The organism is Ligilactobacillus sp. LYQ135 (assembly GCF_053711055.1).
Window position 1 is genome coordinate 105,947 of sequence record NZ_JBSJYT010000003.1, and the last position, 57,671, is coordinate 163,617.

Genomic DNA, 57,671 nt, shown 5'->3' on the forward strand with positions numbered 1-57,671 from the left:
AGAAACAGAAACAGAAACAGAAACAGAAACAGAAACAGAAACAGAAACAGAAACAGAAACAGAAACAGAAACAGAAACAGAAACAGAAACAGAAACAGAAACAGAAACAGAAACAGAAACAGAAACAGCAAACGACGAATGGAAAATTACTACTAAAAATGAAGCTGAAGAACTTCCTGAAAATGAACAGCAAGCAACTGTTGCAGAAGATAACAGACAGGAAATTCAAGAATCAAACGAAGCTGTTGTAGAGCGTCAAGCTGAAGCTAATGAAGTTGAAGAAAAATCAACCGAAGAATCTGAAGTTAGTCGTTATGAACATGGTTTGAAAAAAACACGGACTGGTTTTAAGGGCAGAATTAATGCTTTATTAGCTAATTTCCGGCATGTTGATGAAGATTTCTTTGATGATTTGGAAGAAATGTTGATTGAGTCTGATGTTGGCTTTGAAGCTGCAATGCAAATCAGCAATGAACTTCGTGATGAAGTTAAATTTCAAAACGCTAAAAGTAAAGAAGATGTTTCTGAAGTTATTGTTGAAAAATTAGTTGATTTGTATGAAGATGCAGGAAAAGATCAAGATGAAAATCTTCATTTTGCTAAAGAAGGTCCCACAGTTTTCTTATTTGTTGGGGTTAATGGTGTTGGTAAAACTACAACAATTGGTAAATTAGCACATCGTTATAAGGAACAAGGTAAAAAAGTGATGGTTGCAGCAGGAGATACTTTCCGTGCAGGGGCAATTGAACAGTTAAATGAATGGGCTCAACGAGTAGGAGTAACCATCATTAAGAAACCTGAAAAAAGTGATCCAGCATCAGTGGTATATGATGCTATTGTAAAGGCTAAAAAAGAAGATTATGACATTTTATTAGTTGATACAGCTGGAAGGTTACAAAATAAGGTTAACTTAATGAATGAGCTTGAAAAGATTCAACGAGTAATAACACGTGAAATTCCAGATGCACCGCATGAAGTTTTATTAGCATTGGATGCAACTACTGGACAAAATGCATTGACACAAGCTAAACAATTTAAGGATGTTACAAACGTTTCAGGGATTGTTTTAACTAAATTAGATGGAACTGCTCGTGGTGGTATTGTGTTAGCAATTCGAAATGAATTGCATATTCCAGTTAAATTTGTTGGATTAGGTGAGCAAGTTGATGATTTACGTGATTTTGATACAGAAGATTTTGCATATGGATTATTCAAAGGATTAATTATTCCACGCAAGGAAGATTAGGTGAAATTCATGGAAATTGCCAAAACAAATCGAATTAACTCATTGTTTGAATTTTATGAACCACTTTTAACTAAGAAGCAAATGGAATATTTAGCACAATATTACCGTGATGACTATTCACTAGGTGAAATTGCTGAAAATTATAATGTGTCACGACAAGCAGTTTATGATAATATAAAACGGACAGAAAAAATTTTAGAAGAGTATGAGGATAAATTGCATTTATATGCTAATTTTCAACGTAATGCAACTAATATTGATGCTCTTTTAAATTATGTCCAAGAAAATTATCCAAATGATCAAAAATTAATTGAGTTAGCTCATAAATTAGAAAGTATTGAAGAATAGGTTGGTGAATTTAAATGGCTTTTGAAGGACTGACAGAACGAATTCAAAATGCAATTCATAGTTTACAAAGAAAAGGGAAAATTACTGAAAATGATGTTAATGAATCTATGCGTGAGATTCGGTTAGCATTATTAGAAGCTGACGTAAACTACGGTGTTGTTAAGGAATTTATCAAGACAGTCAAAAAACAAGCAGTTGGATCTGCAGTATTAGAAAGTTTAACCCCTGCACAACAAATCGTTAAAATTGTTAATGATGAGTTAGTAAAGGTAATGGGAGAAAAGGCAGCTCCTTTAAACAAATCAAACAAAATCCCAACTGTTATTATGATGGTCGGTTTACAAGGGGCAGGTAAAACAACTACTGCAGGTAAATTGGCATTAAAATTAAAAAATGAACAAAATGCACGTCCATTATTAATTGCTGCTGACGTTTATCGTCCAGCTGCGGTTGATCAATTGAAAATTTTAGGTGACCAAATTGATGTTCCAGTTTTTGAAATGGGAACAGACGTTGATCCAGTTGAAATTGTGCGTCAAGGGATGCAAGTTGCAAAAGAAAAGAAGAACGATTACGTTTTAATTGATACGGCTGGTCGTTTACAAATTGATGAAAAATTAATGGATGAGTTAGCTAAAATCAAAGAATTAACTCACCCAGATGAAATTCTTTTAACTGTTGATGCTATGACTGGTCAAAATGCAGTTGAAGTTGCTAAAGGATTCAATGATCAACTGGATGTTACCGGTGTAGTATTGACTAAGTTAGATGGTGACACTCGTGGTGGTGCTGCTTTATCAATTCGTGCAGTCACTGGCAAGCCAATTAAGTTTATTGGTCAAGGTGAAAAATTAACTGACTTGGATGTCTTTTATCCAGATCGAATGGCTTCACGAATCTTAGGAATGGGTGATATGCTCACCTTAATTGAAAAGGCTCAACAAGACTATGATGAACAAAAAGCCATTGAATTACGCGATAAGATGCGTGCAAATTCTTTTGATTTCAACGATTTCATTGAACAATTAGAACAAGTTCAAAAAATGGGTCCAATGGAAGATTTATTAAAGATGATTCCAGGAATGGCAAATAATCCTGCTTTGAAAAATGTCAATGTTGATCCTAAAGATTTGGAAAGAACAAAGGCGATTGTCTATTCAATGACGCCACAAGAACGACAAGATCCTGATATTTTAAATCCAAGTCGGCGTCGGCGGATTGCGGCAGGTTCTGGACGGCCAATTCAAGAAGTTAATCGAATGATCAAGCAATTTAAGCAAATGCGTGACATGATGGGAAAAGTTTCAAATGGGGATTTCTCAGGCATGGAAGGCTTATTTGGAAATGGCATGAGTGGTAAGTTAGCTAAAATGTCAATGAGCAAAATGGCACGTAAAAATAAGCAAAAGAAGTTACGGAAACTTCAAAAAGCACGGCGTCGGCGTAAACGATAAAAAAATTTAAGCTGTCAAGAATTTTTCCTTTACAGCTAATCAAAAACTTGGTATATTATTAATTGTTGATAAATTAATAGGAGGTGCAAACATGTCAGTAAAAATTCGTTTAAAACGTATGGGTTCTAAAAAACGTCCATTTTACCGTATCGTAGTTGCAGATTCACGCTCACCACGTGATGGTCGTTTCATCGCAAACGTTGGTACTTACAACCCATTGACAGATCCAGAAACAGTTACACTTAAGGAAGAAGAAGTTATGAAGTGGTTAAACAATGGTGCACAACCATCAGACACAGTGCGTAACATTCTTTCACGTCAAGGTGTAATGAAGAAGTTCCACGAAGCTAAGTACTCAAAGAAGTAAGGTAATTAGATGACAAAAGAAACGGTTAAACAGTTGTTAATGACAATTGTACAAGCGTTAGTCACTAAACCTGATGAAGTTTCAATTGAAATTATTGAAGATGATCAGTTCATTAATTTCAATTTGAAAGTGGCTTCTGATGATATTGGCCGAGTAATTGGCAAAAACGGAACGGTCGTTCAAGCAATTCGTTCATTAATTTATGGAATTCGAATTGATGATTCATTAAGAATTAAATTGAACATTATTGACTAATTACATTACTAACCTCTAATGAAACAAGCGTAATTGTTTTTTTAGAGGTTTTTTATATATTTAAGAAAGGAATTGCAAATGAATTACTATCAAGTTGGGAAAATCGTTAATACCCATGGAATTAAAGGTGAAGTTAAAGTTCAGTCAATTACAGACTTTCCTCAAGAAAGATTTGCACCAGGCGCACCTTTGTATGTCTTTAAAAATGATCAATTAATTAAAGAAGTAACGGTAAAAACACATCGTAAGCATAAAAATTTTGAATTGCTAAGTTTTGAAGGATTACAAGATATTAATTTAGTTGAAGACTTAAAACAAACCGAATTAAAAATTGCTGAAGATCAACAAGGAACATTAAATGAAGGAGAATATTATTATCATGAAATCATTGGTTTAAAAGTATATGATTTAGATGATAATTATCTTGGTGAAATTAAGGAAATCATGGAATCTGGTGCAAATGATGTATGGATTATTCAAAGAGTTGGACAAAAAGATTTATTGATTCCGGCAATTTCAGATGTAATTAAAGATATTCAAGTAGATCAAGGCAAAGTCACTATTGAAATGTTAGATGGGTTGGATGATTAATGCAAATTGATATTTTGAGTTTATTTCCGGAAATGTTCAAAGGACCTTTAACGACCTCCATGATTGGAAAGGCACGTGAAAAAGGAATTGTAAATATTAATATTACAGATTTTCGTGATTACACAACGAATAAACAACGACATGTGGATGATACGCCTTATGGTGGAGGTGCAGGAATGTTACTTCAAGCACAACCAATTTTTGATGCTCTAGATGCAATTCAAGAAAAACATCCAACTCCAGGTAAAGTAATTTTATTAGATCCAACCGGAAGAAAATTTGATCAAAGTGTTGCTGAAGAATTAGCAACTGAACAACATTTAACTTTTATTTGTGGTCATTATGAAGGATATGATGAGCGGATTCGAACAAGAGTGACTGATGAAATTTCGCTTGGAGATTATGTTTTAACGGGTGGAGAATTGGCGACAATGGTTATTATTGATGCAACTGTTCGTTTATTGCCTGATGTTTTAGGTAATAATGAATCTGCAGCAGGAGATTCATTTTCAACTGGCTTATTAGAATATCCACAATATACTCGACCAGCGGACTTTCGCGGTTTAAAAGTTCCAGAAGTTTTAACCAGTGGAAATCATCAAAAAATTGCACAATGGCGAAGAAAAGAATCACTCCGGCGAACATACTTGCGACGTCCAGATTTACTTGAAAACTATCCATTAACAGAACAAGATAAAAAATGGTTATCTGAATTTAAAAAATAATCTTTACTTTTAAAGTGGTTATATGATAAAGTAATAAATGGCTATTGCCATAATAACGGTATTCCGCTGCAACTGGACATGAATATCGGTGAAAGGAAGAAAAAAATGTCAGTAAATCCATTGATCAAAAAGATCACTGAATCACAATTACGTGATGATATTCCAGAATTCCGTGCTGGTGATACAGTACGTGTTCACGCTCGTATCGTTGAAGGTAAGCGCGAACGTATCCAAGTATTCGAAGGTGTAGTTATTAAACGCCGCGGTGAAGGTGTTTCAGAAACTTACACAGTTCGTAAAATCAGTAATGGTGTAGGTGTTGAACGGACATTCCCTGTACACACACCACGCGTTGAAAAGATCGAAGTTGTTCGTCTTGGTCGTGTACGTCGTGCTAAGTTATACTACTTACGTGATCGTCAAGGTAAGGCTGCACGTATTCCAGAACGTCGTCGTAAATAATAAAAATAGAAGTCAGGCTAATGCTTGGCTTTTATTTTTATTCTCAATATAAATTGCGCACGACTTATTTTATAATCCAGGAACTCTTTTTTATAATTCAGGAAATTTTGAGATGTTTTTTAGTCCATAATGTATAGTAGTACTTGTAAGTGTTAGAGAGAAAAGGACTAAGTGAACAATTTATATTTTCGTTAGGGATAAGGCTTAGGGAAAAGTCTTATTTTTTTATTCTCATTTCAAAAATTAATCACCTCAATAAAGTTTTCCCTTCATTTTTATTACCATATTAATTAACATTTAAAAAAAATTCAGTTAAAATCAAGACATAAATGATTTAAGGAGGGGTTAGTATGTCTAAATTTGATTTAAATGACTATATGAACCAACCTGATGTGAAACCAATTAAAATAATGGATTCTAAGGGAAATATCGTAAATGAAGACTTATTTCCAGATTTATCAGATGATCAGTTAGTTGAGTTATTTAAAAAAATGGTCTGGGAAAGGGTTCTCGATGAACGTTCTACGATGCTTAATCGTCAAGGCCGATTAGGATTTTATGCTCCAACTGCAGGGGAAGAAGCTAGTCAAATGGGATCAACGTATGCAATGGAAAAAGAAGACTTTTTATTACCTGCATATCGTGATATTCCTCAATGGATTCAACATGGACAGCCATTATATAAAGCTTTCTTATGGTCAATTGGTCATTATATGGGTGGCCAAATTGAAGATGATATGCAATCTGCTACACCGCAAATTGTTGTTGCATCAGCAACTGTTCAAACTGCAGGTGTTGGTTTAGGACTTAAAAAGAAGGGATCATCAAATGTAGCATATACATACACAGGTGATGGAGGTACTTCTGAAGGCGATTTTTACGAAGGAATTAATTTTGCTGGAGAATATAAGGTTCCTGCACTTTTTATTGTTCAAAATAATCAATACGCTATTTCTGTACCTCGAGAACATCAAACTGCAGCTAAAACATTAGCGCAAAAAGCTGTTGCAGTAGGAATTCCAGGAATTCAAGTAGATGGAATGGATGCATTAGCTGTTTATGCAGTGACTAAGGCCGCGCGTGAATGGGCAGCTGCAGGAAATGGGCCTGTTGTAATTGAAACCCTTACCTATCGCTATGGTCCTCATACTTTATCAGGCGATGATCCACGGAGATATCGGACTGCAGATGAGGAAAAGTATTGGCATGAAAAAGATCCACTAATTCGTTTTAGAACATACCTTGATCATAAAAAATTGTGGAATGAAGATATGGAAAAGGATTGGGAAGCACAAGTGAATAAAGATATTGATGAAGCCATTGATAAGGCCGAAAAAGCTCCTAAGCAAAAAATTAGTGATTTTTATAAATTATCATATTCAGAAACTCCTGATACGATTCAAGATAAAATAGATGAATGCGAAAAGGAGGGGAAATAGTTATGACAAAATTAACAATGATTAAAGCAATTAACCAAGCGCTTGATCAAGAATTAAAGCGTGACAAGAAGATATTAGTTTTTGGAGAAGATGTTGGTAAAAACGGTGGCGTTTTTCGTGCTACTGACGGATTACAAAAAGAAAATGGGGAAGATCAAGTTTTTGATACTCCATTAGCGGAATCTGCCATTATTGGTTTAGCAGCCGGCCTTGCATATGAAGGTTTTCGTCCAGTTCCAGAAATTCAATTTTTTGGATTTTTATATGAATGTATGGATGAAATTGTTGGTCAAGTTGCACGTGAACACTATCGTACAGGTGGAACTAAAAAAATGCCAATTACAATTCGTTCCGCATTTGGTGGTGGCGTGCATACTCCTGAAATGCACTCTGATAGCTTAGAAGGAATTGTTGGTCAAGTTCCTGGATTACGGGTAGTAATTCCAAGTTCACCATATGATGCAAAGGGATTACTGATTTCTTCAATTCGCTGCAATGACCCAGTTGTATTTTTGGAACATATGAAATTATATCGATCAATTAAAGAAGAGGTTCCTGAACAAGAATATACATTGCCTTTAGATAAAGCTGCAATTAAACGTGAAGGCACTGATATTACTTTAATTTCATATGGTTATATGGTTCAAGATTGTTTGAAAGCAGCTTCAGAACTTGAGCAAGAAGGAATTAGTGTAGAGGTTGTTGATTTGAGAACTGTTTCTCCAATTGATGAGAAAACAATTTTAGATAGTGTCAAAAAAACAGGTAAAGTTATTATTGTACAAGAAGCGCAAAATATGGCTGGTGTTGGCAGTCAAGTCTCATCATTAATTGCAGAAAAAGCCATTTTAAGTTTAGATGCACCAATTGCTCGCATTAGTGCTCCAGATACAGTTTATGCATTTAGTGCGGCTGAAGATGAATGGTTACCAAATAAAGATGAAATTGTGCAAAAGGCAAAAGAAATTGTAAATTTTTAGGAGGAGAAGCAAATGGGAATTTATAAATTTAAATTGCCTGATGTTGGCGAAGGAATGGCTGAAGGAACAGTTGGTAAATGGCATGTTAAAGTTGGCGATACCATCAAAAAAGATGCTGATTTAGTTCAAATTGAAAATGATAAATCAGTTCAAGAAATTCCATCTCCTGTAGGGGGAGTTATTAAAAAAATTGTTGTTCCAGCAGGTGATACGGCTAACGTAGGTGATACTTTAGTTGAAATTCAAACTAAAGGTGGAAACGATTCAACTGAAGAACATGCAACTAATGAAGAGCAGTCTTCAAAAGAAGTGGCTGCAAGTGAGAAAACAACACAAAATTCAAATCAAACTAAATCTAAAGATGTTACTCAAAGTAAACCTGTCATTAATCGCCAATTAACACCTCAAGATCATAGTTTGCCAGTTTTAGCAATGCCATCAGTTCGTGCCTATGCACGTGAAAAAGGTGTTGATCTTACCAAGATCAAAGGTACAGGTAATCATGGACAAGTTTTAAAAACAGATGTTAATAATTACCTTAATCAAGGCAATTCAACTGAAAAGAAAATTGTTCCTACTCAAGATTTGCGTGAAAGTGAAATTCAAAGTGCATTTCAAAGAGCAGTTGTTGAGAATAATGGAGTCCATGAACATCATGAAAAAATGGATTCTATACGATTAGCAACAGCGAAGTCAGTTGCACGTTCTGTTTCTGAAATCCCACATGTTACGATGTTTGATGAAGTTATCGTAGACAAATTATGGGATCATCGAAATAAATTTAAAGGAAAGGCTGCTAAACAAAACATTCACTTAACATTTATGCCATATATTGTTAAGGCATTGGCAGTAGTAGCAAAGGAATATCCAATTTTAAATTCATCAATTGATATGGATAAGCGTGAAATTATCTATAAAGATGATATTAATGTTGGAATTGCTACAGAAACCAATCGAGGATTGTTTATGCCAAATATTAAAAATGCAGATCAATTGAGTATGTTTGAAATTGCTCGCCAAATTGAAGATAATACGCACGCAATTGAAGAAGGCAGTTTAAGTGCTAATAAAGTTCAAAATGGCACAATTGCAATTACTAATATTGGATCAATTGGAGGTGGATACTTTACTCCAATTATTAATTATCCAGAAGTAGCAATTTTAGGAATTGGGCGCATTGAAAATCAACCAGTTGTTGATGCAAACGATGCTGAAAGTGTTACTGTTGGCAAAGTAATGAAATTGTCATTATCAATTGATCATCGTGTAATTGATGGGGCAACTGCTCAAAAAGTATTGAACCGGCTAAAAGAATTACTAGCTGATCCTGAATTATTGTTGATGGAGGGATAGTTTATGGTAGTTGGAGATTTTGCAATTGATTTAGATACTGTTGTAATTGGAAGTGGCCCTGGTGGTTACGTTGCAGCTATTCGTGCAGCCGAATTGGGGCAAAAAGTTACCGTCATTGAGAATCGCTTTATTGGTGGGGTTTGTTTAAATATTGGATGCATTCCTTCCAAGGCATTAATTGAAGCTGCTCATCACTATCAAAGTGCAATGAATTCACAAAAAATGGGCTTGCAAGTAACTGCTGCAAAATTAGACTTTGACCAAACTCAAATTTGGAAACAAAGTGTAGTTAATAAACTCACTGGCGGAGTTGCAAGTTTATTTAAAAAACATCACATTGATGTAATTTGGGGAACTGCATATGTACGAAATGATCATAGTATTCGTGTAATTAAAGATGATCAAGCTCAAACTTATACATTTAAAAATTTGATCATTGCAACTGGCAGTCACCCAGTGGAAATTCCTAATTTTAAATATGAAGGACGTGTAATTGACTCAACTGGCGCTTTAGATCTTAAAAAAGTTCCTAAGCATTTAATTGTCGTTGGTGGAGGTTACATTGGATGTGAATTAGCCTCTGCTTATGCTAATTTAGGAGCACATGTTTCAATTCTTGAAGGTACTGATCAAATTTTGTCTAACTATGAGGCTGATATGGTTAGAATTATTCAAAAACATTTTAGTTCTCAAGGTGTGGACATTTATACTCATGCAATGGCGAAGAATGCAGAACAAACTGATGATCAAGTAAAAGTAACTTTTGAAGTTAATGGCGAAGAAAAAGAGTTAATTGGAGATTACTGTCTTGTTTCGGTTGGCCGCAGACCTAATACTAAAAATATGGGACTGGAACATGCAGGAATTGAAGTTGACGACCATGGCTTAATTAAAGTTGATAATCAAGGTAGAACAACTGTTTCAAATATTTTTGCAATTGGTGATGTGGTTTCTGGTTTTGCGCTTGCGCATAAAGCCGAATATGAAGGGAAAGTTGCGGCTGAAGTAATTGCAGGTGAAAATGTGACTGTTGACTATCACGCAATGCCTGCGGTTTGCTATACTGATATTCCACTAGCAACAACTGGAATGACAGTAGAAGAGGCTCAACAAAAAGGATTAAAAGTTAAAAAAGCTCAATTTCCATTTATCGCAAACGGCCGCGCAATTTCAATGAATGCAGTTGATGGATTTGTTCGGTTAGTATACACAGAAGATGAAGGAATTTTAGTTGGGGCTCAAATTGTTGGTGAAGATGCTTCTGATTTAATTAGTGAGTTAACACTTGCAATTGAATCTGGTAATAATGTGGATGACTTAGCATTAACAATTCACCCACATCCAACATTATCAGAAGCTGTTTGGGATGCTGCTGATATTGCAATTGGCTACCCTACAAATATATAAAAACAAAAGGCATGGCAATTTTAATGTCATGTCTTTTTGCAAAGGACTGATTTAAATGCAATATATCGCAATGAAGACAAATGATATTCGGACAAATTTAGCAACAGAACAATATTTAATGAATTCCAATAAAATGCAACTTCCATTTATGTTATTTTATATCGAAAAGCCATGTATTATTGTTGGACGAAATCAAAATACAATGGAAGAAATTAATGAAGAATATTGTCAAAAACATGGAATTACAGTTACGCGAAGATTGTCTGGTGGTGGAGCAATGTATCAAGATTTAGGTAATCTTTGCTTTAGTTTTATTGTTCCTGCTAATGAACAAAAATTTGGTGATTTTAAAACTTTAGTTAAACCAGTTGTGGATGCACTTCATGAAATGGGAGTAACAAAAGCGAAAGTGACTGGAAGAAATGACATTGTTGTTGATGGTAAAAAATTTTCTGGAAATGCAATGTATACACGGGGAAATAAGACGTTTAGTCATGGAACATTAATGTTTGATGTAGATACTGATGCAGTTACCCATGCTTTGCGGGTTCCTAAAGATAAAATTGAATCAAAAGGAATTAAGTCCGTACGAAGTCGAGTAACTAACATTAAGCAGTATTTTAAACCAGAGTATCAAAAATTAGATACATTTGGTTTTCGGGATGAACTTATTAAGAAAATTTGGCATGTAGATTCAATTAAAGCTGCTGAAAAGTTTGAGTATCATCTTACTAATGAGGATCAAAAGGAAATTCAAAAAATTGAAAAAGAACGGTATGATAATTGGGACTGGGTTTATGGTGAATCTCCTCAATTTACTGTGAAAAAAAGAAAACATTTTACCGGTGGAACAATTGATGCTCGTTTTAATGTCGAAAATGGACATATTAAAAATCTCAAAATTTATGGCGATTTCTTTGGAATTAAAAATGTAGAAGAGATTGAAAAAGCACTAATTGGAAAAGAATATAATGCACAAACAATTCAAAAGATTTTAGAGTCATTTGATTTAAATCGATATTTCAACGGAATTCCTAGTGATGAAATTATAAACTTAATTGCAATGCAACATTAAATTTTAAAGTGAGATCTATGACGTTTGAAAGTCAGGATCTCATTTTTGTGTTATGTAGCTTAAATTTTAAGTGGCAATCCAAGTTTGAAAAATTTAAGATTTCAAATTGTTAATGAGAGTTATTTTGTCAGCACTCCGGTTTTATGGTAGAATGAATGGGATAATTACATAGCAGAATATTATTTCATAAAAGTAGGAGGATCCAAATGGCAATTAAATATAAGCGTGTCGTATTAAAATTAAGCGGTGAAGCTTTGGCAGGTGATGCGGGAAAAGGTATCAATCCGCCTGAAATTAGAAAAGTTGCCGAAGAAATCAAAGAGGTTCACGATTTAGGTGTAGAAATCGCAATTGTCGTTGGTGGTGGCAATATGTGGCGTGGTGAAACTGGTGCACAATTAGGAATTGAACGTGCACAAGCTGATTACATCGGAATGCTTGGAACTGTAATGAATGCATTAGCATTACAAGATACATTAGAATCATTAGACGTTCCAACTCGAGTACAAACAGCAATTGAAATGCGACAAGTGGCTGAACCATATATTCGGCGCAAGGCAGTTCGTCATTTAGAAAAAGGACGGATTGTAATTTTTGCAGCAGGAACTGGTTCACCATACTTCTCAACGGATACAACTGCTGCTTTACGTGCATCAGAAATCAATGCAGATGTAATTTTAATGGCTAAAAATGGGGTTGATGGGATTTACTCAGCTGATCCACGCAAAGATGCAACTGCTGTAAAATTTGAAACATTAACTCATTTAGACATTATCAACAAAGGTTTACATGTAATGGATTCAACAGCTTCAACATTATCAATGGATAATGACATTTCATTAGTTGTTTTCAATATGAATCAACATGGAAACATTAAGAAAGTTGTTGAAGGTGAAAACATCGGAACAACAGTGGAAGGAAAATAAACATGAAAGTTACAAATCCAATTATTAAAGATGGCCAAGATAAAATGGTTAAAGCACAAGATGCTTTACAACATGAATTAGGTGGTATTCGTGCAGGTCGAGCTAATGCTAGTATTTTAAATCGAGTAATGGTGGAATATTATGGTGCTCCAACTCCATTAAACCAAATTGCTCAAATTTCAATTCCAGAAGCGCGAGTACTTTTAATTACTCCATATGATAAATCATCTTTAGATGACATTGAACATGCTATTTTAGCTTCAGATTTAGGATTAAATCCAGTTAATGATGGTACTGTTATTCGACTTGTAATTCCACAATTAACAGAAGAAAGACGTAAAGAATTAGCCAAAGAAGTTAAAGCAATTGGCGAAAAGGCTAAAGGATCAGTGCGGCATGCTCGTCGGGATATTCGCGAAGCTTTGAAAAAAGCTGAAAAGAATGGCGAAATGTCAGAAGATGAACTTCATGATTTAGAAGATCAAGCACAAAAAGTAACTGATGAAGCAGTGAAAAAAGTCGAAGAAATTGTTGCTGAAAAAGAACAAGAAATTCTTGAAGGTTAATGTAATGAAATCTGCAAAGGACTGTGACGATGACTCACAGTCTTTTGTGTTGTTTTGAATTTGAAACTGTAAATGAGTCAAATTAAATTTAAAATTAACCTCAATGCGATCCAATAGGAGGAAGTCATGTTTAAAAATTTATTCAAAAATTCATCAAATGGACAATTTGAAGAAATCAATTTGGATCCAGCAAAAATGCCTAATCATATTGCCATTATTATGGATGGAAATGGACGATGGGCACAAAAAAGAACTTTGCCACGAATTGCCGGACATAAGCGTGGGATGGAAGTTGTTAAAGATATTACTAAAGCAGCCAGTGATTTAGGTGTGAAAGTGTTAACTTTATATGCTTTTTCAACTGAAAATTGGAAACGTCCAGAAAATGAAGTTAGCTTTTTAATGGACTTGCCAGTAAAGTTTTTTGATACGTTTGTTCCAGAGTTAATTGAAAATAACGTTAAAGTTAATGTAATGGGGTATACTCAGTATTTACCTGAAAAAACTCAAACAGCAGTTAATAATGCCATTGAACAAACTAAAGAAAATACCGGGATGATTTTAAATTTTGCACTAAACTATGGAAGTCGTGCAGAAATTACCACTGCTGTTAAAGAGATTGCAACACAAATTCAAAATCAAACTCTTACAATTGATGAAATTGATGAAGAACTTATTTCAAAATCTTTAATGACTCAAAGTGTAGCTCCATACAATGATCCTGATTTATTAATTCGAACAAGTGGTGAGGAACGCATTTCGAACTTTTTGCTTTGGCAATTAGCATATAGTGAATTAGTTTTCACTGATAAACTTTGGCCTGAATATCAGCCAAGTGATTTAATTGAAAATATTTATGAGTACCAACATCGTGATCGCCGATTTGGTGGAGTAAAGGAAGGAAAGTAGTATATGAGACAACGTGTAATCACAGCGGTAGTTGCATTAGCAGTGTTTATTCCGCTTTTAATTATTGGAAATACTCCATTTAATGTTTTAGTTGTAGCAATGGGGATTGTGGCAATGACTGAATTTGTATCAATGAAAAAATTATTTGTCGTGTCACCAGCAGCCTTTATTAGCTATTTTGCAATTGCAAGCTTGTTAGTGCCACGTAGCTGGCTTAACTTTTTGCCTAAAGGAACTAACTATATTGATTTATTCTTTATGTTTTTACTTTGCTTACTAGCATTTACTGTAATTTCAAAAAATATGTTTTCATTTGATGATGCAGGTGCATTGATTTTAGGTGCTGTTTATGCTGGTTTTGGTTTTCATTTTATGATTCAAGCACGTGCAGAAAGCCTTTGGATGCTTTTATATGCATTGTTAATTGTTTGGACTACAGATAGTGGAGCATATTTAATTGGAAGAAAAATTGGTAAAAATAAACTTGCTCCACAAATTAGTCCAAATAAAACATGGGAAGGTTCAATTGGAGGGACAGTATCTGCATTAATAATTGTGGGTGTATATGTCTTTTTCTTACAATCACACTTTAAGTATAATTTTGGATTAATGTTGATTTTGACCTTAATCTTCTCAATTGGAGGACAATTTGGCGATTTAATTGAATCAGCATTTAAACGTCATTATGGGGTTAAAGATTCTGGTAAAATCTTACCAGGACATGGGGGAATTTTAGATCGGTTTGACTCATTGTTATTTGTATTACCATTAATGCACTTTACAGGTTTAATTTAAAAAGGTGAAAGGAGAGAGCCAAACGAATGGTGATAACGATTATTGCATTTGTAATTGTGTTTGGGATTCTAGTTTTTGTACATGAATTTGGACACTTCTATTTCGCTAAAAAATCAGGAATATTAGTTCGTGAATTTTCAATTGGAATGGGCCCAAAATTGTTTGCATATCATAAAAATGGAACAACTTATACTTGGCGCTTATTGCCATTAGGTGGATATGTACGAATGGCAGGGCTAGAAGATGATGAAGATACTCTTCAAAAAGGCTCTCCAGTAACACTACTTTTAAATCAAGATAATATTGTTACTCGAATCAATACTAGTAAAAAGAAAATGCTTAAAGGCGGTTTGCCTTTAATTGTTACTGATTGGGATTTGCAAAAGGGATTATGGATTGAAGGATATGAAAATGGTGATGAAGATCAGTTAAAACGTTTTAATGTAGATCATGATGCAATGATTATTGAAAATGATGGAACTGAAATTCAAATTGCACCTTTAGATGTTCAATATCAAAGTGTTTCAGTGCCGAAGCGCTTGATGACAAATTTTGCAGGTCCAATGAATAATTTTATCTTAGCAATTATTGCATTTAGCATGATTGCAATGGTTCAAGGTGGCGTTCAAATGCCAACTAACTCTAACCAAATTGGAACTGTTCAAACGCAATCTCCAGCTGCAAAGGCGGACTTAAAAAGTAACGATAAAATTATTAAAGTTGAAGGCAAAAAGACTGATAATTGGAGTGAGTTATCTGCAAGTTTAAATGCACGTCCTGGGAAGAAAACACAGTTGACCATAAAACGAGGTAATCAAGTAAAAAATGTAGAAATTACTCCTAAAGTTGTTAAACAAAATGGCGAAAAAGTTGGTCAAATTGGAATTACAGAAAAAGTCAAGGTTGATCATTCAATTGGAGCAATTTTGTCATATGGATTTGTAAAAACATGGCAAATTATTGTGATGATTTTCAGTGCTTTAGCTAGCATGTTTACTCACGGATTTAGCTTAAATGACTTTGGTGGGCCAGTTGCGATGTATTCAATGACTTCTCAAGCAGCTCATTATGGAGTAATTAGTGTAATTAATTTGATGGCCTTTCTATCAGTTAACTTAGGGATTATGAATTTACTTCCAATTCCAGCATTAGACGGTGGTAAAATTTTACTGAACTTAATTGAAGGAATTCGGAAAAAACCAATTGATCCAAATAAAGAAGTAATCTTTACGATGATTGGATTTGCATTCCTATTAATTTTAATGGTATTAGTTACATGGAATGATATTCGACGTTACTTCTTTTAAAGAAATGTGATAAACTAGAAAAAGAATTTTAAAGAGGAAATGGAAAGGAAGATTGTTATGAAACAATCAAGAATGTTGATTCCAACATTAAAAGAAGTTCCTAGCGATGCTGAAGCAGTTAGTCATCAGTTAATGCTAAGAGGTGGATATATTAAGCAGATAACTGCGGGGATGTACACATATTTGCCGCTTGCTGATCGTGTTTTACAAAAGATTGAAACGATTATTCGTGAAGAAATGGATAAGATTGATGCAGTTGAAATGTTAGTTCCAGCTGTAATTCCGGCAGAATTATGGCAAGAATCTGGACGATATGATACTTATGGTCAAACTTTATTTAGATTACAAGACCGGCATGAACGTGACTTCATTTTAGGTCCAACTCATGAAGAAACTTTTACTTCTATTGTAAGAGATTCAATTAAATCATATAAAAAACTTCCAATTGTTTTATATCAAATTCAAGCTAAGTATCGAGATGAAAATCGGCCTCGTTTTGGATTATTACGTGGACGTGAGTTTATTATGAAGGATGCTTATTCATTCCATGCCGATAAAGAAAGCTTAGATGAAGTTTTCAATGATATGGGAAAAGCATATCGGAAAATTTTTGAACGAGTTGGTTTAACGTTCAGAGAAATTATTGCTGATTCAGGTACAATGGGCGGTAAAGATTCACATGAATTTATGGCCATTGCTCCAATTGGTGAAGATATTGTGGTGTATTCTGATGAAAGTGATTATGCTGCTAATATCGAAAAAGCAAAGAATTTACGGACAGTTAAAAAGTCACATGAGTCATTAAAGGACTTAAAAAAAGTGGCAACACCAAATATTAAAACAATTGACGAAGTTGCTGAATTTTTAAATGCGCAACCAGAAGATCAAATTAAAACATTATTATTTATTGCAGATGAAGAACCTGTTTTGATTTTAATGCGTGGTAACGATGAGTTAAATGAAACTAAATTAAAGAGTTTCTTAGGTGCTGATCAATTACGTGCAGCTACTGAAGATGAAGCGAAGAAATATTTAGGTGCAGGTTTTGGTTCTTTAGGTCCAGTTAATGTTGATAAGGAAATCAAAATTTATGCAGACTTAGATGTTGAAGCCATGGTTAATGCTAATGTTGGTGCAAATGAAGAGGGTTATCATTATATTAATGCCAACATTGATCGGGACTTTAATGTTGATCAATTTGTTGATTTACGGACAGTTCAAGAAGGCGATATTTCTCCAGATGGTGAAGGCAAATTGCAATTTACTCATGGAATTGAAATTGGACATATTTTCAAGTTAGGAACTCGCTATTCAGAAAAATTAGGCGCAACTGTTCTTGACAGTAATGGACGTTCAATTCCAATGATTATGGGTTCTTATGGAATCGGAGTATCACGGTTACTTTCAGCAATTGTTGAACAAAATCATGATGAAAATGGAATGATTTGGCCACGTAATATTGCTCCATTTGATATTCACGTTGTTCCTGTGAATGTGAAAAATGAAACTCAACGTGATTTAGCAAATGCAGTTGAAAAAACATTGCAAGATGCTGGATATCAAGTATTATTAGATGATCGTAAAGAACGTGCAGGTGTTAAGTTTGCTGATTCTGATTTAATTGGATTACCAGTGCGAATCACAGTTGGTAAAAAAGCTGACGAAGGAATTGTTGAAATTAAGTTACGTAAAACGGGTGAAACTTTAGAAGTTAAAGTTGATGAATTAGTTAACTCATTGAAAATTCTTTTGAAAAACATTGATTAATAAGTATTAAGGAGGTTGCGACGCAAGTCCAGCCTTCTTTACTATTCATAATAAAGTAAGGAGGGAAAATGGTGGCTCTAAATAAGCAGGAACTTTTTGAAAAATTACTTGAACAAATTAATTGGCAGTCTGATGACAGTACCCAAAATTTGTTTAAAGAAGCTGAAATCGAACAAGTTCAAGTGCATACAAAGTCGCAACAGTGGGATTTTCATTTAAAAGTAAATGATATTCTACCATTTAATGTTTATTCGAATTTAGCTAATCATATTGCAGCTGCTTTTAAAGAAATTGCAGCCACGCAACTATTTATTGAAACCAATAATCCACAAGTTACTGATGAAAACTTGGCAGAATACTGGGAATGGATAATTGCACATAGTAAAATCCAATCTCCAATGATTAATGAAGCCTTTAGAGGACAAGTTCCTTATTTGGATCATAATCGGCCAATGATTGTGGCAGAAAATGAAATTATAAAAAACTTTTTGGTAAATCAAGCTTTAAGTCCAATTGAAGAAGGATACCATAACGTTGGTTTTCCTAAAATGAATTTTACAACCATTATTGATGATTCTAAGTCACAAGCAAAAATTAATGAATTTAAGGAACGTAAGGCCAAAAATGATGCTGAGTTGACTCAAAAAGCAATGGAGGCCATTCAAAAGCAAGAAATTCGTAAAAAAGTGAAGCAAAAAGAAACACCATCAGTGGATGGTCCAATTCAACTTGGTAAAAAAATTGCCGATGATATTCCGGTTCGTCAAATGAGTGATATTACAGAAGAAGAACGCTCAGTAGTTGTTCAAGGATATATTTTTGATAGTGAAATTCGGAGTTTACGTTCTGAAAGAAAATTATTAATTTTAAAAGTAACTGACTATAGTTCTTCTTTTGTGATTAAAAAGTTTTCACGTGATGAAGAAGATGAAGCGATCTTTGAATCATTGAAAAAGGGGAAATGGATTAAAGTACGTGGAAGTGTTCAAGAAGATAGCTTTATGCGTGACTTAGTAATTAATGCATATGATATTGCAGAAATTCAGCATGAAGGACGGCAAGATACAGCTCCTGAAGACGAAAAAAGGGTTGAATTACATTTGCATACAAATATGAGTCAAATGGATGGAATTAACAGTATTTCAGATTATGTTGCTCAAGCGGCTAAATGGGGGCAAAAAGCGATTGCTGTTACAGATCATGGTGTGCTACAAGCCTTCCCTGAAGCACATACTGCTGGTAAAAAGAATAACGTAAAAATTTTATATGGGGTGGAAGCGGACGTTGTAAATGATGGTACGCCAATTGCTTATAATGATCAGCATGTTAATTTAAAAGATGCCACATACGTAATTTTTGATACGGAAACAACTGGTTTATCAGCACGGTATGATAAAGTAATTGAACTTGCGGCGGTAAAAATGAAAAATGGAACGGTAATTGATCGCTTTGAGCAATTTATTGATCCTGGACATCCATTGTCACAAACAACGATCAACTTAACAAGCATTACTGATGATATGGTACGTGGTTCTAAGTCTGAAGAAGAAGTTTTTAAGATGTTCCAAGACTTCTGTAAAGATTGTGTTATTGTCGGACATAATGCAACTTTTGATGTTGATTTTATGAATACAGGATATGAACGACACCATTTACCAACAATTCAAGAACCATGGATTGACACTTTGCCACTTGCACGTTTTTTATATCCAGAAATGAAAGGCTTTCGGTTAAATACACTTGCTAAAAAGTTAGACGTTACTTTAGAGCATCATCACCGGGCAATTTATGATGCGGAAGCAACTGGATATATTTACTATGCAATGCTTAAAGATGCAGAAGAAAATTATGGTATTAAGTATCATGATCAATTTAATGATTATATGGGACAAAATGATGCTTACAAACATGAACACCCATTTCATGTAACGATTTTAGCGAAAACTCAAGCAGGCTTAAAAAATCTGTTTAAGTTAATGTCTGATGGAATGACAAAATATTTCTATAGGGTTGCAAGAATTCCTCGTTCAGTTCTTGATAAGTATCGCGAAGGATTAATTGTAGGCTCGGCTTGTTCAAATGGCGAAGTTTTCACTGCAATGATGCAAAAAGGATATGGAGTAGCCAAACAAAAGGCACAATATTATGATTACTTAGAAGTTCAACCAAAAGCAGTTTATGAACCTCTAATTGAACAAGAATTAGTGAAAGATCAACATAATTTAGAAGAAATCATTTCTGATATGGTTGATTTAGCACATGAATTAGAAATTCCGGTAGTTGCAACTGGAGATGTGCATTTTATGAACAAGGAAGATGCAATTTACCGTAAGATTTTGATTCATTCTCAAGGTGGGGCAAACCAATTAAATCGATTACGTAAGTTGCCTGATTTGCATTTCAGAACTACTGATGAAATGCTTGAGTCTTTTGCGTTTTTAGGTGAGGATAAAGCCAAAGAAATTGTCGTTGATAATCCGAATAAAATTGCAGAGGAATGTGACGATATTTCTCCAGTTAAGGATAAATTGTATACACCTAATATGCCAGGAGCAAATGACCAAATTCGTGAATTAGCAATGAACAAAGCGCATGACTGGTATGGTGATCCATTGCCTGAATTAGTTCAGGCTAGATTAGATAAAGAATTGAAATCAATTATTGGGAATGGGTTTGCGGTTATTTACTTAATTGCTCAAAAACTAGTATTTAAATCCAATAAAGATGGATACTTAGTAGGTTCACGGGGATCAGTTGGATCTAGTTTCGTAGCTACAATGACTGGGATCACCGAAGTTAATCCATTGCCACCGCATTATCGTTGTCCGAAATGTAAGTATTCTAAATTTTTTACTAATGGTGAATATGGTTCAGGATATGATTTGCCAGATAAGAATTGTCCGGAATGTGGAACCGAGTTAATTAAAGATGGCCAAGAAATTCCATTTGAAACCTTTTTGGGATTTAAAGGTAATAAAGTTCCAGATATTGATTTAAACTTCTCTGGTGACTATCAACCAATTGGACATAACTATACTAAAGTATTGTTTGGCGAAAACAACGTGTTTAGAGCGGGTACAATTGGTACAGTTGCGGATAAAACGGCATACGGATATGTTAAAGCATATGAGCGTGATACTGAACAAAATTTCCGTGGAGCAGAAGTCGATCGCCTTGCTAAAGGAGCAACTGGAGTTAAAAGAACTACTGGACAACACCCTGCAGGAATTTTGGTTGTTCCTGATGATATGGAAATTTACGATTTTTCTCCAATTCAATATCCAGCTGATGATTTGAGTGCACCATGGCGTACAACCCACTTTGATTTCCACTCGATTCATGATAATATTTTGAAACTTGATATTTTAGGGCATGATGATCCTACTATGATTCGAATGCTTCAAGATTTATCAGGAATTGATCCCCAGTCAATTCCAACTGATGATCCTGGGGTAATGGCATTATTCTCAGGAACTGAAATTTTAGGGGTTACTCCTGAACAAATTCAATCTAAAACAGGGACTTTAGGAATTCCTGAATTTGGAACCCGTTTTGTACGGGGAATGTTGGAAAAAACTCATCCATCAACATTTGCAGAATTGCTAAAAATTTCAGGTCTTTCTCATGGGACTGATGTTTGGCTTGGAAATGCAGAAGAATTAATTGAAAATGGAACAGCTAAAATGAGTGAAATTATTGGATGTCGTGATGATATTATGATGGACTTAATTCACTTTGGTGTTGATTCTGAAACTTCTTTCCAAATTATGGAACATGTGCGTAAGGGTCGTGGAATCCCAGATGATTGGCAAAAGGAAATGAAGGAAGCCGATGTTCCTGATTGGTATATTTGGTCATGTTTGAAGATCAAGTATATGTTCCCGAAAGCTCACGCAGCTGCATACGTTTTAATGGCTTTGCGAATTGCTTACTTTAAGGTATATTTTCCAATAATTTATTATGCAGCATATTTTTCAGTTCGTGCAGATGACTTTGATTTAGTTGCAATGGCTCATGGAAAAGAATCAGTTAAAGCTGTAATGAAGGAAATTAATGATAAGGGAATGGAAGCATCAACAAAGGAAAAAAATTTATTGACGGTTTTAGAAATTGCCAATGAAATGCTTGAACGTGGATTTAATTTTAAGATGGTTGATATTAATAAATCAGATGCTTCTAATTGGCTAATTATGGATGATGGAAAAACTTTACTTGCACCATTTTCTGCAATTCCAGGATTAGGATTAAACGTTGCTAAACAAATTATTGCTGCACGTGAAGAAAAAACATTCTTATCTAAAGAAGATTTGGCTAAAAGAGGAAAGGTTTCCCAATCACTAATTGAATTTATGACAGAACATCATGTTTTGGATGACCTTCCTGATGAAAATCAACTTAGTTTGTTTGAAGATATGTTTTAAATGGGCTAATAGCTTATAACATCAACGTTATAAGCTATTTTTTTATATTTTAAATCATAACTAACTTGATTATTACCCAACTAATTACTCACATTTTGTCAGAAACTTGGATAAGTAGTTAGATTAAAAGTGATTATTAAAGCTTTTAATAAATTTAGGGTGTTTTTAGAATTTAAATTTAATGAATTTCATTAGAAGGTGAATCGTGAAGTAAAAAACAGATGTTTAATTAAAAAAATATAAAGTTTAAAGTATATGCTAAGAAATTTTGAATTTAACAAGTATTTTTATTTATAATAAAAGCATTGATGAGTTTAATGAGGAGGGAGTAGTAAATGACTGAAGTTGCCGTTAAGCAACAAAAAGAACAAAGACGAAATCAGTTAATTCGGATTGCATTTTTTGTGATTTTAAGTTTTTGTTATTTATTTATATTTGCGAATGGAAAGGGACAGACAATTATTAAAGCAGATATAGATGGTCAATTTCATTTTTCACGAATGATGAGCTTAGAAAATATTTGGAATTCACCAGTGAATTTTGAGTATTTTAATCATACCGGTCAAATCGTTAACCTGATGTATCCATGGGTAATTTTATACCCAATGTATCTACTAGTTAAACTTACGGGAAATATAGTATTAGGTTATTACATATATTTCTTAATAATGACTTTTATATGTTTAGAGTTAACTTATTGGTGTATGAAAAAAATGAAAGTGTCACAAATGGCAGCAATCATTTCGGCTGTTTTATATGCATTTTCGGTTTGCCGAACAAGTGATATTTATTATCGAATAGCTGTAGGTGAAGCAATTGGAATGACATTTTTCCCATTAGTACTACTAGGAATATATCAAATTTTCTATGAGGATAAACCAAAGTGGTACACATTAGTTACGGGAATGACATTACTTGTGTATAGTCATATTATTTCAGTTGTTTTGGCGATCCTACTGGTAGGAGTATTTTTTATAATTAATTTAATTCGCAAAAAAGTTGACCAAAAGCGTATTATTGCATTATTGAAAGCAACCGGGATGACCTTAATTCTTAGTTTAGGTTTCTTTATTCCAATGCTTCAGATGTTATTTAGTGTTGATCTTAATAAACCAGTTATGTATAGTCTATTTAAGATGGCATATAAACCGGAAGATTTTTTGATGAAGTCGATTTCTAATACAGTTGATGCAGGTGGAACTTTTAATATTGCTTTTATAATTGTAATTATTGTTTTAGTTGTAAATTGGAAACGAATTAAAGGCTTTTTTAAAGACGCTTTAATTATGGGAATTATCTTTACAGTTATGGCAACTCAAATATTTCCATGGGATTTTTTTCAAAAAATTTTGGCAATTATCCAATTTCCAGGAAGATTAATTGGACTGGCAACATTACTTTATGCGGTTGCTTTTGGACAAGTGATGACGAATTACTTAGCTAAACATTCCTTAAAGCAAGCAGTAAAAATTACATTACTTTTAGTTGGTGGAATTGTTTTCCTTCATTTTGGAACGCTTGATAGTATTAGTAATATAAATGAGGTTAATGTTGGCAATAACAATAATTTTTACATGAAGGCGATTAAAGAAAATGCATCATTTAATGGACGAGATGATTATGCTCCTAAAAAAGCAGATGCAGATGGAGATCAAATTAATAATCAAATGATTTGTGCTAACGCACAGTGGCATAATTTAGAACGGAAAGTAACAGCAAATACAATCACTTATAAATATAATTCTCCTAATGAAACCACTGCATTTTTACCAGTGTATTATTATCCAGGAGAACAAGTAAAACAAAATGGAAAAGTGGTTAAAGCACAGCAAGCCGCAGATGGTGCAACTCTTGTTAATTTAAAACAAGGTGAAAATCAGTTTGAAATTTCATATAAATATACACCATTAGCAAGAATTGCATGGACGATTTCATTAATTGCATGTGTTATTTTTAATGCAATGATTCTTATCAAAAAAAGAAAAAATAACAAGGCTTGAAAATTAATTGAAGAATTGTTATAATAATTTTTGTATTTTAATAACTCGGTGAGAGTGAGCAGCAATGCTCACTCTTTTTGATGAAATGAGTTATTTATTTAACGAGGAGGGCATTTAGTGAGCAGTGTAGTTGAAACAGTAACTGATTTAGTTACTCCAATTTTAGACAGCTACAATTTTGAATTAGTAGATGTTGAATTTGTTAAAGAAGGTAAAAGTTGGTATTTGCGCGTGTTCATAGATAAGCCAGAAGGAATTACAATTGATGAATGTGCTTTAGTAAGTGATCAATTAAGTGAAAAACTTGATAATTGTGATCCAGATCCAATTCCACAAGCATATTACTTGGAAGTTTCTTCACCTGGGGCAGAACGTCCATTAAAAAAGGAAAAAGACTATGAACGTGCAATTGGAAAATATATTCATGTTTCTTTATATCAACCGATTGAAGGTAGCAAAATTTATGAAGGTACATTAGTATCTTTTGATAAAGAACAATTAACAATAGAATACCAAGTTAAGACAAGAACCAAAACAATTACGATTCCTCGGAATAAAATTGCTAAGGCTCGTTTAGCGATTAAATTTTAAAATAATAAATACTACTAATAAGGAGATTTTTTTCTGATGAGTAAGGAATTACTAACTGCATTGGATGTTTTAGAAAAAGAAAAAGGCGTAAAGCGTGATATTGTGGTTGAAGCACTTGAAAATGCTTTAGTTTCAGCATACAAACGTAACTACGGTCAAGCACAAAATGTGGAAGTCGAATTTGATGACAAAAAAGGCGATATACATGTATTTGCAGTTAAAGATGTAGTTCGTGAAGTATTTGATTCACGTTTAGAAGTTAGCTTAAGCGATGCTTTACAATTAAACAAAGCTTATGAAATTGGTGATCAAATTCGGTTTGAAGTTACGCCAAAAGATTTTGGAAGAATTGCAGCTCAAACTGCTAAACAAGTAATTATGCAACGGGTACGTGAAGAAGAACACAATGTAATTTACAATGAATACATTAAGTATGAAAATGAAATTGTTACCGGTGAAGTTGAACGGCGTGATAGTCGTTATATTTACGTTAACTTAGGTAAAGTTGAAGCAGTCCTTTCACGTAAAGATCAAATTGCAGGCGAGGAATACAAGTCACACGATAAGATTAAAGTTTATATTTATAAGGTTGAAAATACATCAAAAGGACCTCAAGTTTATGTAAGCCGTTCTCATCCAGATTTATTACGGCGCTTGTTTGAACAAGAAGTTCCTGAAATCTATAACGGTGAAGTTGAAATTGTTTCAATTGCACGTGAAGCTGGCGATCGTGCTAAAGTTGCAGTGCGTTCAACAATTGAAAACTTAGATCCAGTAGGAACATGTGTAGGTCCTCGTGGAGAACGAGTACAACATATCGTCAATGAATTAAAAGGCGAAAATATGGATATTGTAAAATGGGATGAAGATCCAGCAACATTTATCTCAAATGCATTAAATCCAGCTGAAGTATTAGATGTTCACTTTGACGAAGAAAATGATCATGACTGCACAGTCGTAGTTCCTGATAGTCAATTGTCATTAGCAATTGGTAAACGGGGACAAAATGTACGGTTAGCCGCTCGTTTAACAGGCTATAAGATTGACATTAAGTCAGAATCAGATGTTGCAAATGAAGAAAAGGATGTCCAATCAGTTGAAACGATTGAAGATGTTTCAATTGAAAATGATAACAGTACAGAAGAATAAGAGGTAGTAGAGCATGGTACAACGGAAAGTTCCAATGAGAAAAGATATTGTAACTGGCGAAATGCTTCCCAAAAAACAATTAGTACGAGTAGTTAAAAATAAAGAAAATGAAGTTTCAATTGATCCAACTGGAAAACAAAATGGACGTGGAGCATACATTCATTTAGATGTTGAAACTGCTAAAAAAGCGAAAAAAGAAAAGACATTTGATAAAGCATTTGGAATTAAGATATCAGATGAATTTTATGATGAACTAATTGCATACGTTGACCATAAAGTTGCACGAATTGAATTGTTTGGCCATGAATAAAGCACAAGTTCAAAATATTCTTGGGATTGCGCGGCGTGCACGTAAAATTACAACTGGCGAAAACTTAGCTTTAAAAGCAATTCAAAAGAATCAAGCTCAGATTGTTTTTTTAGCGTCAGACAGTGGTAAGGCAACCCAAAAGAAGTTTCAAGATAAATGCAACTATTACCAGATTCCATTATCATTAGCGTTTACGCGATTAGAACTAAGTATTGCAATTGGACAAAGTCGCTCAGTAATTGCAGTTACTGATCCGGGTTTTGGAAAAAAATTAAAATCATTAGTGTTTTCAAAATAATGCGAATTCATTTCGCTGTTGAAAACTATAATGGTTTAAATAGCGAAATGGAGGAATTTGCATATGAGTAAGAAAAGAATTTATGAAATTGCACATGAATTAAATGTAAGTAGCAAAGATGTTATCTCAACTGCCAAGAAAAACGGCATCAAAGTTGGCAACCATATGTCAATGCTTGATGAAAATGAAGAGAAAACGGTGAAAAATAGTTTGAATAAATCTGATGTGAAAAATAATGTAAAAGCCTCAAAACCACAAAATGATGGTAACAATAAGCAAAATTCAAAAAATGTAAAAAATAAAAAAGAAAATGCACCAAAACATGATAAACCAGTTAAAAAAGATCATGGTGCTCAAAATGATCATCATTCAAATAATCATCAAAAAGCACAAAATGGTGGTAAAAAATTCGGTAAGAAAAACAAGAATAATAATGTAAGTAGTGATTATCGAAATAACAATAACAACAAATTCAATAAGAAAAACAAAAAGAAGAATAAAAAAGAACGGCGTCAAGAACGACGGAATCAAAAGCAAGCACCTGTAACTCAACGTAAAAACAAGCCATTGCCAGAAACTTTGGTATACACGGTGGGAATGAGTGTAGCTGATATTGCCAAGAAGATTCATCGTGAACCTGCTGAAATTATTAAGAAACTCTTTATGATGGGCGTAGCAGTTAACCAAAATCAATCACTAGATAAGGATACAATTGAAATTTTAGCTGATGATTATGGTATTAAAGCAGAAGAAAAAGTTGAAGTAGATGTTTCTGATATTGATAAATTCTTTGAAGAAGAAGAAAAGAACCATAAACATCTTGAAAATCGTCCTCCAGTTGTTACTATCATGGGACACGTTGACCATGGTAAAACAACATTGTTAGATCATTTACGTCATTCTAACATTACAAGTGGCGAAGCCGGTGGAATCACTCAACACATTGGTGCTTATCAAATCAAGCATGATGGTAAGACAATTACCTTCTTAGATACACCAGGACACGCTGCCTTTACTAATATGCGTGCACGTGGTGCTGATGTAACTGATATTACAGTTTTAGTAGTAGCTGCAGATGATGGAGTAATGCCACAAACAATCGAAGCGATCCACCACTCTCAAGCTGCGGGAGTACCAATTATTGTTGCTGTTAATAAAATCGATAAGCCTGGCGCAAATCCTAACCATGTAATGGAACAGTTAACTGAATATAATTTGATTCCAGAAGACTGGGGTGGCGATACAATCTTTGTTGAAATTTCAGCTAAGTTTGGTAAAAATATTGATGAATTATTGGATATGATTTTACTTCAAGCTGAAATGATGGAATTAAAAGCTAATCCAAAACAACATGGTGCTGGTTCAGTAATTGAAGCACGTTTAGATAAAGGTAAAGGTTCAATTGCCTCATTACTTGTTCAACAAGGAACATTACACATTGGTGATCCAATTGTTGTTGGGAATACTTTTGGGCGTGTGCGGACAATGACAAATGATCGTGGACGTTCAATTCGTAAAGCTAAACCAGGTACACCAGTTGAAATTACAGGTTTAAATGATGTTCCTGATTCTGGTGATCGTTTTGTAACTTTTGATGATGAAAAAACAGCTCGGGCTGCTGGTGAAAAACGTGCTGAACAAGCTTTAATTAAGGAAAGAAACAAAACAAATCATATTACCTTGGATAACTTGTTTGATACAATCAAAGAAGGCGAAATGAAGGAAGTTGATTTGATTATTAAAGCTGATGTTCAAGGTTCAGTTGAAGCATTAGCTCAAAGTTTCCAAAAAATCGATGTTGAAGGTGTACGAGTTAATATCATTCACCAAGCTGTAGGTGCTATTAATGAAAGTGATATTACTTTAGCAGAAGCTTCTAATGCGATTATCATTGGATTTAACGTACGGCCAACACCATTAGCTAAGCAGCAAGCAAGTGCTGATGGTGTTGATATTCGTTTACACAACGTCATTTACAAAGCAATCGATGAAGTTGAAACTGCGATGAAAGGGATGCTTGAACCAGTCTTCCGTGAAAAAGTTACTGGTCAAGTTGAAATTCGTGAAACTTACAAAGTATCTAAATTGGGAACAATTGGTGGTGCTTATGTAACTGAAGGATTTATTCGACGCGACAGTGGTGTGCGGGTAATTCGTAACGGAGTTGTTATTTATGAAGGACAACTTGCTAGTTTGAAACGCTTTAAAGATGATGTTAAAGAAGTCAAGGCTGGATATGAATGTGGATTAATGATTGAAAAATACAACGATATTAAAGTTGGCGATCAGCTTGAAGCATTTGTAATGGAAGAAGTTCCAGTTGAATAAAGAATAAAGTAAGGAGGCTGGTAAGATGGCACAACAAGTTCGAGTTGGTCGTTTGGCACAAGAAATTCAACGCGAAGTTAATGATATTTTACAAAAACGAGTACGTGATCCACGTGTTCAAGGAGTTACAATCACTGGTGTCGAAGTTACCGGCGATTTGCAACATGCAACAATTTACTATAGTATTTTGTCAGATTTAGCATCTGATGCAGAAAAAACACAACGCGGTTTAGATAAAGCAACAGGATTAATTCGACGTGAATTAGGACATCGCTTAAGTGTTTACGTAACTCCAGAAATCAAGTTTGTTCAAGATGATTCTGTTCGTTATGGTGATCATATTGATGAGTTATTGAACAAGCTTCATCAAAAAGAGAATTTTTAATTAATAAAAAGAGGCCGACAAATGTTGCAGCCTCTTTTTTACATAGCAAAGGAAGTGAAGTAATGGACGGAATTTTACCTTTATTTAAAGAAAGACAAATGACAAGTAATGATGCAGTAATAAAATGCCGGGGAATTTTTCAAACAAAAAAGGTTGGTCATAGTGGAACATTAGATCCAAATGTAGATGGCGTATTGCCAATTTGTATTGGAAAAGCCACTAAAGTCGTGAATTACTTAATGGAATCTGGCAAGAAATATAAGGGACAAGTAACATTAGGATTTTCAACAACTACTGAAGATTTAGATGGAGAAAAAGTTGAAGAAACTCCGCTTAAGCATCCTTTTTTAGATGAGCAAATTCAACAAGTGATGAGTTCGATGACTGGTAAAATTATTCAAATTCCACCAATGTATTCGGCAGTTAAGGTTAAAGGGAAAAAATTATATGAGTATGCACGGGCTGGCGAAGAAGAAGTTGAACGTCCTCAAAGAACCGTTGAAATTAAATCATTTAAGATGACTGCTCCAAGTGAATTTGATGAAACTACTGGATTACAGAAAATTAATTTTGAAGTAGAGTGTTCAAAGGGAACTTATGTAAGAACTTTAGCAGTTGATTTAGGGAAAAAATTAAATGTGGCAGCTGTAATGTCAGACTTAACACGGCTTGAAAGCGGTGGATTTAATTTAGATCAAACGTTCACCTTTGATCAACTACAAAAGTTAAAAGCGGAAAATCGTTTAGAAGAAGCACTTTATCCAATTTCATTTGCTTTAAAAGACATGAAACAGTTAAAATTAACTGATTTTCAATGGAAAATTGTAAAAAATGGAGGCTTTTTACAAGCGAAATATGTTAAATTGCGTGAAGATAAAATTATGCTGACTTATGATGGAAAAGTTCGCGCAATTTACAAATTTAATCAGCAAAAAAATGTTTATCAACCAGATACAATGATTGATTTAACATAGGAGGCCTAAAAAATGCAGGTTATTCCAATCAAAGAACCAATTAACTATGCCAAAATACCAAATGAAGATGTTGTTTTGGCAATGGGTTTTTTTGACGGAGTTCATCAAGGACATCAAGCAGTTATTAAAGAAGCAAAGAAACAAGCAAAGAAAAATCATTTAAAGTTAGCAGTAATGACCTTTGATCGTTACCCTAAGATTTTTTTTCAAAAATTAGATGAAAAAAAAGTACAGTATGTTACTACCATAGAACAACGACTTGAACTCTTTAAAAGTTTAGGTGTTGATCTTGCCTATGTTGCTTGTTTTGATCAAAAGTTGGCTTTACAGAGTCCTCAAGAATTTGTCGATAAATTTATGGTTGGTTTACATGCCAAAATTGTTGTTGCTGGATTTGACTATACTTATGGCAAAAAAACAATTGCAAATATGCAAACTTTACCTCAATTTGCTAATGGCAGATTTAAAGTAATTTCTGTACCTCAACAAAGTCATCATGAAGAAAAAATTGGGACAACTAAGATTAAAAAATTATTACAAGAAGGCAATATAGATTTAGCCAATTATTTATTAGGATATCCATTTGAATTTACTGGAAAGGTAGTTCATGGACATGCTCGTGGAAGAATATTAGGGTTTCCAACTCTTAATATTGAAAGTGCCTCTGAACAATTGATCCCTGGAATTGGGATTTATGCTGTTAAAGTTAAAGTTGAAGATCAATGGTATTTAGGAATGGCTTCGATTAGTCATAATGAAACATTTGGTGCCAATCCTTTAACCGTTGAAATTAATTTGTTTAACTTTAATCAAATGGTTTATGGTCAAACGGTTAAAATCAAATGGTTCCATTATTTAAGAGCACCAGTTAAATTTAGAGGAGCAGATCAGTTAGTTGAACAGCTAAAACAAGATAAAAAAGCTACTCTTAATTATTTTGAGCAAAAGGATAGCAGTGAAGTTTAAAAACAAATTAGCACTCGAATAATTATTCTGCTAAAAAAGTGTGTAAAACCCTTGACGTAAGGCAAAATATTATGTAATATATAATTGACTTAGCACTTGAGGGTGTTAAGTGCTAAAGAGGTGATTGTAAATGTTAACAGATAGACAATTAGCAATTTTGGAAGCAATTATCCAAGATTATACTAATATCGGTCAGCCGGTGGGGTCTAAGAAGTTGCAAGAACAATTACCAATTCATGTAAGTTCAGCAACTATTCGAAATGAAATGGCAGCATTAGAGCATGCAGGTTATATTATGAAGCAACATTCCAGTTCTGGAAGAGTTCCTTCATTGCGCGGATATCGGTACTATGTTGATAACTTATTAAAACCAGTCAAAGTTGATCAACAAATGATCAAAAATATTCGGCATGAATTAAGTAATGAGTTTTCAAAAGTTGACGATATTGTAGCTTTATCAGCACGCTTATTATCACAAATGACTAATTACGTTGCAATTTCATTAAAACCTGAATCAAGTGATGTTGTGATTGAAGGCTTTCGCGCAGTTCCATTACGTAACCGTCAAATAATGATTTTGTTGGTTACAAGTGATGGTTCCGTTCAAAGTCAAAAATTTACTATTCCTGCTGATATTCATGGGGATGATTTAGAATCAGTTATTCGAATCATCAATGATGAAATTGTGGGATTGCAGTTAAATCAAGTAAATGATAAGCTGGTAGAAATTTTACCATCTATTTTGAATCATTTACATCAATCATCTGGATTTATGAAAACTGTAGGTGATATTTTAGACAAGGCATTGCATGAACATGTATATGTAAGTGGTAAGCGAAACTTATTAAATTTTGCTAGTGATGATAATCTTGAGCAAGTTAAATCACTATATTCACTAGTTGATCATTCAATTAACTTAGATGAATTGATTCAAAAATCAGATCAAGACGTTGCAGTTACTATTAAAGATAGTAGCCAAGGTAATGCACTTGATTATAGTTTAGTTTCTGCAACTTATGATGATGGTAATCATGGACATGGCTTAATTGCAATTCTTGGGCCAACCAATATGCCATATTCTAAAATGATTGGCATGATGGACACATTCCGTGATGAATTGTCGAAAAGGTTAACTAATTATTATCATAAATAGGAAAAGGGGTGTTGATTTGGCTAAAGAAGAAAAACATTTAAATAAAAAGGCTGCGGAAGATTTAAATGTTGATGCTCAAGAAGCAAAACATACATCTAAAAAAGCGCAAGCTGATTTAAATGAACAGTCAAATGAGCAAACTGATAACCAATCAGATATTGAAAAGCAATTAGCAGATTTGCAAAAGAAATATGACGAAATTGAAGACAAATATTTACGTGCAGAAGCAGAAATGCAAAATATGACTAAACGTTTTAAAAATGAACAAGCTCAACTTTTAAAATATGAAGGTCAAAAACTTGCAACGGAAATTTTGCCTGTAATGGACAATTTAAATCGTGCATTACAAGCTGAAGTTGAAAAAGATGCTTCAGAACAATTAAAACGTGGAATTGAAATGGTTGCACGTGATATGGAAAAAGCTTTGAAGGATAATGAAATTACAAAGATCGAAGCATTAAATCAACCATTTGATCCAACTAAACATCAAGCTGTTAAGACTGTACCAGTTGAAGATGGACAAACTAAAGATACAGTCGTTGAAGTTTATCAAGATGGCTATATGTTAAAAGATCGCGTTTTACGACCTGCAATGGTTGTTGTTGCACAATAATTAAGAAAGAGGTATTTTGATATGTCAAAAATTATTGGGATTGATTTAGGAACAACAAACTCAGCTGTTGCTGTTCTCGAAGGTAAAGAAGCAAAAATTATTACAAATCCAGAAGGAAACCGGACAACTCCTTCTGTAGTTTCATTTAAAGATGGTGAAACTCAAGTTGGTGAAGTTGCTAAGCGACAAGCAATTACAAACCCTGATACAATTTCATCAATTAAGCGTCACATGGGTGAAGCTGACTATAAAGTAACTGTTGAAGGAAAAGAATATACACCACAAGAAATTTCAGCAATGATTTTACAATACATTAAAGATTATGCTGAAGCATATCTCGGTGAAAAGGTTACCCAAGCAGTTATTACTGTTCCAGCTTACTTTAACGATGCTCAACGGCAAGCAACAAAAGATGCTGGTAAGATTGCTGGCTTAAAAGTTGAACGAATCGTTAACGAACCAACTGCTGCAGCCTTAGCTTATGGTTTAGATAAGACTGATAAAGATGAAAAGATTTTAGTTTATGACCTTGGTGGTGGAACATTTGATGTTTCAATCCTTGAATTAGGTGACGGTGTTTTTCAAGTACTTTCAACAAATGGTGATACTCATCTTGGTGGGGATGACTTTGATAAAGCCATTATGAATTGGTTAATTGAAAACTTTAAGAAGGACAATGGAATTGACTTATCACAAGATAAAATGGCAATGCAACGTTTGAAAGATGCTGCTGAAAAAGCTAAGAAGGATTTATCAGGAGTTACATCTGCTCAAATTTCATTACCATTTATTGCTGCAGGTCAAAGTGGCCCATTGCACTTAGAAACAACTTTAACACGTGCAAAATTCAATGAATTAACACATGATCTTGTAGAAAAGACTCGCATTCCAGTGCAAAACGCATTGAAAGATGCAGGTTTAACCAATGCTGATATTGATGAAGTTATCTTAGTTGGTGGTTCAACTCGAATTCCAGCTGTTAAGGAACTTGTTAAAAATGAAACTGGTCATACACCAAACGAATCAGTTAACCCAGATGAAGCCGTTGCTTTAGGTGCAGCCATTCAAGGTGGGGTAATTACTGGTGATGTTAAAGATGTTGTTTTACTTGACGTTACACCATTATCATTAGGAATTGAAACAATGGGTGGCGTGTTTACTAAATTAATTGACCGTAACACAACAATTCCAACATCTAAGTCACAAGTATTCTCAACTGCTGCTGATAACCAACCAGCTGTAGATATTCACGTATTACAAGGTGAACGGCCAATGGCTGCAGATAACAAGACTTTAGGTCGTTTCCAATTAACAGACATTCCAGCAGCTCCTCGTGGTGTTCCTCAAATTGAAGTTAAATTTGACATTGATAAGAACGGAATCGTAAATGTTTCTGCAAAAGACTTAGGAACAAACAAGGAACAAAAGATTACTATCAAGAGTTCTTCAGGCCTTTCAGATGAAGAAATCGATCGGATGGTTAAGGAAGCTAAGGAAAACGAAGCTGCTGATAAAAAACGGAAAGAAGAAGTTGACTTAAGAAACGAAGTTGACCAATTATTATTCCAAACTGACAAGACACTTGAAGAAATCAAGGGTAAGGTTAGCGATGATGAAGTTAAGAACATCGAAAATGCACGTGATGCTTTGAAGAAAGCTCAAGAAGCAAACAACATTGATGAAATGAAGACTAAGAAGGATGACTTAACAAAACTTATCCAAGACATGTCAGTTAAGTTGTATCAACAAGCACAACAAGCTCAAGGTGCGACAGAAGCAAACGGTGCAAGTGATCAAACAACAAATAATGATAGTAACAATGATGACAACACAGTTGATGGGGATTTTAAGGAAGTAGACCCAGATGACAAAAACTAATTTGTCATAGTTGAATAAAAAGTCAAAGTCCTTTGGTCTTTGACTTTTTATTTTAACTAATGGTAATCTTAAACAAGATATTATTATTTTTGGAGGAAAGTTAATGGCTGAACAAATAAATCCATATGAGGTATTAGGTGTCAGCAAAGATGCGTCTGATGCTGATATAAAGAAGGCATACCGAAAACTTTCAAAAAAATATCATCCTGATTTGAATCATGAACCAGGTGCTGAAAAGAAGTTTAAAGAAGTTAATGAAGCGTATGAAATTTTAAGTGATCCACAGAAAAAAGCACAGTATGATCAATTTGGTTCTACTGGTCAACAAGGCTTTGGCGGCGGTGCTGGTGGATTCAGTGATTTTGGTGGCTTTAGTAACTTTGGCGGTGGCGGTTTTGAAGATATTTTTGGTTCATTTTTCGGCGGTGGTGCTGGAAGAACTAAAAATAGTCCTCGTCAAGGAAGAGACTTGCAGTACGAAATGCACTTAACATTTGAAGAAGCAATTTTTGGAAAGAAAACAGAAATTGAGTATACAAGAGAAGCAGTTTGCAAGACTTGTCATGGATCTGGTGCCAAGCCGGGAACTTCTCCAGTTACATGTTCAAAATGTCATGGATCTGGTGTAATTCAAGTTGAACGGCAAACTCCTTTAGGCCGTATGATGACACAACAAGAATGTGATGTATGTCATGGTACAGGAAAAGAAATTAAGGAAAAATGTCCAACTTGTCATGGATCTGGTCGAGTTAACGAAAAACATGCAGTTGAAGTGACAGTTCCAGCTGGAGTTGAAGATGGTAACCAAATGCGTTTACAAGGACAAGGTGAAGCTGGTTATAATGGTGGACCATATGGTGATTTATTTATTATCTTTGATGTGGCACCAAGTAAAATTTTCAAACGAGATGGTGCGGAAATTTACTTAACTCAACCAATTAGTTTTGTTCAAGCTGCATTAGGTGCTGAAATTCAAGTTAAAACTGTTCATGGTGATGTAAAACTAAATATCCCAGCAGGGACTCAAACGGGAACAACTTTCCGCTTGAAAGGTAAAGGTGCGCCAAAATTAAGAGGAAATGGTAATGGTAATGAAAAAGTCACTGTTCAAGTTCAAACACCTAAGAAACTTAACCATAAACAAAAAGAAGCATTAAAGATGTTTGCTGAAGCATCAAATGAAAAGGTTAATGAAGGCTTTTTCGATAAGTTAAAAGATAAATTTTAAAAAATATGAGGCCATGACTTTTCGTCACAGCCTCTATTTTTATAACTTAAAAGAAGATTCCTTTGAAAATGTGATATGCTCCTGCTAAAACCATTACTGTATATGCCAGTTTACGGACAAATTTCATCGAAATTTTTTGAGTAAAATGCATTCCAAGTGTAGTTCCAGCTAAACAACTAATAATTGAAATCACAAGTGGCCAAGCATATTTGGAAGTGAAATTACCATATAAGATATTATTAACTAATACGTTTACTGTTGTGATCATGAAATATGTTTGCAAGGTTGCTTGATACTCCATTGGATCATTCATAACGGAATCAAAGTATGCTACCATTGGAGGACCACCGATTGCGAACATTCCATCCATGAATCCGCCAAATGCACCTGCACAAAAGCCAGTAATTGTATTTTTCTTCAAATGGATTCGATTAGCCAATATAATTAGATAAAAGGCTAGTATCCATAAAAAGCCGCCTAAAACGAAGTCCATTAAGCGTGCATTGATACTGATCATTAAATGCACTCCAATGCTGCCAAATATTAATGCAGCAATCGCAGGTACAATCACAAGTTTAAAGTTAATGTGCTTGCGAAATTTAATTACCGTATATACTTGAAGGACTAATACAGTAGCTAATGTTAATACATTGCATTCTTTGTAAGGCAAGATTAATGGCATGATTGCCATAAATATGATTCCAAAGCCAAAACCACTAGTGCTTTGAACTAATGCTGCACCAAAGACAACAATTGCTAACGCAATATATGTAAACAATGTACTCGTCTCCTTATTAAATTGGTTATCTGTTCAAGTATACACGAATTATATTAATTTTTACAGATTTAAATTTAAATAATAAGTTACTTTAACTAAGGAAGGATGATTGCTTTGAATAATGAAAATATAACTCAAGCAGTGCAAGATGCAATTGCAGAAGGACAACAAATTGCAATTACCCGCCATCAGCAAGAAATTGATATTCCCCATGTCTTTAAATATTTAGTTCAACCAGGTGAATTAGGTGAGGAAATTTATCAAAAAGCGGGATTAAATATTCAGGATATAAATCAAGAGCTTGATCGCGAAATTGATAGTATCTCAAGAATTGAAGGAAATGTGGCTTATGGGCAAACTTTAAGCCAAAATTTATTTCGATTATTGCAAAAAGCTGATCAATTAAAGCAAAAGTTACAGGATGATTATGTAGCAGTTGACACATTGATTTTAGCATTAATGGAAATGCAATATAATCCATTGAAGCAATTTTTAGAAAATCAAGGAGTTACTTATAAAAAACTGCAAGATATTATTAACGATTTACGAGGTGGCGAACACGTGACAAGTAAAAATCAAGAAGCGCAATATAAAGCACTTGAAAAATATGGAATTGATTTAGTTAAGGAAGCTGTAAGTGGTAAGCAAGATCCAATTATTGGACGTGATGATGAAATTCGTGATGTTATTCGAATTTTATCACGTAAAAGTAAAAATAATCCGGTATTAATTGGAGAACCAGGTGTCGGGAAAACAGCGATTGTAGAAGGATTAGCTCAACGAATCGCTAAAAAAGATGTTCCTGAAAATTTACGTGATAAAACTATTTTTTCATTAGATATGGGTGCATTAATTGCTGGTGCAAAATATCGGGGTGAATTTGAAGAACGACTAAAAGCAGTTTTAAAAGAAGTTCAAAAAAGTGAAGGACGAATTATTTTATTTATTGATGAAATTCATAATATTGTTGGTGCAGGTAAAACAGAAGGCAGCATGGATGCTGGAAACTTATTAAAACCAATGCTTGCACGTGGTGAATTGCATTTAATTGGAGCAACTACACTAGATGAGTATCGTGAATATGTAGAAAAAGATAAGGCTTTGGAAAGAAGATTCCAAAAAGTTTTAGTAAAAGAACCAACCGTTGAAGATACAATTTCAATTTTACGGGGATTAAAAGAACGTTATGAAATTCACCATGGTGTTCGGATTCATGATAATGCCTTAGTTGCAGCTGCAACATTATCAAACCGTTATATTACCGATCGTTATTTACCAGATAAAGCAATTGATTTGGTTGATGAAGCTTGCGCTGAGATTCAAGTAGAAATGAATTCCATGCCAACTGAATTAGATCAAGCAACGCGTCAATTGATGCGACAAGAAGTTGAAGAAGCAGCTTTGAAAAAGGAAATGGATAGTGCCTCACAACAACGTTTGAAAGAACTTCAAAAAGAATTGGCTGATACACGTGAAAAGGTTAATAAACTAAAACTTAAATGGGAAAATGAAAAGGCTGATATTCAACAAGTTAGTGATAAGAAAGCCGAACTTGACAAGGCAAAGCATGATCTTGAAAAAGCTGAAAGCGAATATGATTTAGAAAAGGCAGCCAAGTTGCAACATGCGATCATTCCACAATTAGAAAAGGAATTAAATCAATTAGAAGAAAATGATCGTCCCGATGAATGGATGGTAGAAGAATCAGTTACTGAAAATGAAATTGCTGCTGTAATTAGTCGAGAAACAGGAATTCCAGTAGCGAAATTAGTTGAAGGCGAACGCGAAAAACTATTGCATTTAGCAGAGAGTTTACATCAAAGAGTGATTGGACAAGATGAAGCTGTTGATGCTGTTGCGAATGCAGTCTTAAGATCACGTGCAGGTTTACAAGATCCATCTAAACCATTGGGCTCATTCATGTTCTTAGGACCAACAGGAGTAGGAAAAACAGAACTAGCAAAGGCATTGGCAGAAAACTTATTTGATTCTGAAAAACATATGGTGCGAATTGATATGAGTGAATATATGGAAAAAGCATCTGTTTCTCGGTTAGTAGGAGCAGCTCCTGGATATGTTGGATATGAAGAAGGGGGTCAGTTAACAGAAGCAGTGCGGAGAAATCCATATACAATTGTATTGTTTGATGAAATTGAAAAAGCTCATCCAGATGTCTTTAACATTTTACTTCAAGTACTTGATGATGGGCGCTTGACAGATGGTCAAGGACGAACAGTTGATTTTAAAAATACGATTTTAATTATGACTTCAAATCTTGGGTCTGAAATTTTATTAAACAATGTTCAAGCAGATGGTAAAATTTCAACTGAAACTAAAGAGCAAGTTATGAAGTTAGCACAGGCACATTTTAAACCAGAATTTTTAAATCGAATTGATGACATTATCACGTTTACACCACTAACACTTAATTCAATTGAAAAAATTGTTGATAAATTTATTGCACAGTTGTCAAATCGCTTGGCTTCTCAAGAAATTCAACTAACTATTGATGAGCCTGCACGCCAATTCATTGCTAAAGAAGGTTATGATCCCGCTTACGGAGCACGGCCATTACAACGCTTTATTACAACACATGTTGAAACACCACTTGCAAAAGAAATCATTGCAGGGAAGATTGCTTATAAGTCAAAGGTTTTAATAGTTTTAGATGAAAATCAAGAATTGTTGTTTAAGGTTACTAAAAGTAAGTAATGATGTATTTTTTTACAAAAATTTGAATAAAATTTGTAAGAAGCTGACAACATAGGAAAAATAAAAGAGAGATACTGTCATGGTATCTCTCTTTTTGTTTGTATTTAACTGAATAAAATAAAAAACTTTGATAACTCCTAAGGTTTACAGGTAAAAAAGTCATCAAAGCAACCATTAATTATACATGTTTGTTGTAAGGTTCCTTTAAGGAGTTGTCAAGTATCTGGAGGAAATTAAGATGACAAATACAGACAAATTTTTTAAAGTACCCGTAAGTTTTTTCAGTTCAGTATTAGATAATGACCTATCAGTCAGTGAGGTTCTAACCCTATTGACAATTATAGCAATGGCAGATAATGACAATGCCGAGAAGGTATGCTTTGCTTCTAACGACCATTTGGCAGTGTTATCAAATTTAAGCGGAAATCGTGTATCTCGTTTAGTAACTTCCCTAAAGAAGAAAGAAACGATTGAAGTTAAGCAATATCGAAAAGGAATTAATATCCAAATTAATGGCGTATCATACTTAGCATATCGTTTAATCAAACCAACGTATCAAAACAACTATACTCGAACTAAAACAACTGTTAAAAATAAGGCAGTTGTTGAAAATGATAATAGTGGTAATAGTCAAGTGGGAGATGATAACAAGTCAAGCCCTATTTAACTATGCTCTAAAAAAGCAAAAGAACGGAAAGCTAAAGGGAGCATGATTGCCAATATTAATGCTTATGCTAGAGTTATGACTAAGAACTGGCTTAAACAAGGGCTAACAACGCCTGAAATGGTTGAAGAGAGCATGAGGAGCAAGGGTGTAACTATAGTAACAGGGGTAATCACGCAATATTCGTGGAAAATCTGCCATCTTGGTATGCTGAATTGCAATAACAATAGCACAAATAAGCAAGCAGTCTTGACGGATATAGAACGTTTAAAAGCTAAGCTGGACTGTTAATTAAAGAATTGGAGGAATGAACTATGAATTTTGAATTTATGCGATTGATGGTAAAGGCAAGGAGTTAGGCTATCTGCACCTCAAATGAACAAGACAATAATAAGGGTATATGTGGTGTATCTAGCAGTTGAGAACTTGGTAAAATGGTTAATCTAGGTAAGGATAGAGTAGACTACCTTATTATTAAGTTAAAACGACAAGGAGTATTGGAAGTAAAGTCCAGTAAAAGTAAAATGGCTGTAGTGATTGACGGAGAAGAACAAATGGTAGACGGGATAATCGAAATTAAGTTTTAAGCGTTATAAAGGCAGAATTTAAAATCTGGGAGTGTTGAGAAATGCTAAGTTTAAGTGAATATGTAGAGAATAGAAATAAGGTTATCAAGAGTTACAATAAGAGTAAGCGTAATAATTCCGTATAACTATAAAGGGTATATGTTTGATAGTAGTATTCAGAAATTAATTATCAATAAAAACAAATGTTAGGACACATTGCTATTTATGTAACCATGAAGGACGGTACAAACGAAACAATTAAATTAATCGTTAAACTAACAGACGTGCATAAAGCTCAAAAACAATTAAATACATACAACAATATGAGTTCATTATTAGGAGCGTTGTTAAATAAATTTTAGACACCTTTATTTTTTTTAATTTTTTATAATTGAGATTGGGAGAGGTATGGTTCAGTTTTACAAAAATAAGACTAGTGCACAGTTGGAATACATTAAAAGGCATAAAATTAGTTTTGAGTATACAGTTTCTACTAGAAGTACTTAGAATATTCTTTAAGAATTGTTATTGATGATGTTAATCCAGTTCTTGATGATAATGGAGAGGTTTTAGAAATATATACGTTTCCCTATACATTCCATTACAAGGGAAAACGAATTAATGTTTTAGTTAAGTAATCTTTAATATTCAAAATTAATTTCAAATCGTTATAAACCTTGAGTAAACAATTCTCTAAGTTTATTATTAGTATTATATTATATTATATAGACTTGCCAATGATAGTGGCTTTTTCATGCTTTACAAAGCCCAAAAAATAAACTATAATTATACAACGATAACTGATATTTATACATTTAGTTTCTCTTTCTTCTATGCGACTATTAACTAGTCGTTTTTTTTATCACTTCAAATTACTTTCATTTCCATATATACCCCTAAAGCGTCATATATTTACATTTTAAGCATTTTTAGCTTTTCAACCAACGATAAAGAATGCTACTCCTAAGGGGGCAATTATAGCTCTTGATTATGAAGTAGGGTATGGAAATGATATTAATTGGTAATACTAATGCTGTCTTACAAGCGATGAAAACGGTAAAAGACGCAGGATATACTCCAGTATTCTATTCATATCAAGGTTATGCTCATGCTCACTTTGATATGAATAAGATTTATTGCTATCTATCCTAATGGCTTTTGGATAGCAAGTTATCCTTACAAGAATGGTATTTATCTTGCTCCTATGGAATACTTCCCTAGTGATAATGGAGTGTGTATGTGGCAGTTCTCGGATAATGGAGATTGTACTGTCCCACTTGATTATGATATTGACTTAACAGGTATTACTCATAATGGATATAATAACGATAATTAAGCAAAGACAGAAATTCCAGGTTGAACAAGCTAAGGAAGAGACAAATAATAATGAAGATTACGCATAAAATGATACATTTACCGCTAACATTACTTTAAATATCCGTACAGCACCTAGTGGGGACAAGTGCTAGTGTTGTAGATGCTTATAGTGCAGGAGAAAGCCTTGTTTACGACCATGTTTATATCCGTGGAAATTATGTATGGTTAAGATATATGAGTTATAGCGGTAATTATCGTTGTGTTTGTGCAGGTTAGGTGGAGAAGAATATGGTACACGTCAAGCATACTCAAACACTAGAACATACACTGTTAAAAGTGGCGATACACTAAGTGATATTGCTATTAAATTAGGTGTAAGTACAAGTTACTTAGCAAAGAAAAATAGCATTTCTAATTATAACATTGTATATGCAGGTCAAACATTATACTATTAATTTGTGGTTTTTAAAACCACTCATGCTACTTTCACTAATTAATAATAATTCTTCACAGTCAAAGTCTTGCACCTTTAATGACGGGTACAGGGCTTTTTTATTTACGTTTATTGACATTTATATATAATAAAATACAGACAAGTTTTTCATGGACCTATTTTCCAAATTTACTTATGTATTTTGTATTAAGTATTATTGTATATAGATTTTTTTATTGACTGTGAATGACAACTAAGGTAGTTCTATTATAGGTCCCTAAATTTTAATTATACCTTTTACTTAAAGCTCTACAGTACGTAGGGTTTTTTTATTTACGTTTTTTATTATTTTAGGTATAATTAACTTACATAAAATTCATTATAAATAACCCTATTCCATTAATTAGTCCATGTATTTTATTTAAATTAAGATACATGGATTTTTTATTGATTGTGAATTATAAATCTGGTATCATATTATCTGCATCAAAATTATTCCAACAAATTAAGTTATTTTACTCTATGTAAGCTCTACAGTATGTAGAGCTTTTTTTGATATTTTTAATACGTTATATATAACTAAGATATAAGAAAATTTCTTATAAAACCCTATTCCAAATAGAGAAGTTCATGTATTTTATTTAAATTAAGATATATGGATTTTTTTATTGATTGTAAATGACAGGTGTTCTATATTTAACACATAGCGATAAAATATTTAACAAATTAATTACTTACTTTTTACTCTCACTATAAAGGTGGGAGTTTTTTTAATAAAAAAGAGGGTTTGTTACCCTCAAAGTTAAAATAATGTTATTCTGATTTAATCGTTGATTTTTTAGTTTCAGCTTTTGAAGTAGGTTGAATTCTTTTTTCTTCTTTAAGCAATTCAACAATTTCTTTTAGATACTCAGCTTCTTCAGAAAGTTCTTTTTCTTCCTTTGCATCTTCTTCTGCTTTATTTCTAGTAAATTTATTAACGAATTTAACCATAAGGAAAATTACAAATGAAATAATTAAGAAGTTAATTACTGAATTAATAAATGAACCGACACGGAAATGTGCAGAACCAACAGAAAAAATAATTGATGAAAAATCAATTTGTCCAACGAAAAGTCCAATTAATGGGTTAATAATATTTGAAACTAAAGATTTAACAATAGCAGTAAATGCAGAACCTACAATGACCCCAACAGCTAAGTCCATTACATTTCCACGAGAAATAAATTCTTTAAATTCCTTGATCATAAAATCTTCCTCTCCATAATTTGATACATCAAAAATATTATCATAAGACATATAGGCTTGTACATAATATTTTGATACAATGAATCTTATAGGAGGTTTATAGTATGGCTATTGTCAAACAGGAAAAATCCTATGTTGTCAGAATAAGTTATAAAGATGCAATAACTGGAAAATATAAAATACACTATAAAGTGGTTTTAGAACATATTTAGATGCTGAACACTATATAGAATGGTACAAGGGAAATGGGAATAATAACTCTAATTCTGCTTTAAGTGTTATTTTGTTGATTGGTACGAAACCTATAAAGAGCCAACATTGTTAGCGAATACTAAGTGATATTATAGTGTAGTGATTAAAACCATTAAATCCTTTTTCAAGAAAACTAAGTTAAGCGAAGTTACACGCAGACAATATCAAACTTTTATTAATTGGTACGGTAAAAATCATGTAAAAGATACTGTAAGTAAGATTAATTTTAATATCAGAGAATGTGTTAAAAGCGCCAAGTTAGATGGCTTGATTGAAACTGATTTTACAAAGGATATTAATATTGTTTACAATGATGATGGTAAGCTAGATGTTGAGTATTTGAGTATACAAGAAATTAAGAAAGTAATTGACTATCTTCTCCAACATTACAAAGCAAATAAATTAACTTCTAACAGTTATATCTTTATTTTAACTGGAATGGAATATTAACAGGATGCAATTAGGAGAGATACAGGCTCTCCTCTCACATGGAAAGATATAAATTTTGATGAGGGTACTGTTGATATTAATAAGAGTTGGGATAATATTTTGGGAGGTAAAACTAAATCAAGTAATAATGTAATTACAGTACCTAGTGTTCTTCTTAATGTTCTAAAATATAAAAAAGAACATTAATAGATAAAAAGTTGTGACTTTATTTAGTCACAACTTTTTATCTATTAAATTCAATGCAGCATATATAATAAACTTATTATTGATAACAAAGGAGAAGTACTTATGGTTGGGAAAATAAATGCTGCAAAATTTGATGTTACAGCACATGCTAAAAAGAGATTAAATGAGCGCTTTAACGTTGCTAATAGTGATGCAACTAAGTGGGCACGAAGATTTATGACAGAAGCTCAGGAATTTGATGATGTTAATAATAGTAATCAAAAATTATTTCGTAAAGGGCAATGTGTAGCTGTAGTTGATATAAATGAGTGTAAAATTATTACCGCATATCAAATTTCACCAGTCGATAAATCAAATGGATGGGGAAAAGAATTTACAGAGTATTTGCAACCATATATTAATAAGATAATGAAACGTTATCGTCGTGATTTAGCACGTAATCTTAGAAATTCATTTGTAAATTTAGTAAAAGATACAGTTAAATTTGAACTGCAACCACACCGCGAAAAGAATATGAAACAGTTACAGCAAGATATTACGGAAGTTAAAAATTTAATTGATAATGGAGTTAATAATTTAGAAATGATTGCACGATTTAAAACAAAAAATAAATGATTGTAGTCTATATAATTGAATTTTGATGACACTCAATCTACAATGGAAATGTAAGGAACTATAGAGGAGTCGATCAAAATGACAAATGATGAAATGATTAATCGTATTTTAGAAAGCGAAAATGTAAATAAGTTAACATTTAATATGAGTGATACAGATAATAATCACACTCAATACAATACTCAAGAATATTTAAAAAATATGTATTCTTTATTAGAAAATGTAAGAGCAGAAATTCAAAGAGAAATTAAAGAAGACGATGCTCAAAGTGCTAAATCACAAATTGATCAATTGGATGAATTGGATCAATACTTAACTAAATACAAAAATTTTAATAACTATGATAACAATGATGATATTGTAAAACGTGCGGTAATTGCCACAATTAAGTTGTGTGATCAAGTTGATCCATCTCATTCAGCTGAAATTGTTCCGGATTCAGTGTACTTAGAAAGTATTGATTAAAAAATAAAGGTTGCAAAAAATTGCAGCCTTTATTTTTTTTCTCCAGTTTTCTTAGGTGCTTTTAAGAATAAAGAAATAATATTAATTAACACCCAACCAACAATCATTGGGTAAACACCACAAAATACCCAGTTAAATGGTGCACCATTTAAAGCTGAGACGATGTAGCCAAATACTTCACCATAAATAAAGCACCAAAAGAGAATTGCAAGTTGTTTTAACATGTTAACAACACCTCTTTATATGTAAGTCTAGTATAGTTTTACAATTTTTTCAAATTTATATTCAATAGAATTTCTGTGGGTTTGGTATAATTAAGATAAACATAATTTATGAAAGGAAAGTTGTAATGTTTAGTCCACTTCAAGTAATCAGTAGTTTAAGTTTATTACAAAGTACATTGAAAATTGAAGATTACGTTAAGATAGGTAAAAAATTAGGATATCAAGCATTAGCCTTAACTGATATTAATGTAATGTATGGTGTTCTTGATTTTTATCATGCATGCCAAAAATATCAAATTAAGCCTTTAATTGGATTAACATTGCAACTTAATGCGGCTACAGAAGATGAGGATAGCCTTATTTTATTTGCTAAAAATAAACGAGGCTATCAAAATTTAATGAAAATTTCTTCAGCAAAAATGTCAGTTGAAGGATATGAGGCCGGAATGGGTCCAATTTTATTAAATCAAATTCAATCATATGCAAGTGATTTGACTGTAATTATTCCAGAACAATCAAAGATAACTTTAAACTTAAAAAAACATCAATATGAATCTGCAAGTCAAGCCTTAAATGAAATTTTAAAAGTATTTTCAAAGGAAAATGTTTTTTTAGGAGCTAATTTGCAAATGAATGATGATTTAGTTTACAGTTTGCGTCAAATGGAAAATCAATTTCATGTAAAACTAGTTGCTAATCAACCTGTAAAATATCTGACTGCTAATCAAGCGTTTAACGTTGAAGTTTTACGTGCAATTGCAACTAACCAAAAGTTAGAAGCACAACAGTTAAATTCACCTGCACAAGGAAATTTATATTTAAAATCGCCAGTAGAATTAAAACAAAAGTTTGATGAAGCAGGATTAATGGATGCATGGGATGAAGCGGTACAAATGATTGCACAAATTAATATTCAACTCGATTTCCCTAAAACACAGTTACCTCATTTTTCAACTCCTAATGGTCAAACTTCCCAAGAGTATTTAAAAAAACTATGTCAACGCGGATTAACACAACGCTTGCAAAATAAAGAAGTGGATCTAGCAAAATATCAGCAAAGATTAAATCACGAATTGGAAGTTATTCATCGGATGGGCTTTGATGACTACTTTTTAATTGTGTGGGATGTAACTCACTTTTCACATGAACATGATATTTTAGTAGGACCGGGACGAGGATCAGCCGCTGGGTCATTAGTTTCGTATACTCTTTTTATTACGGATGTTGATCCCATTGAATATGGATTACTTTTTGAACGTTTCTTGAATGAAGAGCGTGCTCAAATGCCAGACATTGATTTGGATATTCCTGATCAAAAAAGAGATGAAATTATTAAATATGTGCATGAAAGATATGGGCAAGATCACATGGCACAAATTATTACTTATTCTCATTTAAGTGCACGTCAAGTAATTCGAGATGTTAGTCGGGTAATGGGACAAAATAGTTATGAAATTTCGGCATGGTCAAAGGCAATGCCACGCTTGCATAATGTGACATTAAAGGAAGCTTATCAACAATCTCAACAACTAAGAAACATGGTAGCTGATAGCCAAAAAAATGCATTAATTTTTAAAACTGCTTTAGCGTTAGAGGGATTACCACGTCAGTATAGTACTCATGCGGCTGGAATAATTTTAAGTGATCATGATTTACGCGACTATGTTCCTTTGCAAATGGGAAGTGAAGGGATCTACTTAACGCAGTTTGCAAAGGATCAAGTTGAAGAAGTTGGATTATTAAAGATTGATTTTCTTGGATTGCGAAACTTAACAATTTTAGAAAATGCACTGCAATTTATTAAGCGGGATTATGATGCTAACTTTGATATTCGCCAAATTTCATTGAATGATCCTAAAACGCTTAATTTATTCAGAACTGCTGATACGGCAGGAATTTTTCAATTTGAATCAAGTGGAATTAAAAATGTATTGCAACAGTTAAAGCCTCAAAATTTTGAAGATATTGTTTCTACTAATGCCTTATTTAGACCAGGTCCAATTCAAAATATTGACGAATTTATTACACGTAAAAATGGGCAAAAGCAAGTAAGTTATCCTAATGAACATTTAAGATCAATTTTAAAAAATACTTATGGTATTATTGTTTATCAAGAACAAGTAATGCAAGTTGCTTCAGAAATGGGAGGCTTTACTTTAGGACAAGCTGATTTATTACGACGCGCAATGAGTAAAAAGAAACAAGCTGTTATTGATAAAATGCGCGATCAATTTATCCAAGGAGCAATCAAAAAAGGGTATTCAGCTCAAGATGCAGCTGCAGTATATGAATTTATTGATCGTTTTGGAAACTATGGCTTTAATCGTTCTCATTCAGTTGCATACTCTAAATTGGCATTTGAATTAGCATACATTAAGTGTCATTATCCTGCAGCGTTTTACGCAGCCTTGTTAAATTCAGTCGTTGGTTCAGCCGAAAAGACTCGCGATTATGTGACTGAAGCACGCCAAAAAGGTGTTAAGGTTCATTTACCAAATATTAATCAAAGTCAGTTGTATTTTATTTTAAAAAATCATGAAATTTATTTTGGCTTTAGAAGTATTCGTAAGTTACGGATAGATTTTATTAAAGAAATTCTGACAAACCGCAATGAAAATGGATATTATCGGAGTTTAACTGATTTTATTCAACGAATTGATAATAAGTTTTTAACAGAAGAATCACTTGAACCGCTAATTTATTCAGGAGCATTTGATGATTTGAATAAAAATCGTAATCAAATGTTAAGTCAGATGCCAAGTTTATTGGAAAGTATTAAATTGAGTGGCGGTAATATTGAATTATTAAAGCAATTGATGCCTAAAAAAGAGCAAAGTAGCATTAATTTAAGTCAAAGTGAATTACTTGAAAAAGAAGCAGAATATTTAGGAACTTACATTTCAGGACATCCTGTTGATCAATACCATTGCTTAGCGGAGATTAATCAAACTCAAAGTGTTAATCAAGTAAAAAAGGATACCTTTGTTAAAATGCTACTTTACATTACGCACGTTAAAATTATTCGTACGAAAAAGCAGACCCAAATGGCATTTGTAAGTGCAAGTGATGCGACTGGTAAAATTGAATTAACGTTTTTTCCGCAACAATTTGCTCAGTTTGGAGGACTTTTACACAGTGGCGAAGTAATTTTTGTAACAGGTAAAATTGAAGAGCGCAATGAGCAATTAAATTTAATTGCTAATCAAATTCAACTTGCAAGTCAAATGAATCAACAGTGCTATTATTTACGAATTGAAAAATTAGATGAGGCTCATAAACGCCAACTATTGCAAATTATGCAAGAAAATCATGGTGAAATTCCAGTGATTGTTTACGAAAATGCGACCCAGAGAAAGATTGTAATGCAACCAAGATTTTGGTTAAATAATAGCCATGCAACCGTTGTAAAACTAAACAATTTTTTAGGCGAATCGAATGTTGTTTTGCGATAGCAAAAAATTAATTGTTAAAAATCGGAAATTTAAAGAGAAATCCGGCAAAAAGTGTGATACACTAGAAAACGGAGAATGTATAACAATTTACAGATTTATTACTTGAGGTGAAAAAAGTGAAACGCATTGGTATTCTTACTAGTGGTGGCGATGCACAAGGAATGAACGCTGCTGTTCGTGCCATTGCTCGTTCTGCGATGAGCGCTGGTCTCGAAGCTTATGGTATCAACTACGGCTTTAAAGGTTTAGTTGAAGGTAATATTTTTGAATTAAATTCAAAAGAACTTGACGGGATCATCAACCGTGGTGGTACAATGCTTTATTCTGCACGTTTCCCTGAATTTGCAGAAGAAGAAGTTCAATTGAAGGGAATTGAACAACTTAAAAAGTTCGGAATCGACGCTTTAGTAGTTATTGGTGGTGATGGTTCATATCACGGTGCTGAAAAACTTACAAAGCATGGCTTTAACTCAATTGGTGTCCCAGGAACAATCGATAATGATATTCCAGGAACAGACTTTACAATTGGTTTTGACACGGCAGTAAATGTTGCAACCGAAGCCCTTGATCGGATCAACGATACAGCAACTTCACATCAACGTACATTTGTTGTTGAAGTTATGGGTCGTGGCGCAGGTGATATTGCATTATGGGCTGGAATTGCTGCTGGTGCAGACGCAATTGTAATTCCAGAACGCGATTATGATGTTAAAGCAATTGCTGATAAGATCAAACAAAATCGTGAAAATGGAAAAGATCATGCCTTAATTGTAATTGCAGAAGGTGTAATGTCTGCTGCAGAATTTAAAGAACAATTAGACCAATACGGTGACTTTGATAGTCGTGCAGTTACATTAGCTCACGTTCAACGTGGAGGTGTGCCAACTGCTAAAGACCGTGTATTGGCAAGTCGTTTAGGCGATTATGCTGTACGCTTATTGCTTGAAGGTAAAGGCGGATTAGCTATTGGTATTCATGACAACAAGTTAGTTGCCACAGATATCATTGATACATTAGAAAATCATAAGCATAAGACAGATGTCTCATTGCTTGATTTAAATGATCGTTTAAGATTTTAATTCAGAAGGAGAATTAACTCATGAAAAAAACAAAGATTGTTAGTACACTTGGACCAGCAAGTAACGATTTAGAAACAATTACAAAGTTAATCGAAGCTGGTGCTAACGTATTTCGTTTCAACTTCTCACATGGTGATCACGAAGAACACAAATCACGGATGAACTTAGTTGCTGAAGCTGAAAAAGCTACAGGTAAAAAAGTTGGTCGTTTACTTGATACAAAGGGTGCTGAAATCCGTACAACAGTTCAAAAAGATGGTAAAATTACATTTAACATCGGTGATGAAGTACGTATTTCAATGGACGATTCAATTGAAGGTACAAAAGATAAGATCGCGGTTACATACCCAGGTCTTTACGATGATGTTCACGTAGGTGGTCATGTATTATTCGATGATGGTTTAATTGACATGCAAATCGAAGAAAAAGATGACGCTAATCATGAATTAGTATGTAAAGTATTAAACGAAGGTGTATTAGGTTCACGTAAAGGTGTTAACGCTCCTGGTGTATCAATCAACTTACCTGGTATTACAGAAAAAGACTCAGACGACATTCGTTTTGGTTTAGACCAAGGTATTAACTTCATTGCTGCATCATTCGTACGTAAACCACAAGATATTTTAGATATTCGTGAATTACTTGAAGAAAAGCATGCAGAACATGTTCAAATCTTCCCTAAGATTGAATCACAAGAAGGTATTGACAACTTTGATGAGATCTTGAAGGTTTCAGATGGTTTAATGATCGCTCGTGGTGACATGGGTGTTGAAATTCCACCTGAAAATGTTCCTTTGGTACAAAAATCATTAATCAAGAAGTGTAACGCTGCTGGTAAGCCAGTTATTACAGCTACACAAATGCTTGACTCAATGGAAGAAAACCCACGTCCTACACGTGCTGAAGCATCAGACGTTGCTAACGCTGTATTTGATGGTACAGATGCAACAATGCTTTCAGGTGAATCAGCAAACGGTGAATACCCTGTAGAAGCTGTTGCTACAATGGCACGTATCGACATCAAAGCAGAAAATGCATTACGTCAATACAAAAACTTCTCAATTAATGCATTTGACAAGACAGATGTGACAGAAGCTATTGGTCAAGCTGCTGCAGAAGCTGCTAATAACTTGAACATCAAGACAATTGTTGCTGCTACAGAATCAGGCTACACAGCTCGCATGATTTCTAAGTATCGTCCAGATGCAGACATCTTAGCAGTTACATTTGATGAAAAGACACGTGGTGGTTTAACAATCAACTGGGGTGTACAACCAGTTATTGCTGAAAAACCTGCTTCAACAGACGAAATGTTTGAATTAGCTACACGTGAAGCTAAGAAGGCTGGTTTTGCTAAAGAAGGCGACTTGATCTTAATCGTTGCTGGTGTTCCTGTTGGCGAAAAAGGTACAACAAATATCATGAAGATCCAATTAGTTGGTTCAGCATTAGTTAAAGGTCAAGGTGTTGGTGAAGAAACAGTTATCGGCAAAGCCGTAGTTGCTACATCAGCAGAAGAAGCTAACAAAAAAGCAGAAGAAGGTTGCGTATTAGTTACAAAGACAACTGATAAAGACTACTTACCAGCAATCGAAAAAGCTTCAGCATTAGTTGTTGAAAATGGTGGCTTAACATCACACGCAGCAGTTGTTGGAATTTCAATGAACATTCCAGTAGTAGTATCTGCTGAAAACGCAACAAGCGTTATTAAAGATGGTGAAACAATCACAGTTGATGGTCGTCGTGGTGCAATCTACCGTGGTGCTTCAAACACACTTTAATATTTAATTCAAATCATTGACGATACAGTCGCGAAGTAAGACCACACATTGTGTGGTCTTTTTTTACTGTCAAAGTTTCTGGTAATCATTTTTTAGAAAACGTAATCATCAACCTTTTTTGTTAAAATATAGTTAAAGGGTAAATAAGGGGATGAATCAGTTGAAAAGAAATAAAGATATTAAAGTTCAAATTAGAATAAGTAAAGTTAAAGTAATAACTTATGTAGTAGCAGCAATTTTTTTAATTGTTTTAGGAGTAGTAAGTATTGCAGCTGATTCAGGCGGATTTGCATTGCTAATTTTATTATTAGGGATTTTTTGGATCACTTATTGTCTGCCATACCTTGTCAAAATTAACCAGCCATATCTTAAAATTAATCAGGGGAAACTTTTCTATAACCATTCGTTTAAACACTTAACAATTAAACTCAATCAAATTCAAAGAATTCAAGTAAAAAATGATAGCAATGATAATTTAAAAGACATCCCACTCAATGTAAAGGCATGCTTAATTCGAATTTACCTAAAAAATAATCCGCAACCACTTGTAATTAATCCAACTTATGTAGGTGATGCAAGAGATTTTGGGAAGTTTGAAAAAGCAGCTGAAGAAGTGATGTGAAATATTAGATTAAACTAAATTTATTTATTATAATGCTTACATTTAAGATGTATAATCATTCTTCTTAACAACTTTATAATTTCCAGTAATAATATTAGAATTTATTTTTTTATCTAAATCAGTAGTCTTTATTACACCTTTTGTTAAAGTAACAGATGATAAATTTCCTTTGGTTGATCTTTCTTTTCGTTCGCTAAATAATTTTTCTAACTTACGCTGTTCCAATGCATCAGTGAATCCCTTAAATCTTAAGTTAGGATAATCTTTTTCTGCAAATAAATTATCTAAAAAATATTTTTTTATCTGAGTTAATAGCTTAACTTTTTGCTCATATAAAGCGATGAGTGAATCAAACTTGGAGAAAAATTGACCAATTTTTCTAACTTCATCCAAATCAATTGGGATATGAAATTTAAATTTTTTAATCTCACTTTCTGTTAAGGTCGGAACCGCTCCACCAATTTTTTGCCGCTGTTGTTTGTTTTTGAACATAATCTGTTATGAGCTGAACAGATAAAAATTGTACCCCAACTTTTTTTAACGAATAATTACAATTTGAGGATTAATAGTTGCCGGCTCTATAAGTCCTGATACTAAAGCACTTTTCCCCAGTGTAGATCCAGTTTTAACAAATAAAATATCATCATTATCTACTTTGATTTCTGGTGACTCTTCATATTTTTCTTTGGTGATATATATGTTAGACCCATTTACTTCCAATGAATTATTTATAATATTTGTTGGGCTAAATGTAAGTATTCCACCATTTTCTTTAGAAATAATATCCTTTGTGGTATATCCTCTAAAGCCTATACGGCCATTTACTTTAGAACATTTCCCCTAATTTTCTTTGCTTCCAGGAGAGTGTGTAAGTCATTTAAAAATTCCTAAATTAGGAACTTAACTAGGATATTTTAAGTAAACAAATTGATGATTTTCGCTTGGATTTATAGAGGAGAAAAGTAAATGTTAAAAAACACCTTAACTTCAAACAAGAGAGTTAAGGTGTTATTAGATTAAATATCAATTTTTTTCTCCTTAATTAATTGGTCGCGCATTTTTTTACCTTCTTCAGTAAGGATAACAGAAGCAGCTAAAAAATCTGCATTGGGAATTTCTTTTAATAATCCTTTAGCAACGAGAGGAAAATAATTTTCGCCATTTTGCATAAAAACTTCATCATAAACTTTGGCTTTGGCAACTTCAATAAAAATCTTTTGTTCTTCGGAATTAAGATCACTGAACTTCATAAGTATTACTCCCTTTCAGATGTGAGTTGATTTTAAAATAAATTAAGTGATATGAACAAAATAAATATATTAGGTTACATTACTCCTTAAATATATGGTAGCACATTGGTTATCAACCATATCAAATAACGCTTTATGAAATCTTTATAACTTTAGTTGGATTTTTAAAAAGCATTTTAATAACGCAAGATTGTTGCTATAATAGAAAGTAGACATTATTGAACGAAAGTAGGCAAATTAAATGAATTTGGAAGAAATGAAAAAACGCCAAAGTCGCATTCGTAACTTCTCAATTGTTGCGCATATTGACCACGGTAAATCTACATTAGCTGACCGAATTCTTGAAATGACCGATACTGTTTCTAAACGGGAAATGCAGGATCAATTACTAGATTCAATGGATTTGGAACGTGAACGTGGCATTACAATTAAATTGAATGCGGTGGAGTTACATTATAAAGCTAAAGATGGAGAAACTTATATTTTCCACTTAATTGATACTCCCGGTCACGTAGACTTTTCATATGAAGTATCACGTTCACTTGCAGCGTGTGAAGGGGCGGTTTTAGTAGTTGATGCTGCTCAAGGAATTGAAGCACAAACTCTCGCAAATGTTTATCTTGCTTTAGATGATGATTTGGAAATTGTTCCTGTAATCAATAAAATTGATTTACCATCTGCTGAACCGGAAAGAGTTAAACAAGAAATTGAAGATGTAATCGGCTTAGATGCATCTGAAGCCGCTCTGACATCAGCTAAAACAGGATTGGGAGTAGATGAAGTTTTAGAAAAAATTGTTCATGATATTCCAGCTCCAGATGGTGACATTGAAGCTCCACTTAAAGCTTTGATTTTTGATTCAGTTTATGATGACTATCGCGGAGTTGTATTAAGTATTCGAGTAAAAGAAGGCACCGTTAAACCTGGTGATAAAATTCGCTTAATGAATAGTGGTGCTGAATACGAAGTGACTGAAGTTGGAGTGAACTCGCCTAAACCAATCAAGCGTGACTACTTAATGGCTGGAGATGTTGGTTACTTAACTGCATCCATAAAAGATATTCAAGATACGCGTGTAGGGGATACCGTAACTAATGCGGATAATCCTACTGATGAACCACTTGAAGGATATCGGGAAATGAATCCAATGGTTTATTCTGGATTATATCCAACTGATAATGCTAAGTATGATGATTTACGTGAAGCATTAGAAAAATTGAAGTTAAATGATGCTGCATTGGAATTTGAACCAGAAACATCTCAAGCATTAGGTTTTGGTTTTCGATGTGGATTTTTAGGATTACTTCACATGGATGTAATTCAAGAACGTTTAGAACGTGAATTTAATATGGATTTAATTACAACTGCACCATCTGTAACTTATGATGTGGAACTAACTGATGGAACTCGCCAAAGGGTAACTAATCCATCTGAAATGCCAGAAACTTCAAGTATTAAACAAGTTTATGAACCATTTGTACGTGCGGAAGTAATGGTACCTAATGATTATGTTGGAGCAGTTATGGAACTATGCCAACATAAACGGGGACAATTCGTAACCATGGATTATTTAGATGAATCACGGGTCAATGTAATTTATAAGATGCCATTATCAGAAATTATTTTTGATTTCTTTGACAAATTAAAATCAAGTACACGGGGTTATGCTTCTCTTGATTATGAAGTTGATGAAGAACAACCAAGTGATTTAGTTAAAATTGATATCTTATTAAATGGTGACAAGATTGATGCTTTAAGTTTCATTTCACACCGTGAATTTGCAGATAAGCGTGCACGCGTAATTGTTGAAAAATTAAAGAAAATCATTCCACGACAAAACTTTGAAGTTCCAATTCAAGCTGCAATTGGTGCAAAAATCATTGCAAGAGCTACTATTAAGGCTTATCGAAAAGATGTTACTGCACGTATTCATACGGGTGATCCTGATCGGCGCGCAAAATTGTTAGATAAGCAAAAACGTGGTAAAAAGCGGATGAAGGCGATTGGAAAGGTTGAAGTTCCACAACAAGCCTTCATGGCAGTATTAAAGACGGATGATGAAAAAGATGGAAAATAAAGAGAAAATTACTAATGCCAAAATTGGTATTGGAATTGCAGTGGTTATTCAAATCATTTTATGTTTGCAACATGAAGTCATTTTTTTGATATTTGCAGGTGCCATGCTTTGTTATATTGGATATGGTTTATTTAAAGTTAGACATAGTAAAATATACTGGATTCAAATGCAACGGATTCTTACAGTCATTCTTGTTATTGAATTTTTAGCAGGGTTTCCATTAATTTACTTGTTTCAAAAAATCATCTAAACAAAAAGGCTGCAAAATGCAGCCTTTTTAGTTTGCTTTTAATCTTCTTCACTAGGTAAACTTTCTAAGATTAAAGTCGCAGTTTCTTCAATTGATTTATGTGCAACGTTAATTACTAAGCATCCCAATTTTCGGTAAAGTTTATTAGCAGTATCCAATTCGCTTTCAATATTACTAATATCAGAATATTGAGTATCAGGATTTAATCCATAAGCAATCATGCGTTCTTTGCGAATATCATTTAAAATTTGAGGATCATTAGTTAAACCAAAAATCTTATTTTTATCCACTTGATAAATTTCATCTGGAATTTTAGCATGAGGTACTAACGGAAGGTTAGCAACTTTATATCCTAAATTAGCTAAGTAAAGTGATAATGGCGTTTTAGAAGTACGCGAAACTCCTAAAAGAACAATATCAGCTTTTAAGAAACCAGCAGGATCTTTACCATCATCATATGTGACCGCAAATTCAATGGCTTCAATGCGTTTGAAATAATCTTTATCAGTTTCGTGATTAATCCCAGGTTTACGTAAAGGAGTTTCATTTGTAGTATCAGCTAACTCACTAAGTAAGTTTCCAATCCCATCATAGTGACGTAAGTGATGTTCTTCACAAAATTGATTTGTTAAATCTGTTAAGTCCTTTGTAATAAATGTATGGATAATAAAAGCATCATCGCGAATCGCAGTATTTAATACCCCTTGTAAAATTGAAGAAGTTGTAATAAATGGGAAGCGCTTGACGTTAAACTTTGTATGTGGGAATTGAACTGTTACGGCTTGTACTAAGCTCATGGCAGTTGCTCCAATTGAATCTGAAATTACATAAATGTTAACAACTTTTTGTTCGGTCATAACCATTTCCTCCTTAAAATAAAGCGCTTTAATATAGTTATATTATAAAGGAATTTTAATAAAGATGTCTAGTTAATCATTCAGCTAAAGTTCGGCAATGTGGTATAATTCAAGTATTAAATTCGGC

The 57,671-nt window shown here is 33.5% G+C and carries 54 protein-coding genes; 47 read left to right on the top strand and 7 right to left on the bottom strand.

Annotated features, from left to right (window positions below):
* From ftsY to dnaJ, 33 genes are all read left to right on the top strand, one after another.
* The coding region (gene ftsY / locus ACWCL1_RS04120) for a signal recognition particle-docking protein FtsY (protein ID WP_454545649.1) at positions 1-1,246 on the top strand (1,246 nt) is incomplete at its 5' end.
* A 9-nt stretch (positions 1,247-1,255) separates the two neighbouring features.
* Positions 1,256-1,594, top strand: a complete 339-nt coding sequence (locus ACWCL1_RS04125; protein ID WP_454545741.1) for a putative DNA-binding protein — start codon at positions 1,256-1,258, stop codon at positions 1,592-1,594.
* A 14-nt stretch (positions 1,595-1,608) separates the two neighbouring features.
* Positions 1,609-3,048, top strand: a complete 1,440-nt coding sequence (ffh, locus tag ACWCL1_RS04130) for a signal recognition particle protein (protein ID WP_454545650.1) — start codon at positions 1,609-1,611, stop codon at positions 3,046-3,048.
* A 91-nt stretch (positions 3,049-3,139) separates the two neighbouring features.
* A complete protein-coding gene (gene rpsP / locus ACWCL1_RS04135) occupies positions 3,140-3,415 on the top strand; it encodes a 30S ribosomal protein S16 (protein WP_454545651.1) in 276 nt (91 codons plus the stop codon).
* Between the two features lie 9 nt (positions 3,416-3,424).
* Positions 3,425-3,670 carry a KH domain-containing protein gene (locus tag ACWCL1_RS04140; protein WP_454545652.1) on the top strand — a complete coding sequence of 82 codons (246 nt, stop codon included), beginning with the start codon at positions 3,425-3,427 and terminating at the stop codon, positions 3,668-3,670.
* A gap of 78 nt (positions 3,671-3,748) precedes the next feature.
* Positions 3,749-4,261 carry a ribosome maturation factor RimM gene (rimM, locus tag ACWCL1_RS04145; RefSeq protein WP_454545653.1) on the top strand — a complete coding sequence of 171 codons (513 nt, stop codon included), beginning with the start codon at positions 3,749-3,751 and terminating at the stop codon, positions 4,259-4,261.
* On the top strand, positions 4,261-4,986 hold the full coding sequence (trmD, locus tag ACWCL1_RS04150; RefSeq protein WP_454545654.1) for a tRNA (guanosine(37)-N1)-methyltransferase TrmD: 726 nt from the start codon (positions 4,261-4,263) through the stop codon (positions 4,984-4,986). The genes rimM and trmD overlap by 1 nt, the downstream gene beginning before the upstream one ends.
* Before the next feature lie 105 nt (positions 4,987-5,091).
* Entirely contained in the window at positions 5,092-5,448 is a 357-nt protein-coding gene (gene rplS, locus ACWCL1_RS04155; RefSeq protein ID WP_454545655.1) for a 50S ribosomal protein L19, read from the top strand.
* Positions 5,449-5,798: 350 nt separating this feature from the next.
* On the top strand, positions 5,799-6,887 hold the full coding sequence (gene pdhA / locus ACWCL1_RS04160; protein WP_454545656.1) for a pyruvate dehydrogenase (acetyl-transferring) E1 component subunit alpha: 1,089 nt from the start codon (positions 5,799-5,801) through the stop codon (positions 6,885-6,887).
* Between the two features lie 2 nt (positions 6,888-6,889).
* Positions 6,890-7,867 carry an alpha-ketoacid dehydrogenase subunit beta gene (locus ACWCL1_RS04165; protein ID WP_454545657.1) on the top strand — a complete coding sequence of 326 codons (978 nt, stop codon included), beginning with the start codon at positions 6,890-6,892 and terminating at the stop codon, positions 7,865-7,867.
* Between the two features lie 12 nt (positions 7,868-7,879).
* Complete coding sequence (locus ACWCL1_RS04170) at positions 7,880-9,220, top strand: dihydrolipoamide acetyltransferase family protein (RefSeq protein ID WP_454545658.1); 1,341 nt, start codon at positions 7,880-7,882, stop codon at positions 9,218-9,220.
* A 3-nt stretch (positions 9,221-9,223) separates the two neighbouring features.
* Positions 9,224-10,627, top strand: a complete 1,404-nt coding sequence (gene lpdA / locus ACWCL1_RS04175) for a dihydrolipoyl dehydrogenase (RefSeq protein ID WP_454545659.1) — start codon at positions 9,224-9,226, stop codon at positions 10,625-10,627.
* A 55-nt stretch (positions 10,628-10,682) separates the two neighbouring features.
* Positions 10,683-11,702, top strand: coding sequence for a lipoate--protein ligase (locus ACWCL1_RS04180; protein ID WP_454545660.1), 1,020 nt, complete (start codon positions 10,683-10,685; stop codon positions 11,700-11,702).
* A 206-nt stretch (positions 11,703-11,908) separates the two neighbouring features.
* Positions 11,909-12,628: a UMP kinase gene (gene pyrH, locus ACWCL1_RS04185; RefSeq protein WP_454545661.1), complete on the top strand. Its 720-nt coding sequence runs from the start codon at positions 11,909-11,911 to the stop codon at positions 12,626-12,628.
* Positions 12,629-12,630: 2 nt separating this feature from the next.
* The gene (gene frr, locus ACWCL1_RS04190) at positions 12,631-13,194 is read left to right on the top strand and encodes a ribosome recycling factor (RefSeq protein WP_454545662.1); all 564 of its coding nucleotides are present in this window, start codon (positions 12,631-12,633) and stop codon (positions 13,192-13,194) included.
* A 126-nt stretch (positions 13,195-13,320) separates the two neighbouring features.
* Positions 13,321-14,103, top strand: coding sequence for an isoprenyl transferase (locus tag ACWCL1_RS04195; protein ID WP_454545663.1), 783 nt, complete (start codon positions 13,321-13,323; stop codon positions 14,101-14,103).
* Positions 14,104-14,106: 3 nt separating this feature from the next.
* A complete protein-coding gene (locus tag ACWCL1_RS04200) occupies positions 14,107-14,898 on the top strand; it encodes a phosphatidate cytidylyltransferase (RefSeq protein WP_454545664.1) in 792 nt (263 codons plus the stop codon).
* A 26-nt stretch (positions 14,899-14,924) separates the two neighbouring features.
* Positions 14,925-16,205: an RIP metalloprotease RseP gene (rseP, locus tag ACWCL1_RS04205; RefSeq protein ID WP_454545665.1), complete on the top strand. Its 1,281-nt coding sequence runs from the start codon at positions 14,925-14,927 to the stop codon at positions 16,203-16,205.
* A 57-nt stretch (positions 16,206-16,262) separates the two neighbouring features.
* Positions 16,263-17,972: a proline--tRNA ligase gene (locus ACWCL1_RS04210; protein ID WP_454545666.1), complete on the top strand. Its 1,710-nt coding sequence runs from the start codon at positions 16,263-16,265 to the stop codon at positions 17,970-17,972.
* Positions 17,973-18,040: 68 nt separating this feature from the next.
* Positions 18,041-22,393, top strand: a complete 4,353-nt coding sequence (locus tag ACWCL1_RS04215) for a PolC-type DNA polymerase III (RefSeq protein ID WP_454545667.1) — start codon at positions 18,041-18,043, stop codon at positions 22,391-22,393.
* A 335-nt stretch (positions 22,394-22,728) separates the two neighbouring features.
* Positions 22,729-24,393 carry a hypothetical protein gene (locus tag ACWCL1_RS04220; protein WP_454545668.1) on the top strand — a complete coding sequence of 555 codons (1,665 nt, stop codon included), beginning with the start codon at positions 22,729-22,731 and terminating at the stop codon, positions 24,391-24,393.
* Between the two features lie 117 nt (positions 24,394-24,510).
* Complete coding sequence (rimP, locus tag ACWCL1_RS04225) at positions 24,511-24,984, top strand: ribosome maturation factor RimP (RefSeq protein WP_454545669.1); 474 nt, start codon at positions 24,511-24,513, stop codon at positions 24,982-24,984.
* A gap of 36 nt (positions 24,985-25,020) precedes the next feature.
* Positions 25,021-26,133, top strand: coding sequence for a transcription termination factor NusA (gene nusA, locus ACWCL1_RS04230; RefSeq protein ID WP_454545670.1), 1,113 nt, complete (start codon positions 25,021-25,023; stop codon positions 26,131-26,133).
* A gap of 13 nt (positions 26,134-26,146) precedes the next feature.
* Positions 26,147-26,443 (top strand): RNase P modulator RnpM, encoded by a 297-nt coding sequence (rnpM, locus tag ACWCL1_RS04235; RefSeq protein ID WP_454545671.1) that lies wholly within the window; start codon positions 26,147-26,149, stop codon positions 26,441-26,443.
* Positions 26,436-26,741: a YlxQ-related RNA-binding protein gene (locus ACWCL1_RS04240; protein WP_454545672.1), complete on the top strand. Its 306-nt coding sequence runs from the start codon at positions 26,436-26,438 to the stop codon at positions 26,739-26,741. Before rnpM ends, ACWCL1_RS04240 begins: the two co-directional genes overlap by 8 nt.
* Before the next feature lie 63 nt (positions 26,742-26,804).
* Positions 26,805-29,069: a translation initiation factor IF-2 gene (gene infB / locus ACWCL1_RS04245; RefSeq protein ID WP_454545673.1), complete on the top strand. Its 2,265-nt coding sequence runs from the start codon at positions 26,805-26,807 to the stop codon at positions 29,067-29,069.
* 25 nt (positions 29,070-29,094) lie between these two features.
* Complete coding sequence (rbfA, locus tag ACWCL1_RS04250) at positions 29,095-29,454, top strand: 30S ribosome-binding factor RbfA (protein WP_454545674.1); 360 nt, start codon at positions 29,095-29,097, stop codon at positions 29,452-29,454.
* A gap of 62 nt (positions 29,455-29,516) precedes the next feature.
* A complete protein-coding gene (truB, locus tag ACWCL1_RS04255; protein ID WP_454545675.1) occupies positions 29,517-30,428 on the top strand; it encodes a tRNA pseudouridine(55) synthase TruB in 912 nt (303 codons plus the stop codon).
* A gap of 12 nt (positions 30,429-30,440) precedes the next feature.
* Positions 30,441-31,394: a riboflavin biosynthesis protein RibF gene (gene ribF, locus ACWCL1_RS04260; protein WP_454545676.1), complete on the top strand. Its 954-nt coding sequence runs from the start codon at positions 30,441-30,443 to the stop codon at positions 31,392-31,394.
* A 130-nt stretch (positions 31,395-31,524) separates the two neighbouring features.
* A complete protein-coding gene (gene hrcA, locus ACWCL1_RS04265) occupies positions 31,525-32,547 on the top strand; it encodes a heat-inducible transcriptional repressor HrcA (RefSeq protein ID WP_454545677.1) in 1,023 nt (340 codons plus the stop codon).
* 16 nt (positions 32,548-32,563) lie between these two features.
* Positions 32,564-33,160 carry a nucleotide exchange factor GrpE gene (gene grpE / locus ACWCL1_RS04270; RefSeq protein ID WP_454545678.1) on the top strand — a complete coding sequence of 199 codons (597 nt, stop codon included), beginning with the start codon at positions 32,564-32,566 and terminating at the stop codon, positions 33,158-33,160.
* Positions 33,161-33,181: 21 nt separating this feature from the next.
* On the top strand, positions 33,182-35,038 hold the full coding sequence (gene dnaK / locus ACWCL1_RS04275; protein ID WP_454545679.1) for a molecular chaperone DnaK: 1,857 nt from the start codon (positions 33,182-33,184) through the stop codon (positions 35,036-35,038).
* Positions 35,039-35,141: 103 nt separating this feature from the next.
* Positions 35,142-36,266, top strand: a complete 1,125-nt coding sequence (dnaJ, locus tag ACWCL1_RS04280) for a molecular chaperone DnaJ (protein ID WP_454545680.1) — start codon at positions 35,142-35,144, stop codon at positions 36,264-36,266.
* Positions 36,267-36,312: 46 nt separating this feature from the next.
* Here dnaJ and ACWCL1_RS04285 read toward each other — a convergent pair whose 3' ends face one another.
* A complete protein-coding gene (locus ACWCL1_RS04285) occupies positions 36,313-37,044 on the bottom strand; it encodes a sulfite exporter TauE/SafE family protein (RefSeq protein ID WP_454545681.1) in 732 nt (243 codons plus the stop codon).
* A gap of 114 nt (positions 37,045-37,158) precedes the next feature.
* Here ACWCL1_RS04285 and clpB point away from each other — a divergent pair, with 114 nt between their 5' ends.
* The 5 genes from clpB (at position 37,159) to ACWCL1_RS04310 (ending at position 42,758) form a co-directional block, all read left to right on the top strand.
* Positions 37,159-39,756 carry an ATP-dependent chaperone ClpB gene (gene clpB / locus ACWCL1_RS04290; protein WP_454545682.1) on the top strand — a complete coding sequence of 866 codons (2,598 nt, stop codon included), beginning with the start codon at positions 37,159-37,161 and terminating at the stop codon, positions 39,754-39,756.
* Positions 39,757-39,994: 238 nt separating this feature from the next.
* The gene (locus tag ACWCL1_RS04295) at positions 39,995-40,423 is read left to right on the top strand and encodes a hypothetical protein (protein ID WP_454545683.1); all 429 of its coding nucleotides are present in this window, start codon (positions 39,995-39,997) and stop codon (positions 40,421-40,423) included.
* Between the two features lie 42 nt (positions 40,424-40,465).
* The gene (locus ACWCL1_RS04300) at positions 40,466-40,711 is read left to right on the top strand and encodes a hypothetical protein (protein ID WP_454545684.1); all 246 of its coding nucleotides are present in this window, start codon (positions 40,466-40,468) and stop codon (positions 40,709-40,711) included.
* A gap of 1,727 nt (positions 40,712-42,438) precedes the next feature.
* On the top strand, positions 42,439-42,579 hold the full coding sequence (locus tag ACWCL1_RS04305) for an SH3 domain-containing protein (RefSeq protein WP_454545685.1): 141 nt from the start codon (positions 42,439-42,441) through the stop codon (positions 42,577-42,579).
* Entirely contained in the window at positions 42,561-42,758 is a 198-nt protein-coding gene (locus tag ACWCL1_RS04310) for a LysM peptidoglycan-binding domain-containing protein (protein ID WP_454545686.1), read from the top strand. Before ACWCL1_RS04305 ends, ACWCL1_RS04310 begins: the two co-directional genes overlap by 19 nt.
* A gap of 791 nt (positions 42,759-43,549) precedes the next feature.
* Here ACWCL1_RS04310 and mscL read toward each other — a convergent pair.
* A complete protein-coding gene (gene mscL, locus ACWCL1_RS04315; protein WP_454545687.1) occupies positions 43,550-43,984 on the bottom strand; it encodes a large-conductance mechanosensitive channel protein MscL in 435 nt (144 codons plus the stop codon).
* A gap of 351 nt (positions 43,985-44,335) precedes the next feature.
* On the opposite strand from mscL, the gene ACWCL1_RS04320 reads away from it, so the two are divergent.
* The 3 genes from ACWCL1_RS04320 to ACWCL1_RS04330 all read left to right on the top strand — a co-directional run bounded on the left by ACWCL1_RS04320 (position 44,336) and on the right by ACWCL1_RS04330 (position 45,952).
* Positions 44,336-44,686, top strand: coding sequence for a hypothetical protein (locus tag ACWCL1_RS04320; RefSeq protein WP_454545688.1), 351 nt, complete (start codon positions 44,336-44,338; stop codon positions 44,684-44,686).
* Positions 44,687-44,974: 288 nt separating this feature from the next.
* The gene (locus ACWCL1_RS04325) at positions 44,975-45,487 is read left to right on the top strand and encodes a hypothetical protein (protein WP_454545689.1); all 513 of its coding nucleotides are present in this window, start codon (positions 44,975-44,977) and stop codon (positions 45,485-45,487) included.
* A 78-nt stretch (positions 45,488-45,565) separates the two neighbouring features.
* A complete protein-coding gene (locus tag ACWCL1_RS04330) occupies positions 45,566-45,952 on the top strand; it encodes a hypothetical protein (protein ID WP_454545690.1) in 387 nt (128 codons plus the stop codon).
* 29 nt (positions 45,953-45,981) lie between these two features.
* On the opposite strand, the gene ACWCL1_RS04335 is transcribed toward ACWCL1_RS04330, so the two are convergent.
* A complete protein-coding gene (locus ACWCL1_RS04335) occupies positions 45,982-46,176 on the bottom strand; it encodes a YjzD family protein (RefSeq protein ID WP_454545691.1) in 195 nt (64 codons plus the stop codon).
* Positions 46,177-46,301: 125 nt separating this feature from the next.
* Here ACWCL1_RS04335 and dnaE point away from each other — a divergent pair, with 125 nt between their 5' ends.
* The 4 genes from dnaE to ACWCL1_RS04355 all read left to right on the top strand — a co-directional run bounded on the left by dnaE (position 46,302) and on the right by ACWCL1_RS04355 (position 53,110).
* Entirely contained in the window at positions 46,302-49,628 is a 3,327-nt protein-coding gene (gene dnaE, locus ACWCL1_RS04340; RefSeq protein WP_454545692.1) for a DNA polymerase III subunit alpha, read from the top strand.
* A gap of 116 nt (positions 49,629-49,744) precedes the next feature.
* A complete protein-coding gene (gene pfkA, locus ACWCL1_RS04345; RefSeq protein ID WP_454545693.1) occupies positions 49,745-50,707 on the top strand; it encodes a 6-phosphofructokinase in 963 nt (320 codons plus the stop codon).
* A gap of 20 nt (positions 50,708-50,727) precedes the next feature.
* A complete protein-coding gene (pyk, locus tag ACWCL1_RS04350; RefSeq protein WP_454545694.1) occupies positions 50,728-52,488 on the top strand; it encodes a pyruvate kinase in 1,761 nt (586 codons plus the stop codon).
* A gap of 160 nt (positions 52,489-52,648) precedes the next feature.
* A complete protein-coding gene (locus tag ACWCL1_RS04355) occupies positions 52,649-53,110 on the top strand; it encodes a hypothetical protein (protein WP_454545695.1) in 462 nt (153 codons plus the stop codon).
* A gap of 42 nt (positions 53,111-53,152) precedes the next feature.
* On the opposite strand, the gene ACWCL1_RS04360 is transcribed toward ACWCL1_RS04355, so the two are convergent.
* The 3 genes from ACWCL1_RS04360 to ACWCL1_RS04370 all read right to left on the bottom strand — a co-directional run bounded on the left by ACWCL1_RS04360 (position 53,153) and on the right by ACWCL1_RS04370 (position 54,360).
* Positions 53,153-53,602, bottom strand: coding sequence for a restriction endonuclease subunit S (locus tag ACWCL1_RS04360; RefSeq protein ID WP_454545696.1), 450 nt, complete (start codon positions 53,600-53,602; stop codon positions 53,153-53,155).
* Between the two features lie 45 nt (positions 53,603-53,647).
* Positions 53,648-53,830 carry a hypothetical protein gene (locus ACWCL1_RS04365; RefSeq protein ID WP_454545697.1) on the bottom strand — a complete coding sequence of 61 codons (183 nt, stop codon included), beginning with the start codon at positions 53,828-53,830 and terminating at the stop codon, positions 53,648-53,650.
* A 296-nt stretch (positions 53,831-54,126) separates the two neighbouring features.
* Positions 54,127-54,360: a hypothetical protein gene (locus tag ACWCL1_RS04370; RefSeq protein ID WP_454545698.1), complete on the bottom strand. Its 234-nt coding sequence runs from the start codon at positions 54,358-54,360 to the stop codon at positions 54,127-54,129.
* Between the two features lie 241 nt (positions 54,361-54,601).
* Here ACWCL1_RS04370 and lepA point away from each other — a divergent pair, with 241 nt between their 5' ends.
* Positions 54,602-56,437, top strand: a complete 1,836-nt coding sequence (lepA, locus tag ACWCL1_RS04375) for a translation elongation factor 4 (protein WP_454545699.1) — start codon at positions 54,602-54,604, stop codon at positions 56,435-56,437.
* Entirely contained in the window at positions 56,427-56,687 is a 261-nt protein-coding gene (locus tag ACWCL1_RS04380; RefSeq protein WP_454545700.1) for a hypothetical protein, read from the top strand. Before lepA ends, ACWCL1_RS04380 begins: the two co-directional genes overlap by 11 nt.
* Positions 56,688-56,725: 38 nt before the next feature.
* Here ACWCL1_RS04380 and ACWCL1_RS04385 read toward each other — a convergent pair whose 3' ends face one another.
* The gene (locus tag ACWCL1_RS04385; RefSeq protein WP_454545701.1) at positions 56,726-57,544 is read right to left on the bottom strand and encodes a pyruvate, water dikinase regulatory protein; all 819 of its coding nucleotides are present in this window, start codon (positions 57,542-57,544) and stop codon (positions 56,726-56,728) included.
* Positions 57,545-57,671: the final 127 nt, after the last annotated feature.

Bases quoted from the DNA above. Each gene is read 5' to 3' on its own strand.
- ACWCL1_RS04125 (WP_454545741.1), top strand. From the start codon at position 1,256: ATGGAAATTGCCAAAACAAATCGAATTAACTCATTGTTTGAATTTTAT.
- ffh (WP_454545650.1), top strand. From the start codon at position 1,609: ATGGCTTTTGAAGGACTGACAGAACGAATTCAAAATGCAATTCATAGT.
- rpsP (WP_454545651.1), top strand. From the start codon at position 3,140: ATGTCAGTAAAAATTCGTTTAAAACGTATGGGTTCTAAAAAACGTCCA.
- ACWCL1_RS04140 (WP_454545652.1), top strand. From the start codon at position 3,425: ATGACAAAAGAAACGGTTAAACAGTTGTTAATGACAATTGTACAAGCG.
- rimM (WP_454545653.1), top strand. From the start codon at position 3,749: ATGAATTACTATCAAGTTGGGAAAATCGTTAATACCCATGGAATTAAA.
- trmD (WP_454545654.1), top strand. From the start codon at position 4,261: ATGCAAATTGATATTTTGAGTTTATTTCCGGAAATGTTCAAAGGACCT.
- rplS (WP_454545655.1), top strand. From the start codon at position 5,092: ATGTCAGTAAATCCATTGATCAAAAAGATCACTGAATCACAATTACGT.
- pdhA (WP_454545656.1), top strand. From the start codon at position 5,799: ATGTCTAAATTTGATTTAAATGACTATATGAACCAACCTGATGTGAAA.
- ACWCL1_RS04165 (WP_454545657.1), top strand. From the start codon at position 6,890: ATGACAAAATTAACAATGATTAAAGCAATTAACCAAGCGCTTGATCAA.
- ACWCL1_RS04170 (WP_454545658.1), top strand. From the start codon at position 7,880: ATGGGAATTTATAAATTTAAATTGCCTGATGTTGGCGAAGGAATGGCT.
- lpdA (WP_454545659.1), top strand. From the start codon at position 9,224: ATGGTAGTTGGAGATTTTGCAATTGATTTAGATACTGTTGTAATTGGA.
- ACWCL1_RS04180 (WP_454545660.1), top strand. From the start codon at position 10,683: ATGCAATATATCGCAATGAAGACAAATGATATTCGGACAAATTTAGCA.
- pyrH (WP_454545661.1), top strand. From the start codon at position 11,909: ATGGCAATTAAATATAAGCGTGTCGTATTAAAATTAAGCGGTGAAGCT.
- frr (WP_454545662.1), top strand. From the start codon at position 12,631: ATGAAAGTTACAAATCCAATTATTAAAGATGGCCAAGATAAAATGGTT.
- ACWCL1_RS04195 (WP_454545663.1), top strand. From the start codon at position 13,321: ATGTTTAAAAATTTATTCAAAAATTCATCAAATGGACAATTTGAAGAA.
- ACWCL1_RS04200 (WP_454545664.1), top strand. From the start codon at position 14,107: ATGAGACAACGTGTAATCACAGCGGTAGTTGCATTAGCAGTGTTTATT.
- rseP (WP_454545665.1), top strand. From the start codon at position 14,925: ATGGTGATAACGATTATTGCATTTGTAATTGTGTTTGGGATTCTAGTT.
- ACWCL1_RS04210 (WP_454545666.1), top strand. From the start codon at position 16,263: ATGAAACAATCAAGAATGTTGATTCCAACATTAAAAGAAGTTCCTAGC.
- ACWCL1_RS04215 (WP_454545667.1), top strand. From the start codon at position 18,041: ATGGTGGCTCTAAATAAGCAGGAACTTTTTGAAAAATTACTTGAACAA.
- ACWCL1_RS04220 (WP_454545668.1), top strand. From the start codon at position 22,729: ATGACTGAAGTTGCCGTTAAGCAACAAAAAGAACAAAGACGAAATCAG.
- nusA (WP_454545670.1), top strand. From the start codon at position 25,021: ATGAGTAAGGAATTACTAACTGCATTGGATGTTTTAGAAAAAGAAAAA.
- rnpM (WP_454545671.1), top strand. From the start codon at position 26,147: ATGGTACAACGGAAAGTTCCAATGAGAAAAGATATTGTAACTGGCGAA.
- ACWCL1_RS04240 (WP_454545672.1), top strand. From the start codon at position 26,436: ATGAATAAAGCACAAGTTCAAAATATTCTTGGGATTGCGCGGCGTGCA.
- infB (WP_454545673.1), top strand. From the start codon at position 26,805: ATGAGTAAGAAAAGAATTTATGAAATTGCACATGAATTAAATGTAAGT.
- rbfA (WP_454545674.1), top strand. From the start codon at position 29,095: ATGGCACAACAAGTTCGAGTTGGTCGTTTGGCACAAGAAATTCAACGC.
- truB (WP_454545675.1), top strand. From the start codon at position 29,517: ATGGACGGAATTTTACCTTTATTTAAAGAAAGACAAATGACAAGTAAT.
- ribF (WP_454545676.1), top strand. From the start codon at position 30,441: ATGCAGGTTATTCCAATCAAAGAACCAATTAACTATGCCAAAATACCA.
- hrcA (WP_454545677.1), top strand. From the start codon at position 31,525: ATGTTAACAGATAGACAATTAGCAATTTTGGAAGCAATTATCCAAGAT.
- dnaK (WP_454545679.1), top strand. From the start codon at position 33,182: ATGTCAAAAATTATTGGGATTGATTTAGGAACAACAAACTCAGCTGTT.
- dnaJ (WP_454545680.1), top strand. From the start codon at position 35,142: ATGGCTGAACAAATAAATCCATATGAGGTATTAGGTGTCAGCAAAGAT.
- ACWCL1_RS04295 (WP_454545683.1), top strand. From the start codon at position 39,995: ATGACAAATACAGACAAATTTTTTAAAGTACCCGTAAGTTTTTTCAGT.
- ACWCL1_RS04300 (WP_454545684.1), top strand. From the start codon at position 40,466: ATGATTGCCAATATTAATGCTTATGCTAGAGTTATGACTAAGAACTGG.
- mscL (WP_454545687.1), bottom strand. From the start codon at position 43,984: ATGATCAAGGAATTTAAAGAATTTATTTCTCGTGGAAATGTAATGGAC.
- ACWCL1_RS04325 (WP_454545689.1), top strand. From the start codon at position 44,975: ATGGTTGGGAAAATAAATGCTGCAAAATTTGATGTTACAGCACATGCT.
- ACWCL1_RS04330 (WP_454545690.1), top strand. From the start codon at position 45,566: ATGACAAATGATGAAATGATTAATCGTATTTTAGAAAGCGAAAATGTA.
- ACWCL1_RS04335 (WP_454545691.1), bottom strand. From the start codon at position 46,176: ATGTTAAAACAACTTGCAATTCTCTTTTGGTGCTTTATTTATGGTGAA.
- dnaE (WP_454545692.1), top strand. From the start codon at position 46,302: ATGTTTAGTCCACTTCAAGTAATCAGTAGTTTAAGTTTATTACAAAGT.
- pyk (WP_454545694.1), top strand. From the start codon at position 50,728: ATGAAAAAAACAAAGATTGTTAGTACACTTGGACCAGCAAGTAACGAT.
- ACWCL1_RS04360 (WP_454545696.1), bottom strand. From the start codon at position 53,602: ATGTTCAAAAACAAACAACAGCGGCAAAAAATTGGTGGAGCGGTTCCG.
- ACWCL1_RS04370 (WP_454545698.1), bottom strand. From the start codon at position 54,360: ATGAAGTTCAGTGATCTTAATTCCGAAGAACAAAAGATTTTTATTGAA.
- lepA (WP_454545699.1), top strand. From the start codon at position 54,602: ATGAATTTGGAAGAAATGAAAAAACGCCAAAGTCGCATTCGTAACTTC.
- ACWCL1_RS04380 (WP_454545700.1), top strand. From the start codon at position 56,427: ATGGAAAATAAAGAGAAAATTACTAATGCCAAAATTGGTATTGGAATT.
- ACWCL1_RS04385 (WP_454545701.1), bottom strand. From the start codon at position 57,544: ATGACCGAACAAAAAGTTGTTAACATTTATGTAATTTCAGATTCAATT.